Below are 55,730 nucleotides of genomic sequence, written 5' to 3' on the forward strand. Positions count from 1 at the left end.
AGGCGAAGTACAGCCACTGGATCGCCTCACGGCCGGTGGTGGCCGGGCCGGAGACGTCGTACCCGTACGAGGCGGCCATGGCCTTCAGCTCGCCGAGGGCGCGCATCTGCTCGGACAGCTCCTCGCGGAGCCGGATGGTCTCCTCCAGGGAGCGGCCGCCGGCCGGGAGGGCGTCGAGCCCGGCCTTCTCCTCCTTCTTGACCGCGATGAGGCGGTCGACGCCGTAGAGGGCGACGCGGCGGTAGTCGCCGATGATGCGGCCGCGGCCGTAGGCGTCGGGGAGGCCGGTGACGATGCCGGCCTTGCGGGCGGCGCGGATCTCCGGGGTGTAGGCGTCGAAGACGCCGGCGTTGTGGGTCTTGCGGTACTCGGTGAAGACCTTCTCCAGCTCCTCGGAGACGGGGTAGCCGTACGTCTCCAGGGCGCCGGCGACCATGCGCCAGCCGCCGTAGGGCATGATCGCCCGCTTCAGCGGGGCGTCGGTCTGGAGGCCGACGATCAGGTCCTTGTCGCGGTCGATCCAGCCGGGGGCGTGGGCGGTGATGGTGGAGGGGACGTCGTACGCGACGTCGTGGACGCCCTTGGCGCGCTCCTCGGGGAACTTGTCCGTGATCGCCTTCCACACGGCGGTGGTCCGCTCGGTGGGGCCGGCGAGGAAGGAGTCGTCGCCCTCGTACGGGGTGTAGTTCTGCTGGATGAAGTCGCGGACGTCGATGGCGTCGCGCCAGAGCCCGCCCTTGAAGCCCTTCCAGGCCCGCTCGGTCACCGTGGTCTCCGCAGGGGTCGCAGTCACGTCCCGCACCGCCTTCTTCGAATCATTCGATCGCGTCGTTGCCTGCTTTCATTTCACTCCTTCTGATCGATCATTTCGGTCGGCATTGGTCACCGGTCGGGGGCCCTAGGTCCTCTTCCCGGGCATGCGGAAAGGCCCCGCCGCGGCGGGACCTTTCTCGACGGGACGCGGGGGGCTCAGCTGGGGGCCTCCGCGCCCTTGCGGGCGTAGAACCACCAGGTCACGACCATGCAGCTGACGTAGAAGGCGACGAAGCCCCACATCGCGCTGGTGACGGCGACCGAGCCGAAGAGCGCCGGGATGAAGAAGAAGCCGTAGGCGGCGATCGCGGAGGTGAAGCCGGTGACCGCGCCCGATTCCATCTCGGCCTGCTTGAGGGCCCTGGCGTGTTCGGGGGTGCCTTCGGTGAGGCCCTTGAGGTGGGTGCCGCGGAAGATGACCGGGATCTGGCGGAAGGTCGAGCCGTTGCCGATGCCGGAGAAGAAGAACGCGGCGAGGAAGCAGAAGAAGAAGCCGTAGAAGCTGCCGCCGTCACCGCCCGAGGGCAGGAAGTTGATCACTCCGATGATCGAGACCGCCATGCCCACGAAGGACAGGATGGTGACCCGGGCGCCGCCCCACTTGTCGGCGATCCAGCCGCCGGCCCAGCGGGCGAGCGCACCCACGGCGGGGCCCATCCAGGCGTAGGTGGCGACCGAGTAGTCCGGGAAGGTGGTCTTGATCAGCATCGGCAGGGCCGCGGCGAAGCCGATGAAGGAGCCGAAGGTGCCGACGTACAGCCAGGTCATCAGCCAGTTGTGCTTGCGCTTGAAGATGACCTTCTGCTGCTTGAACGGGGTGGAGGCGACCTTCAGGTCGTTCTGGCCGAACCAGGCGACGGCGGCCAGGACGAGGACGACGGGGACCCACACGAAGGCGGCGTTCTGGAGGTAAACGGGGGTGCCGTCGGCCTTGTGCTGGGCGGAGCCGATCGCGATCGTCGACCAGGTGATGACGATCGGGGTCAGCAGCTGCACGACGGAGACGCCGAGGTTGCCGAGGCCGCCGTTGATGCCGGTCGCGCTGCCCTTCTTCGCCTTGGGGAAGAAGAAGCCGATGTTGGCGAGGGAGGAGGCGAAGTTCGCGCCGCCGATGCCGCAGAGGGCGGCGATGACGACCATCACGGTGTACGGGGTGGTCGGGTCCTGGATGGCGACGCCCAGCCAGATCAGCGGGACCACGAGGACGACCGTCGACAGGGCGGTGAACCGCCGCTGGCCGATCATCGGGCCGAGGAAGGTGTAGAGGATCCGGGCCGTGCCGCCGGTCAGACCGGGGACGGCCGTCAGCCAGAAGAGCTGGGAGGTCGAGAAGCCGAAGCCGACGTCCTTCAGGTTGGTCGCCGTGACCGACCAGACCTGCCAGACGACGAAGGCGACGAGCAGCGCGGGGACCGCGATCCACAGGTTGCGGTGGGCGACCTTCCTGCCGATCGACTTCCAGAAGAGCTCGTTCTCCGGCTCCCAGTCGGTGACGGTCCGGCCGGGGCGGTACTGCTCCGTGTCGTACGAGGCGGGTGACCCGCCCGTGGTTCTGCTGTCCTGGACTACGGAACTCATGGCACTTCCCTGACTTCCCTGACGTTTACGAGCCTTTTCGAGGCTTCTTCCTTGCCTTTCCAGGCTGCTCCTCGCCGGAGGGGGTCATCAGTGCCGATGGTCGCGAGCGGGGGCGGGCCTAGGTCGGCCTCCCGGGCGGCCCTAGGTCCCGGCGGGGACGGGTCCGAGGGGCCGCCGGGAGGGAAGGGGGTGCCCCCGGGCCGGTGGCCGACGACCCCTCGGAAGGGGTGTGGGGCCGTCGGGGGTGCGGGCCGGGGGCAGTCTTGGGGGTGGGGAGGGGGGAGGGGGAGGGGAGGGAAGGGGACCGGAGCGGTACGGGTCCGGGTACGGGCGCCGGTACGGGTACGGGTCCGGGCGCGGCCCGTCAGCCGCGGCCGGCGGACGGCACCTCCGGCACCGGCAGCAGCGGCAGCGCCACCTCCGGGTCGTCCAGGCTCGCACCGGTCCGCAGGTCGAACTCCTGCTTGTGCATCGGGGAGGCCACCACCGGCACGCCGTCGCGGCGGCCCATGATGCCGTCGGCGATGACGTCGGCGCCCGAGTACGGGTCCCGGTTGCCCACCGCGTACACGGCGCCCTCCGCGTCCTTGAACAGCGCGGCCTCCGTCCCGTCCGGCAGCACCGCCGCCCGCCCGCGCCCCGGCTCCAGGAACTCCACCCCCTCCACGTGCCGTTCGAAGCGGGCCAGCGCCGCCGGGTCCTCCAGGACCACCCGCCACTCGTCGCGGTACGCGGCCACGTGCCGCTCCATCTGCGCCTCCAGCTCCGCGCCGATGCCGAGCGAGTCCTCGACCAGCACCTCCCGCAGGTGCGCGATCCCGTCGCCGGAGCCGCCGAGCCGCTCCAGCCAGGCCGAGGTGCGCTCCAGTCGCTCGCCGGTCCGCAGGTAGTACATGAGGAAGCGGTCGGTCAGCGCGAGGAGTTCGGCCGCCGACAGGTCGGAGGCGAGCAGGTCGGCGTGGCGCGGGGTCGCGCCGCCGTTGCCGCAGACGTACAGGTTCCAGCCGCCGGCGGTGGCGATGACGCCGATGTCCTTGCCGCGGGCCTCCGCGCACTCGCGCAGGCAGCCCGACACCCCGCCCTTGATCTTGTGCGGGGCGCGCAGGCCCCGGTAGCGCAGCTCCAGGTCGATCGCGAGCCGCACCGAGTCGCCCTGCCCGAAACGGCAGAAGCGCGCGCCCACGCAGGACTTCACGGTCCGCAGGGACTTGCCGTACGCCTGCCCGGACTCGAAGCCGGCCGCGATCAGCCGGCGCCAGATGGCCGGCAGGTCCTCCTTGCGGGCGCCGAAGAGGTCGATCCGCTGACCGCCGGTGACCTTGCTGTAGAGGCCGTGGTCGCGGGCCGTCTCGCCGAGGGCGATGAGCTGCTCGGGGGTGATCTCGCCGCCGGGGACGCGCGGGACGACCGAGTACGTGCCGTCCTTCTGGAGGTTGGCGAGGAAGAGGTCGTTCGCGTCCTGGAGGGCCGCCTGCTCGCCCTCCAGGACGTGCCGCAGGCCCAGTTCGGGGGCGAGGGTACCGAGGACGTTGGCGACGACCGGCTTGCAGACGGTGCAGCCCGATGACGCGGGGCCGCCGTCCGCGCCCCCGGAGCCGTACCGCTCCATCAGCTCGGTGAAGGAGCGGATCCGCTCGGTGCGGACCCGCTCGTACAGCTCCGGCCGGGTCAGCCCGGGGAAGTGCTCGCACAGCCCGCGCCGCTTCTCCACGCCGGCCGCGTCGAGGACGGCCTGGAGGGTGCCCGCGCAGCCGCCGCAGCCGGTGCCCGCCCTGGTGCAGCGCTTGACGCCGCCGACGTCGGTGAGGCCGTGGTCGGCGATCGCCGCGCTCACCGCGCCCTTGGTCACGTTGTGGCAGGAGCAGACGACGGCGTCGTCGGGGAGGGCGGCCGCGCCGGGGAGCGGGGCGCCACCGGCCGCCGCGGGCAGGATGAACGCCTCGGGCGGGGCGGGCAGCCGCCGCCCGGCGTGCGGCTTCAGCGAGCCGTACGCCTCGGCGTCCCCGACCAGGATGCCGCCGAGCAGCCGCCCGTCCGGGCCCAGGAGCAGCTTCTTGTAGACGCCCTCGCGGCCGTCCGAGAAGACGAGCTCGGTGGCCTCCGCGCCGGCCGCGAACGGGTCGCCGAAGGAGGCCACGTCGGCCCCCAGCAGCTTCAGCTTGGTCGAGGTGTCGGCGCCGGTGAACTCCGTCGTGCCGTCGCCCGCCAGCCGGTCGGCGACGACCTCGGCCATCTGGTAGCCGGGCGCGACCAGGCCGTAGACGCGCCCGTCGGAGGTCTGGGCGCACTCGCCGATCGCGTACACGTACGGGTCGGTGGTCCGGCAGTGGGCGTCGACCGCCACGCCGCCCCGGTCGCCGACCGCGAGGCCGGCCTCACGGGCCAGCCGGTCACGGGGGCGGACGCCTGCGGAGAAGACGACGACACCGGCGGGGATCCGCCGGCCGTCGGAGAGCCTGAGGGCGCGGGCCCGGCCGTCGGCACCGGTCTCCACCTCGGTGGCGCCGACGCCGGTGTGCACGGCGACGCCCATCGACTCGATGGTGGCCCGCAGGGCGGCCGCGCCGCCGTCGTCGACCTGGAGCGGCATCAGCCGGGGCGCGAACTCCACGACGTGGGTGGCCAGTCCGAGGCCGCGCAGCGCGCCCGCCGCCTCCAGGCCGAGCAGCCCGCCGCCGATCACGACGCCGGTCCCGGCGTGCTCGGCGTACGCGGTGAGCGCCTCGACGTCGTAGAGGGTGCGGTAGGTGAAGCAGCCGGGGGCGTCGGCGCCGGGGATCGGCGGCACGAAGGGGTACGAGCCGGTGGCCAGCACCAGCGCGTCGTAGCCGACGACGGCGCCGGAGGTGGTGGTGACGGTCCGGGCGGCGGTGTCGACGTGCTCCGCCGGGTCGCCGAGCCGCAGGTCGACGCCGTGCCCGGCCAGGAACCCGGGGGCGCCGAGCGTGAGCCGGTCCGGCGCGGTGCCGGTGAACACGGAGGAGAGGTGCACCCGGTCGTACGCCGGCACGTCCTCCTCCGCCAGGACGGTGACCCGCCAGCCGGGCGCCGCCGGGTCGGCCGGGTCGGCCAGCGCGCCGCGCTCGGCCAGCGCCTCCAGGAGCCGGTGACCGACCATGCCGTGGCCGACGAGGACGAGGGACGGGCGGGAGGACATGGCGACTCCGGAAGGGGTGGGGGCCAATGCGCGGGCGAGGGGGAGGTGGTGGGGCCGGTTCGGGGGCGAGGGGGTGGGGCCGGTTCGGGGGCGAGGAGGTGGGGCCGGTGCGCGGGCGGGGGGCGGTCCGCGCACCTCCGACCGTAGGGCGGCCGGGGGTGTCCGCCGCCCCGGGAAAGGCCCGAGCAGAGGGGACTTGTGGCCCCCGTCCCGGGGCCGAACGGCGGGGACCGCCGCACGGGCGCGCGCCCTAGCGTGGGGGGACGGGTCCGGGCGGCGCACGACACCGCCGCGCGGGCCCTCCCGCCGGGCCTCCCGGGGCCGGTGCACCCCCGGGAGCCACGGCGGTACGACCACGAGCGGGAAGGCGGACGCGGGATGCGAGAGCTGGTGCTGGCCGCGCACGGGAGCGCCGTGCCCGGCGCCGGTGCCGTCACGGAGCGGCTGGCCCGCGGGGTCCGGCGGCTGACGGGCGCGCCGGTCGCCGTGGGGCACCTCGGCCACCAGGAGCCGTCGCTGGCGTCCGTGCTGGACGGCAGGCCCGGCGCGGTCGTGGTGCCGCTGCTGCTGGGGGACGGCTACCACCGGACGGTGGACGTGCCGGCCGTCGCCCGGCGCTTCGGGTGCGTCCTGACGCCGGGGCTGTGCGACGCGCGCGCCGTGGCGCCGGCGCTGCGCGACCGGCTGCGCGCCGCCGAGCGGGCGGCCGGCGGGCCGGCGGACGCGGTCGTCGTCGCGGGCGCGGGCTCGTCCCGGCCGGGCGGGAACGACGGGACCCTCGCCGCGGCGGAGCGGCTGGGGCGCCTCCTGGCGGTGCCGGTCTCCGTCGCGTACTGCTCGGCCGCGTCCCCCGCGCCCGCCGAGGCGGTGGCACGCGCGCGTGCGGAGGGTTTCCGGCGGGTCGCCGTGGCGGCGCACCTGCTGGCCCCGGGCCGCTTCAGCCGGTCCCTGGAGGCGCTGCCGGAGGCGTACGCCGTCTCCGCGCCGCTCGCCGGCCACCCGCGGCTGGCCCGGCTGGTGGCGGATCGTTACGAGGCAGCGGCAGCGGCAGCGGCCGGGGCGCCCGCCCTCCTCAGCGTGGCCTGAGAAAGACGGGCCGCGGCTCTGGTGTGCTGGGGGCATGACACAACCCTTTCTGCCCCTGACCGCGCGCTCCCGCGAGGAGTCGCACCGGACCGCCACGCCGCTGGAACTCTTCTTCGACCTGTGTTTCGTGGTGGCCGTCGCCCAGGCGGGCGCGTCGCTCGTGCACGCGGTCGCCGAGGGGCACGCGGGCGAGGGCGTCGCGAGCTACGCGATGGTCTTCTTCGCCATCTGGTGGGCGTGGATGAACTTCTCCTGGTTCGCGTCGGCCTACGACAACGACGACGTGCTGTACCGGGTCGTCACGCTGGTCCAGATCGCCGGGGTGCTGATCCTCGCCGCGGGCGTCTCGCGCGCCTTCGAGGAGCACGACTTCCTCGTCGTCTACCTCGGCTACCTGGTGATGCGGGTGGCGCTCGCCTCGCAGTGGCTGCGGGCCGCCCGGCACGCGGCGTCGGCGGAGGAGCGGACGATGTGCCGGCGGTACGCGGGCGGGGTGCTGACCGTGCAGCTCGGCTGGCTGGCGCTGCTGTTCGTGCCGGAGGGGGCGCGGCCGTGGGTGTTCCTGGTGATGGCGCTGGCCGAGCTCGCGGTGCCGGTGTACGCGGAGAAGGACGCGCCCAGCACCTGGCACCCGCACCACATCGCGGAGCGGTACGGCCTGTTCACGATCATCGTGCTCGGCGAGTCGGTGGCGGCGGCGACCGTGGCGGTGAAGTCGGGGGTGGTGGAGCACGACGCGCTGAACGAGCTGCTGCCGATCGCGGCGGGCGGGCTGCTGATCGTCTTCGCCGCCTGGTGGATCTACTTCGTGGTCCCGGCGCACGACCGGCTGACGGACAGCCGGCAGGGCTTCCTGTGGGGGTACGGCCACTACGTGATCTTCACGTCGGCGGCGGCGATCGGCGCCGGCCTGGAGATCGCGGTCGAGCAGGCCGTGGGCAAGGCCCACATCGGCACGCTCGCCGCCTCGGCGTCGGTGACGATCCCGACGGCCGTCTTCCTGCTGTCCGTGTGGCTGCTGCACGCCCGCTACTTCAAGGTCGGCCTCGCCCAGCAGGCGGTGCTGCCGGGGGCGTCGCTCGCGATCCTGCTGTGCTCGTTCGCGGGCCGCTGGGCGGTGCCCGCGGCCGGTCTGGTCGCGGCGGGAGCGGTCGCGCTCGGCGTGACGCTCACCGCACGCAACCCGGCCACCAGGACGGCCCGCCCCTCCTGAGGTAGGAAGGGGACATGACAGAAGCCCCGGTCTCCCCCGACGGTCTCACCGACGTGCCCGGCATCCGGGTGGGCCACGCTCGCGTGGCGGGGCCGCGGGCCCTGTCGGGGACGACGGTGGTCCTCGCCCCCGAGGGCGGGGCGGTGGCGGCCGTGGACGTGCGCGGCGGCGGCCCCGGCACCCGCGAGACGGACGCCCTGGACCCGAGGAACGTGGTCCAGCGGATCGACGCCCTCGTCCTGACCGGCGGCAGCGCCTACGGCCTGGAGGCCCCGGCCGGGGTGATGGCCTGGCTGGAGGAGCGGCGGCGCGGGGTGCGGGTGGGTCCCGACCCGGCGCACGTGGTGCCGGTGGTGCCCGCCGCGTGCGTCTTCGACCTGGGCCGGGGCGGCGACTTCGGGGCCCGCCCGGACGCCGCCACGGGCCGGGCGGCGGTGGTGGCCGCGGCGGCGTCCGGGGACCACGCGCGCGTGGCGACGGGCGCGGTGGGGGCCGGGACCGGGGCGGCCGTCGGCGGGCTGCGCGGCGGCGTCGGCACGGCGGCCGTCCGCCTGGGGTCCGGGATCACGGTGGGCGCCCTGGTGGTGGTGAACGCCGTCGGCTCGGCCCTCGACCCGGCGACGGGCGTCCTGTACGGCAGCCTCTTCGAGGGCGGCGGGCTGCCCGTGCCGCCGCCGGCGGCGGTGCACGAGGCGGCGGCCCGGCGGCTCGCCGAGGCCCGCGCCGCCTCCGTACGGCCCCCGCTGAACACCACCCTCGCCGTGGTCGCCACGGATGCGGTCCTGAGCCGCGCGCAGGCCCAGAAGGTGGCGGGCACGGCGCACGACGGCATCGCGCGGGCGATCCGGCCGGTGCACCTGATGAACGACGGCGACACGGTCTTCGCGCTCGCCACCGGCGCCCGCGAACTGCCCGCCGCGCCGGGGCCGCTCGCCCTGAACGAGATCCTGGCGGCCGGCGCCGACCTGGTGACCCGCGCGATCGTCCGCGCGGTCCTGGCGGCCCCCGGCGGCCTGCGCGGACCGGGCGGCGACTTCCCCTCGTACACGGAGCTGTACGGCCCGCCCGGGGACGCGCACTCCCGGTGGCGGCAGGGGAGTTGAGAAGGACGCGGGGCGGGAACTTCCGTCGCCGGCCCCTCGTTTTCCGTAACCCCGACCCCGTTGTCGGACCCAGGGACTACGTTAAGCAAGCACCAAGTGACATGCGGCGACGGCCTGGAGACCCTCTTGAACGATCCGCGGGATCACCACGATCCGTACGAGACGACCGAGACGCACGTCGAGCGGCTTCTCGGCCGGGCGCTCAACTCCTTCGACCTGCCCGACGCGATGGTGGAGCGCCTGGAGTCGGCGCTCGCCCACTCCACCACGCTGCACTCCTCGCACCACAGCTCCACCCTGAACCGCACCACCTACCACCACGCCTACCTGCTGGCCGACGGCAGCGCCCTCGTCCTCTGGGAGCTCGTGCACAACGCGGGCCGGGACGGCGCCGAGCAGCACGAGCTGTACGCGGAGGAGGCCGAGGTGCGGCTGGCCGCCTCCCGGCTGCCCGCGGGCCCGCTGCCGGAGTGGACGGTGGAGCGGTCCGACGGGCGTCCGCTCGACGAGGACGACGACCTGGCGGCGCTCGGCGCGCTGCTCGCCCACCCGATACCGGCCCAGCCCCGGATGTACGTGCCGGACAACTCGGCGGACCACGCCCGCCGCGTCCTGCGCCGCGCGGAGAACGCGGACCGGCCCGCCGAGCGGACCGCCCGCCGGCTGCGGATCGCCTTCGCCCACCACATCACCCAGGTCTTCGGCCGCAACTGCCCCGTGGAGGGCGGCCGGGACGCCGGCTTCACCCTCTACGAGCACCAGTTCCTGCTGCTCGACGGCACCGAGCTGAGCCTCTGGGAGGTCGAGCACACGGCCACCCCGGACGGCCGGCACATGTGCGAGGTGTACGAGTCGGAGGCCGCGGCCCGCGGGGCGATGGAGGCCCGCTCCCGGGTCCGCTGAGGCCCCGTCACCCCCGGCGGCCGGCTCAGACCTGGGCCGGCACGCCGAGCTCCCGTACCGCGAACTCCCGGTTGGCCAGGGTCTGCTCGCGGTACGGCTCCGGCAGGTCGGGCAGGCCGAGGAGCCGGTCGCAGGCGGCGAGGGAGGCCGCGTGGTCGCCGACCCAGTAGGCGGTGACCGAGTACTCGAAGAGCAGCCCCCAGCGGTAGACCCACGGCTGGACGAAGAGCAGGTCCTCGGCGGGCACGGGCCGGTCGAGGACGGCCGCCAGCAGCGCGTGCGCGGCGTGGTGGCGGCCGGCCACGCGCAGCCGCGAGGCCAGCTCGTACACCGCCTCCAGGCGCTCCGGGCGGGCCTCCCAGGCGCGGACCAGGGCGTCCTGCCCGGCCGGCCAGTCGCCCGCCTCGGCGGCCAGCACCCCGGCCTGGAGCAGCGCGTAGTACACCTCCTCGCCCCAGCCGCCCATGGCCGCCCGCCGCTCGTAGAGCCCGATCGCCTCCCCCGTGCGGCCCATGTCCCGCATGGTCTGGGCGAGGTAGAAGACCGTCCGCGGGTTGCCCGGGTCGCGGACCAGTTCGGCGCCGAGCAGCCGGGCGTCCCGCTCGAACTTGTCGTGCCGCGAGCCGCCGTCGGCGTGGTCCTCGATGACCAGCGCGTCCAGGTTCCGCTGCTGGTGGTCGCGGTCCGGGGTCAGGTACTCGTGGGTGACGCCCTCGTACCGCCACGGCAGGGCCGCCCGGACCAGGCGCTTGATCCGGTACTCCACCTCGCCCTCGTGGCGCAGCATGTACGCGTCGGCCGTCAGCTCCGGCAGCGGACCGTCCTGGCGCAGGACGTGGTCGGCGTCGAGGAGCAGCAGGAAGTCGGCCCCGCGGGCCCGGGCGCGGGCGAGGTTGAGGCTCCGGTTGTGCCCGAAGTCCACCCAGGGCTCCTCGACCAGCTCCCCGGGGATCCCGGCGAGGGCCTTCCTGACGAGGTCCTGGGTGCCGTCGGTGGAGCCCGTGTCGGAGACCACCCAGGTGTCCACGAGGCCCCGGACGGAGGCGAGGCACCGCTCGATGACCGAGGACTCGTTCTTGACGATCATGCACAAGCAGAGGGACGGCCGCATGGCAACACCACTTCTCGCGGTTCGGTCGGGGGGCGACGGTAGGCACGCCCCGGTACGGGCCCGGCGGCGGCGCGCCGACGGAGGGCTCCGCGTTCCCCGCCGCGTACGCATCCATTCGGCTGGCGGCGCTACGCCATGGCGCTGAGAGTGCCCCGGAGGCCGTCAAGGCGGCGCGGCGGCGGTCCGATGAACCGATGGGAAGTTCATCCCACGGTCCGGTTCCGGCAGGTCCTGCCGCACGGATCCCCCCGGCACTCGCGCCGGCGCCGCCGGGCGCCGGCGGAGGAAGGAGCACCCCCATGCGTCCTGACCCCAGGACCCGGTCCCCGTTCGGCCCGCTCCCCCGGCGGCGCGTCTGGCTCGGCGGCGGCACGCTCGCCTCGGTCGCGCTCGTCCTCACCGGCTTCGCGCCGACCGCCTCGGCGTGGGGCACCCCGCAGGCCCCGGCCGTGGACGCGGCGGCGTCCGACCCGATGACGGGCTGCAAGCACCGGGCCCTCCCGGGCTCCCCGGACACCGCCGCCCTGGAGGACTTCCTGGCGCAGGAGGACGCCGCCGGCCCGAGGTCGGCGGCGGTCCCGACGACGGGCTGCAAGGGCCCGACCGGCCCCACCGGCCCCAAGGGCCCGACCGGCCCGAAGGGGCCGAAGGGCGACAAGGGCAAGCCGGGCCCCACCGGTCCCACGGGCCCCACCGGCCCGAAGGGCCCGCAGGGACCGAAGGGCGCGACCGGGGCGACGGGTGCCACGGGCGCGACGGGCGCGACCGGAGCCACTGGCGCGACCGGGGCGACCGGAGCCACGGGCGCGACCGGCCCCACCGGCCCGTGCGTGGACATCGACACGTACAGCCCGTCCAACAGCGAGGACTTCCAGGCCGCGCTCTACGGCGGCAACGCGTTCGTCGGCAAGGCGGACGTCCCCGGCGGCGCCATCGTCTGGCAGGACCTCACCAACACCACGGCGACGATGACGGACCCGGCCAACCCGGACTACCCGGCCACCGCCTGCGGCATCGCCATCGAGGCCCAGGGCAACGACGCCTTCGTCAAGGTGATCACCACGACCGGCGCGGTCTGGCAGACCCACGGCGACATCATGGGCAACACCTTCGTCTGGGACGAGCCCTGGGTGCAGCAGGCCACCCCGACCCCCCTCGTGAGGAGCGCGACCGGGTTCAAGGGCGATCTGAGGCACGGCGGCGCGGTCAACCGCTGACGACCCCGCGGCCGTCGGCACGGACGGCCGCGCGCGAAGGGCCCCGGTCCACGGACCGGGGCCCTTCGCTCCGTGCTCAGCCGGCGAGCGCCGGCTCCTTCTCCACCGCGGCCGGCGCGGCACCGTCCGCGTCGCCCTCGCCGCCGCCCTCCAGGTGCTGCTTCGGCCTGGCCGGCAGGGCGAACATCACCAGGAAGATGCCGCCCAGGACCACCGCGGCCCAGCCGAGGGAGTTGCGGAAGGCGTCCGCGAAGGCGTCCGCCACGTCGGCCGGCGCCCGGGCCGGCCCCCGGTCGTCGATCACGCCGAAGAACACCACCGACACCAGGCCCAGGCCGATCGCGTTGCCCATCTGGCCCGTCGTGTTGATCAGACCCGACGCCGAACCCGCGTGCTCCTTCGGGACCTCCGACAGCACCGCGTCCGTCAGCGGCGCCACGATCAGGCCCATGCCGAGGCCCATCACCACCAGCGCCGGGATCATCTGCAAGGGCGAGATCCCCGCCCCGTACCGGCCCGCGGCGAAGAAGTAGAGCAGGATGCCCGCGACCATCGTCAGCGCGCCCGCCTGGAGCACCTTGCGGCCGAAGCGCGGCACCAGCAGCTGGACCGACATGCCCGCCGCCATGGAGACCGCGATCGAGAACGGCACACCGGTCAGACCCGCCTTGAGGGCGGTCCAGCCGAGACCGATCTGCATGTAGAGCGTCCACACCAGGAAGAAGATGCCGAGCACGATGCCGAAGGTCAGCTGCACCGCGATGCCGGCCGCGAAGGACTTCACGCGGAACAGCGACAGCTCGACCAGCGGCGAGCCGTCCTTCTTCGTCTTGTACCGCTCGTAGGCGACGAGGACGCCGAAGACGACCGGGGCGGCCGCCATCATCAGGTGGCCCCACAGCGGCCAGTCCAGCTCGCGGCCCCGGGTCAGCGGGTAGATCAGCAGGAGCAGCGCGGCGGTGACGAGCACGACGCCGACCAGGTCGAGCCGGAGCGCCTTCGGCGCCTTCGACTCGGTGATGTACTTCCGGCCGAGGAGCAGCGCGGCGACGCCGACCGGCAGGTTGATCAGGAAGATCGGCCGCCACTCCAGGCCCGCGATGTTCCACTCCGTGAGCAGCGCGCCGAGCAGCGGGCCCGAGACCGCGCCCAGGCCGACGATCGCGCCGAACATGCCGAAGACCTTGCCGCGCTCGTGCGCGGGGAAGGTGACGTGGACGATCGACAGCACCTGCGGCACCATCATCGCCGCCGCCGCGCCCTGGAGGAGGCGCGAGGCGACCAGCATCTCCGGGTTCGCCGCGAGGCCGCACAGCGCGGAGGCGAGCGTGAAGCCCGCCGTGCCGAGGAGGAAGAGCCGCTTGCGGCCGTAGATGTCGCCGAGTCGGCCACCGGTGATCAGACCGGCGGCGAAGGCCAGCGCGTAGCCGGCGGTGATCCACTGGATCGCGCCGAAGCCGGCGCCGAGGTCGTGCTCGATGCTGGGGATCGCGATGTTCACGATCGTGGCGTCGACCAGGTCCATGAAGGCGGCCGTCATGACGATGGCCAGGGCGATCCAGCGCTTGCTGTCCCCCGTGGTGGTGCTGTCCGCCCCCGTGGCGGCGTCGGTCTCGTGTGCGCTCATGGGAGGACCGTAGAAGGCCTCTAGGTCGGATCGCGTCCTATTTCGGCGTCATGCTGTGCTCCATGACGGACACTCCGGCACGACTCCTCACCCTGCTGTCGCTCCTCCAGACCCCGCGCGAGTGGCCCGGCAGCGAGCTCGCCGACCGGCTCTCGGTCTCGCCGCGCACGATCCGCCGCGACATCGACCGGCTCAGGGACCTCGGCTACCCCGTCGAGGCGACCAGGGGCTCGATCGGCGGCTACCGGCTGGTCGCCGGCACGGCCATGCCCCCGCTGCTCCTCGACGACGAGGAGGCGGTCGCCATCGCCGTCGGACTCCGAGCGGGCGCGGGGCACGCCATCGAAGGCGTCGACGAGGCGTCGGTACGGGCGCTGGCCAAGCTGGAGCAGGTGCTGCCGGCGCGGCTGCGGCACCGGGTCTCCACGCTCCAGAACGCGACCCTGCCGCTGACCCACGGCGACGGCGCCACCGTCGCCCCCTCCACCCTGACCGCCCTCGCGGGTGCGGTCACCGGCCGCGAACGGCTCCGCTTCAGCTACCGCGCGGGCGACGGCGCCGAGTCGAAGCGGCTGGTGGAGCCGTACCGGCTGGTGTCGACCGGGCGCCGCTGGTACCTGGTGGCGTACGACCTCGGGCGCGAGGATTGGCGGACCTTCCGCGTCGACCGCGTCACCGACCCGCTCGCGACGGGCGCGCGCTTCACGGCGCGGGAGCTGCCGGAGGGGGACGAGGCGGCGTACCTGGTCCGCTCGATGAACCGGGCGCAGCGGGAGCGGGAGACGGAGCTGGACCTGGACGTCGAGTTCTCCGCGTCCGCGGAGTCCGTGGCCGCCCGCTTCCCCGCGCACCTCGCGCCGGTCTCCACCGGGCCCGACAGCTGCCGCCTGCGCGCCCGCGTCACCGACTCCGTGGAGTGGCTCGCCATCCGCCTCGCCCTCGTGGAGGCCCCCTTCACGGTCCACGGCCCCGCCCCCCTCCGCGCCCACCTGGCGGCCCTGGCCGCCCGTCTGACGAGCGCGACGCGGTGAACGGGTACGGGAAGGGCCCCGCCCTCCGTGCGGAGGGCGGGGCCCTTCCCGTACCCGGGTCGTGGCGGAAGGGACGGCCGCCGGCCGCCCTAGGCCACCGCGTCGAAGCCCGTGTCCCGTGCCATCTTCTTCAGTTCCAGCAGCGCGTGCTTCTCGATCTGGCGGATCCGCTCGCGCGTGAGCCCGTGCTCCTTGCCGACCTCCGTCAGCGTCCGCTCGCGGCCGTCCTCGATGCCGTACCGCATCCGGATGATGGAGGCGGTGCGGTGGTCGAGCTTGTCGATGAGATCGTCGAGCTCCTCGCTGCGCAGCAGCGTGAGGACGGACTGCTCCGGCGAGATCGCCGAGGTGTCCTCCAGGAGGTCGCCGAACTGCGTCTCGCCCTCGTCGTCGACCGACATGTTGAGCGAGACCGGGTCGCGCGCCCAGTCGAGGACGTCCGTGACCCGCTCCGGCGTGGAGCCCAGCTCCTCGGCGACCTCCGCGGGCTCGGGCTCGCGGCCGTGCTCGCGGTTGAACTCGCGCTGGACCCGGCGGATCCGGCCCAGCTCCTCCACGAGGTGGACGGGGAGGCGGATCGTGCGGGACTGGTCGGCGATGGACCGGGTGATGGCCTGGCGGATCCACCACGTGGCGTACGTGGAGAACTTGAAGCCCTTCGCGTAGTCGAACTTCTCGACGGCGCGCACCAGGCCCGCGTTCCCCTCCTGGATCAGGTCGAGCAGGGGCAGGCCGCTGCGCGGGTAGCGCCGGGCCACGGCCACGACGAGCCGCAGGTTGGACTTGATGAAGAGGTCCTTGGCCCGCTCGCCCTCGGCGACCAGTGCCTCGAGCTCCTCGCGGCTCGCCCCGGCCGCCTCGGTGTCCTCCACCTCGCCGTCGAGGATCTGCTGGGCGTAGACGCCCGCCTCGATGGTCTGGGAGAGCTCGACCTCCTTGGCGGCGTCGAGCAGGGGGGTGCGCGCGATCTCGTCGAGGTACATGCCGACCAGGTCGCGGTCGGCGATCTCCCCGCCCACGGCGCGAACGCTGCTTGCCCGGCCGTCCCCGCTCTTGGCGGCGGACTGACGACGGGCGACGGCACGGGTTGCCATGCGTGCTCCCTTGCTGAGTAGGTCGCGACACCTTTCGGGTGCCCTGCATCCGACGGAAACAACGACCGGAATCGGGACAGAATTCCCAGGAGGCTCAGGATTTTCGCGATCATGCAGTATCCTGCGCGGCCTTCACTCCGCCCGTCGGCCCGTGATCCTCACGGATCCGCAGGTCAGAGCCCACGGAGCGGCCCTCCGGCCCTTTCCCGACCACACTGTCGGTGAGACAGCCGTCACACTCCCGGCTTCCCCGCGTCCCGTCCCTCACTCCTCAGGACGCCGCCCGCCGCCCCGGAGGTTGCCCCGGGAGCGTCGACCGGGCCCCGCGGCGGGGGGCCCGGGCCCCCGGGCGTAGGTCCCGGCACCATGCGGCGTAGGTCCCGGGCCCGTTACGGCCCGCCCCTCCCCCGCCCTACCGTCCCCCCATGGACACCACCGGCATCCTCGACGAGGCACTCGAACGGCTCCACGCCACCGGTCCCGAGCGGAACGGCTGGCTCACCAACCACGCGCCGATGGCCGTGGAGGCGCTGGCCCGCCACGGGCACGCCGCCGCCGTGCACCGCTGGCTGGACGCGTACGCGCCGAAGCTGGAGGAGGCGCCCGCGCCCCACGCCCCGGTCACCGCGGCGAACTGGCGGGAGGCGCTCGGCGACCCGGCCCGGATCACGGACTGGACCCGGTACTTCGCCCGGGAGCTGGCGGACCGGCCCTGGCGGGAGGTGCTGGCGGAGTGGTGGCCCCGGCTGCTGCCCGGCATCGCGGGCGGCGCCACGCATCCGGTGATCCGCACCGGGCACGCCGTACGGACCCTGCTCGCGCCCGGCGGCGAAACGGCGCCCCGGCGGGCCGAGCTGGCGCACGCGCTCGGCTACTGGGCCGCCCGCCACCGGCCGCTCCCGCCGCTCGCCCCGCTGGCCGCCGCGCCGGACGCGGCCGCCGCGCTCGGCGCCGTACCGCCGGTGCCGCGACAGGAGGGCGGGATCCGGGAGCGCCTCGCGCAGCTCACGGCGTTCCCGGTCTGGGGCTCCGCACCGGACCCCGATACGGCGAAGGGGCTGCTCACCGAGCTGGTGACGGCGGCGACGCACCGCTACGCGACGCACGGGCACGGCGAGCCGATCATGCTGGTGCACGCGGCGACGGCGCCCAACGCCGTGCTGCGGACGCTGCCCGCGCTGCCCCGCGTGCTGTGGGCGCCGAGCCTCGCGGCGGCCTGGACGGCCTCGGCGGCGGTCACGGCCGCGTACACGCCGCGGGAGGCCGCTCCGTACGCGCCGGCCGGCCTCGCCCCCGAGGAGGTCTTCGCCCGGGCGGCGGCGCACGGCGACGACCACACGATCAAGTTCACGGACACGGCGCTGGACGTCGGCGGTCCGCTCGCGCTGGCCGCCGCCGTCCGCTCGGTGGAGCTGAACCCGCCGGCCCTGTGAACCGCCCGGGGGCGGGCCGGGGGCTCAGCCGAACTGCACCGAGCGCTTCGCCAGGCCCATCCAGAAGCCGTCGATCACCGAGCGCTCGGCGTCGAGGTCGCCGGCCGCGTCCGCCGCGCCCATGGTGACGAAGAGCGGGGCGAAGTGCTCCGTACGGGGGTGGGCGAGGCGCCCGGCCGGGGACTTGCGCTCGAAGTCGAGCAGGGCGTCCACGTCGCGGGCGGCGAGGGCCTCGTGCCCCCAGGCGTCGAACTCGGCGGACCAGCCCGGCACGCCGCCGCCGGGGTGGCGGAGGGCGGCGAGGTTGTGGGTGAAGAAGCCGCTGCCGACGATCAGCACGCCCTCGTCGCGCAGCGGGGCGAGCCTGCGGCCGATGTCCATGAGGCGGCGCGGGTCGAGGGTGGGCATGGAGATCTGGAGGACGGGGATGTCGGCGCCGGGGTACATCTCGACGAGCGGCACGTACGCGCCGTGGTCGAGGCCCCGGTCGGGGATGTCCTGCACGGGGGTGCCGGGCGAGCGGAGCAGCTTGCGGACGGACTCGGCGAGCGCGGGCGCGCCGGGGGCGTCGTACCGGACCCGGTAGTAGTGCTCGGGGAAGCCCCAGAAGTCGTAGACGAGGGGGACCGTCTCGGTGGCGCCGAGGGCGAGCGGGGCCTCCTCCCAGTGGGCGGAGACCATGAGGATCGCCCTGGGGCGGGGCAGGCCGGCCGACCAGGCGGCGAGTTCGCCGGGCCAGACCGGGTCGTCGGCGAGCGGCGGGGCGCCGTGGGACAGGTAGAGCGCGGGCATCCGTTCCTGCGTGGCGTCCATGACGACGTCTCCTCCTCCGGCAGAACCACTGGGGAAGCGAGAAGTTCTTGAAACTTCAAGCTGATGTGTGCAGCCTAAACCTACATAGTTCAACTTTCAAGAATGGGTCGTACGATGGGTGGTATGGGTGGCATGGATGAGACGGGCGCCGTGGGCGACAGGACCGGACCGGAACCGCGCTGGCTCAGCGACGGCGAACAGCGCGTCTGGCGCTCGTACCTCCACGCCACCACGCTCCTGGAGGACCACCTCGACCGCCAGTTGCAGCGCGACGCCGGCATGCCGCACGTGTACTACGGCCTGCTCGTCCAGCTCTCCCAGGCCCCGCGCCGCCGGCTCCGCATGACGGAGCTCGCGAAGAGCGCCAAGATCACCCGCTCCCGCCTCTCGCACGCCGTCGCCCGCCTGGAGAAGAATGGCTGGGTCCGGCGCGAGGAGTGCCCCTCCGACAAGCGCGGCCAGTTCGCCCGGCTCACCGACGAGGGCGTGGAGGTCCTGCGGCGCACCGCGCCCGGGCACGTGGCGGCGGTGCGCCAGGCGATGTTCGACCGGCTCAGCCCCGAGCAGGTCGAACAGCTCGGCGCGATCATGCGGGTGATGGCCGAGGGCCTGGAGCCCGCGGGCCCGGACGCGGACCTGCCCTGGCTCCGCTGAGCGGGGCCAGGGCAGGGGATCACGTCCGGGGGGTCCCGGGGGTCAGTGCGCGATGACCGGCACCTTCACCTCGTCGTCGGCCCCCGCGCCGGAGCCTGCGACCGCGCCGGTGTCCGGCTTCCCGGTGGTGATCAGCACGGCCGCGATCGTCGCGGCGACGGCCAGGATGCCGACGGCCCACCAGATCGCGGCGGTGTAGCCCTCGACCATGCCCTGGAGCTGGAGCAGCTTCTGGGCGGCCGGGGTGGTCGCGCCGGCGGCGTGGTCGGTGAGGTACGCGGTCGTCGCCGAGGCGGCGATCGTGTTCAGCAGGGCCGTACCGATGGCGCCGCCGACCTGCTGCGAGGTGTTGACCATCGCGGAGGCCACGCCGGCGTCCTTCGGGTCCACGCCGTGCGTGGCGAGCGACATGGCCGGCATGAAGGCGGTGCCCATGCCGAGGCCGAGCAGCAGCTGCGCGGGCAGGATCAGCCCGGCGTAGGAGGTGCCGACCTCCAGCTGCGTCAGGAGCAGCATGCCGACCGCGGCGGTGAGGAAGCCGGGGGCCATGAGCAGCCGCGGCGGGACCCGGGTCATCAGCCGGGTGCCGATCTGGGTCGAGCCGATGATCATGCCCGCGATCATGGGCAGGAACGCGAAGCCGGTCATGACCGGCGAGTAGCCCTTCACGACCTGGAGGTAGTAGGTCAGGAAGAGGAAGAGGCCGAACATCGCGATGACGGCGAGGCCGAGCGAGAGGTAGACGCCGCCGCGGTTGCGGTCGGTGAGGACGCGCAGCGGCAGCAGCGGGTTCCTCACCTTGGCCTCGACGAGCACGAAGGCGCCGAGCAGCACCACGGAGCCCACGAACATGCCGATCGTGCCGGCGTCGCTCCAGCCCTCGGACTCGGCGCGGGTGAAGCCGTAGACGAGCGCGACCAGGCCCAGGGTGGAGAGGATCACGCCGGGGACGTCGAGCGCGGAGCGGTTGCGGCCGCCGGCCGGCTCGCGGATCACCAGGTACGCGCCGACGGCGGCGACGACCGCGAACGGGATGTTGACGAAGAAGGTCCAGCGCCAGTTCAGGTACTCGGTGAGGAAGCCGCCGAGGATCAGGCCCACGGCGCCGCCGCCACCGGCGATCGCGCCGTAGATGCCGAAGGCCTTGGCGCGCTCCTTGGCGTCGGTGAAGGTCACGGCGAGCAGCGACAGCGCGGCGGGCGCGAGGAGCGCGCCGAAGGCGCCCTGGAGGGCGCGGGCCCCGAGCATCATGGCCTCGCCGGTGGCCGCGCCGCCGAGGGCGGAGGCGGCGGCGAAGCCGATCAGGCCGACGACGAAGGTGCGCTTGCGGCCCCACAGGTCGGCGATGCGCCCGCCGAAGAGCAGCAGACCGCCGAAGGCGAGGGCGTAGGCCGTGATGACCCACTGCCGGTTGCCGTCCGAGATGCCGAGGTCCTGCTGGGCGGAGGGGAGGGCGATGTTCACGATGGTCGCGTCGAGCACGACCATCAGCTGGGCGAGGGCGATGAAGACGAGGGCCTTCCAGCGACCGGGGTCGGGCTGGAGGCCGGCCGTCGACCGGGAGGTCCCGGCGGTTTCGGACATGGGGGTAGCCACCTCTTGGTGCGTAAATGAAGAAAAAGGACTTTTCGGAAGTCTGGGGGGGTGGGCCCTGGGCCCCGGGGGGCCGTGGGCCGGGGGGCCGTGGACCCGGGGAGGGAGGGCCCCGAGGGGGAAGACCCGGGGACCGGAGGGCCGGGGACCTAGGGGACCCGGGGGCCGGAGGCCGTCGTCACGCGTCGCGTCTCAGGTCCTCCAGGGTCACGGCCGAGCCCGGCAGCACCGAGCGGGCGGGCGCCTCCAGGCCGTCGAGGAAGAGCTGGAGATGACGGTGGACGAAGGGGGCGAAGGCGGCGCAGCCGGTGCCGGGCAGCGGCCGGGTGAGCTGCGAGACGCCGACCAGCAGGTCGCCGGCGCCGACGTCCGGGCGGAGCCGGCCCGCCGCGTGCGCCAGGCCGAGCAGCTCCTCGACGGACTCCTCCAGCCGGCCGCGCTCGGCGACGAGATCGGGGTGGTCGTGGTCGAAGCCCGCGTCGAGCATCGGGCAGAGCGCGCCCACCCGCTCGTCGGCGGCGCCGTGGACGAAGTCCCGCACCGCCTCGAAGGCGTCCGCCTCACCGGCGCGGACCGACTCGGCACCCCGCTCGGCGAGCCCGGCGACCCGGGCGGTCAGGGAGAGGACGACCTCGTGGACGAGGTCGGCGCGCTCGGGGAAGTTCCGGTAGAGCGTGGCGTTGCCGACGCCGGCCCGGCGCGCGATCTCGTCGTAGGGGACGAGGGGGCCGAACTCCACGAACATCTCGCGGGCCGCCGTCACCAGCCGCTCACGGTTGCGCAGGGCGTCGGCGCGCGGCCGGGGCACGCGGCGCGCGGGCACCCCGCCGACCACATCGCCCCCCGCGGGGGCTTCTTCGCCGGCGCGGAGAGCGCGCCCCCCGGAGGCTTCCCCATCGGCGCGAATGTCGCCCCCCACAGGAGCTTCTTCGCCCGTGCGGACAGCGCGCCCCTCGGGGGCTTCCCCGTCGGCGCGGACGCCGTCCCCCGCAGGGGCCTCTCCGTCGGTGCGGATCACGCCACGACCTCCTCGGCCGTCCGGGCCCCCGGCCTCTCAGCCGTTCGGAGCCATCCGGGGAAACAGTCCCCACTTCGTCGAACTCTCTCCTAAACGGGGAAGGAATCCCCGCTTATTTCGCCCGCCAATGTGACCTGCATCACTCCGCACGCTCCGTCGCCGGATACCCACGATCGGTCCACCCGGCGCGCGCCCCCGCGCCGCTCCGCACAGGCTGAGCCCACGGCACACCACGCCGCTGACCTGGCCCCGACCGGAGAGGCGACCGCATGCAGCACACCCGCCGGCGGATACGCAGACCGGTCGCCCTCGCGGCGACCTCGGCCCTCCTGCTCACCGTGCTCGTCTCCGCGAGCACCACGCTCCCCGGGCCCGCCCCGGCCTCGGCCGGCCCGGTGGCCGCCGCGCCGGACACCACCCGGCTCGGACCGTGCCGCATCGCCACCACCCTGGGTGTGCAGATGTCGGAAGGGCTGCCGACCGCCCCCGGGTACGCCCGCTCCACCGGTCGCGTCCGCGCCCTCACGCTCATGGTCGACTTCCCCGACGCCCGCGGCGAGGGCACGGCCATGTCCCGCTTCCGGGAGTTCTTCCCGCAGACCTCCGACTGGTTCCGCGTCAGCTCCTACGGCCGGCTCCAGTACCACTCCGAGGCCCCGATACCCGACTGGCTGCGGATGCCGAAGCCGTTCTCCTCGTACGGGATCGAGCGCGGAGCCCCGTACGAACCGGGCTACCGCTCCTTCGTCGAGGACATCGTGAAGGCGGCCGACCCGAAGGTCGACTTCAGCGCCTACGACCTGGTCAACGTCCTGGTCACGCCGAACGCCGGCCCCTCCGCCCTCGACACCGTCCTGTCCGTGACCTTCTCCGGCAACGACGACGCGCCCTACGCCGACGGCGTCCCGCTCGCCAACACGTCCTTCGTCTACAGCCGCCAGGACGACGGCTCCGGCAGCTACGCCCAGACCGGCTACCGCGTCCTCCCCCACGAGAACGGCCACGTCTTCGGCCTGCCCGACCTCTACACCGCCGACGGCGGCGGCACGGTCGGCCACTGGGACATCATGTCCGAGGACTGGGGGGCCAACAACGACCTGCTCGGCTGGCACAAGTGGAAGCTCGGCTGGCTCGACAACGACCAGATCCGCTGCGCCTCCGCCGCCGGCACCAGCGAGCACCTGCTCACCCCGCTGGCCGTCGCCGGCGGCCCCAAGATGGTCTTCGTCCCGCTCTCCGACACCACCGGGTACGCCGTCGAGGTCCGCACCCGCGAGGGCAACGACGAGGCCGTCTGCGAGCCGGGCGTCCTCGTCTACCGCGTCGAGTCCGACGTGGACACCGGCCACGGCCCGGTGACCGTCGCCGACAGCGACCGCACCAGCGGCGGCTGCACCCGCCGCCCCAACGTCCACGCGGAACTCTCCGACGCCCCCTTCCGCCCCGGCGAGGCCTTCACCGACCGCACCAACGGCATCCGGATAGGCGTCGTCGACGAGGACCCGACCGGCAGCTTCCGCGTCCGCGTCACCCGGGAATGACCCCCGCCACACCGCACCGGCCCGGCCCCCGGCTCCTCGGCCGGCGCCCCTCACCCTCCCCCCGACCGGGGCCCCTCGACCGAGGCCCCTCGGCCGGGGCCCCTCAACCGGCGCCCCTCAGCCGAGGCCACTCGACCGGGTCCCCTCAGCCGGGGCCGAGGGGCGCGAACAGCTCCCGCAGCTCGCCCTTGAGGACCTTCCCGCCGCCGTTCCGGGGCAGCGGCTCGTCCCGTACGAGGACGTGCGCGGGCACCTTGAAGGCGGCGAGGCGCGCGGCGACGTGCGCCCGCAGCCCCTCCGCGCCGGCCGGGGAGCCCGCCCGGAGCCGCACGACCGCCCCGACCTCCTCCCCGAGCAGGGGGTGCGGCACCCCGACGACGGCCGCGTCGAGCACGTCCGGGTGCGCCTGGAGCACCTGCTCCACCTCCACGCAGTACACGTTCTCGCCGCCCCGGATCACCAGGTCGGTGAGCCGGTCGACGATCGAGACCCGCCCCTCGGCGTCCACCCGGGCGAGGTCGCCGGTGCGGAACCACCCGCCGGGCGCGAAGGCCGCCCGGGTCGCCTCCGGGTTCCCCCAGTACCCCCGGAAGAGCGACTGCCCCCGCAGCCACAGCTCGCCGACCCCGTCGTCCCCCGGAGCCTCGATCCGCACCTCGGTGGCCGGCGAGGGCCGCCCCACGCTCCCGGGGTGCTCGCGGTACTCGGCCCCGACGTTGGCGAGCACCCCGCCGCAGGTCTCGGTGAGCCCGTACCCGTTCCGGGGCGCGATCCGCTCCCCGTACCCCTCCGCCAGCTCCCCGGTGACCGCGGGCGGCGCGGCGGCCCCGCCCGTGCTCAGCAGCACCAGGCTCTCCAGCCCGTCCCCCGTCTCCCGGGCGCGCGCGAGCAGCTGCAGCGCGGTGGTCGGCACCCCCGCGTAATGGGTCACCTTGTGCTCGCGGATCAGCTCCAGCGCCCGCGCCGCGTCCCACTTCCGCATCATCACCAGCGTGCCGCCCGCCGCCATCACCGCGTACAGGGAGGTGAAGGCGGCGACGTGGAAGAACGGGAAGGTCGTCAGGGACACCACCGGCGCCCCGCCCCCCGGCCGCTCCCCCCGCGCGACGGCGGCCGCGGCGGCGAAGTACCGCGGATGGACCGCGGCCCCGGCCTGCGCGAGGTGCGTGGCGACGGCCCCCTTGGGCCGCCCCGTGGTCCCGGACGTGTAGAAGATCGTGGCGTCGTCCTCGGGCGCCACCTCGACGTCGGGCGGCCCGAGCAGCGGATCGTCGTCCACCTCGTACGCCGCGAACCCGGGCTCGGCCTCCCCCCGGAACACGATCCCCGGCACCCCGGCGGCCCACGCCCACCCCCGCACCCGCCCGACCCGCTCGCCGTCGACCAGCAGCACCCCCGGTCCGCAGTCGTCCAGCGCGTGGGCGAACTCCTCCTCGCCCCACCACGCGTTCAACGGCACCACGACGAGCCCCGCCAGCTGGGCCCCCCAGAACGCCACCTGCCACTCCGGCAGGTTCCGCATCGCGACCACGGCCCGGTCCCCCGGCCGAAGCCCGTACTCCCCCGCCAGCCGCCGCCCCAGCCCACAGGCCGCGTCGAAGAACTCCCGATAGGTGACGGACTCCCCCTCACCCACCAGAAAAACCCGGTCCCCGAACCCCCACACCACTTCGACGAACTCCCGCAGCGTCCGGGGCCCCCGCACGTACACCCCGTCCGCCACCTCGAACGGCGCCCCCTCACCCGTCAGCACGCCCCACCCCTCTCACCCGTCCCACCGAAGCTAGCCACCCCCAACCCCCACCCACAACCCCACCCCCCAACCCCCCATCCGCTACGCTGTCCAAGCCCCGCCTCCGTAGCTCAGGGGATAGAGCACCGCTCTCCTAAAGCGGGTGTCGCAGGTTCGAATCCTGCCGGGGGCACAAACCGAAGGGCCAGCTCACGGGGACTTTTCCCCGGAGCTGGCCCTTTCGCATGATCGCGTCCGTGCCACCTACGTGCCAGAAGGAGGCGAATCACCCTCTCCTCGGGCCCGGCGGATCATCTCCCCGAGCTTCCCCGCGATGTGCTGATCACGGTCGCTCGTCATGTGCTGATAGATCAGCGCGGCCCGGGTCGTACTGTGTCCCATCCTCGTCATCAGCTCACGCGTGCTCGCCCCGGCACTGGAGGCCAGCGTGTTCCCGGTGTGGCGGAGGTCGTGGAAGTGCACGTCTCCGGAGACGCCGGCCTCAGCGCGTGCGCTCGTCCAGTCGTCGCGGAAGTTGCTCCGCCGAAGCAGGCCGCCGCGGGGCCCTTGGAAGAGGTGTCCGTCCTGCCCGGCCGCGGCGAAGTGCTCCAGGTGGTGAGTCAGCTCGGGGACGAGTTCGGCGGGGAAGGCGACCGGCCGGACGCCGGCGGCGGACTTCGGCGCCTTGTCGGCGAGCTTGCCGTTCTGAAGCTCGGACTGGGCACGGCGGACCATGACCACGCAACGGTTCAGGTCGATGTCCCGGCGGCGGAGCGAGGCCAGCTCACCGAAGCGGAGGGTCGTGAATGCCGCCAGGAGGACGAGCACCCGGTAGCGGGCCTGGATGGCGTCGGCCACGGCGTACACCTCGGCGACGGTGAGGACGGGACGCTCCGGGACGTCGTAATGGTCGGCGCCCTTGATGCGGCACGGGTTGCGACGGATCAGCTCGTCGTCCACCGCCGTGTTCAGGATCGCCCGCAGGAGCTGGTACGCCTTGACCACGGTGGGCTCGCCCACGCCGGATTCCAGCAGGGCGGTACGCCAGGCGCGGACGCGAGGCGTGGTGATCGCGGCCAGGGTCCCGGCGCCGAACGTCGGCTTGATGTGCAGCCGGAGCACGCCCTCGTTCCGCTCCCGGGAACGGTCCTCCAACTTGCGGTGCTTCAACCAGTCATCGGCGTACGGACCGAACTCGACCTTGCCCGCGTCCGGCGCCTGGTAGGTGCCCCGGATGATCTCCGCCTCGATGGTGGTCAGCCATACGTCGGCGTCGGTCTTGGTGACGAAAGTCTGCGGCGCGGACTTCGTCTCGCCTGACAGCGGATCGCGATAGCGGGCCTGCCAGCGACCCGAAGCGAGCTGCCGCACGGTCCCGAACCGACGACGCCGGCCAGTGCGGTTCGCCATCACGCCACCTTCCCGAAGCGCCGCACGACGGGCTCCACGGTGTGGGTCGCGATGTACGCCTCGACGGCAGGCTCCGGGATGCGGACATGCCGACCGACCTTGACGAAGGTGATCCGCCGTTCTTCGATCAGGCGCCGAGGGAACCGGACGGAGGTGCCGAGGAGTTCGGCGACCTGGGCGACGGTGAGCAGACGTGCGGACATGGTCACCACTCCTGTTCGGTGGACGCTTCGAGCTGGGCGCGGAGTTCGCGGGCGTGTTCGCGGTTGTGCTGGATGTCGCGACGGATGTTGGCGGCGAGCCAGGACTCGCCGGGGGTGGCGCCGTGGCCGGCGTAGGCCCAGTGAGCGACGACGAGGAGGGTGGACTCCGGGTGTTCGTCGGGGTCGGGCAGGCCCAGGGCGGCGCGTTGTTGGGCGGCGCGGTAGTCGGCGCGGACCTGGCGTAAGGCGCCGAGGGTGGTGGAGTAGGCGCGGGATTTGGTGGAGAAGTGGCCGCGGAAGCCGAGCATGTGGGCCCAGGCGCGCAGGCGGCGGTCCGGGTATGCGGCGTCGAGGTCCATGCAGGCTTCCATCAGCCGCCGGGGGTGGCCGGGGACGCCGAGGAGGACGAGGGCTTCCTTGTTGCCGACTCGGTGGTCGACGGTGCCGGTGGTCTCGGCGGCTTTGGTGGCGTACTTCGCGACGTAGGCGGCGACGGCCTGTTCGGTAAGTTCTTCGCCCTGGCCGAAGGCGCCGATGGGCTGGACGTCGAGCTGGGTGCCCCAGGTGAGGACGAGGTCCTGGGCGATGCCGTGGGCGGGGGCGGCGTCGACGGTGACGCGGACGCGGGCGGCGGCCGCGTGGATGGCGTCGGTGAGGAGGTCGAGGGTGGCCCAGTGCGGGGGCGGGGTGTGCGGTCCGTCGGGGCCGTCGAAGCGGATGACGGCGTGGAAGTGGACGGCGCCGCGCTTCTGGTACTCGGCGACCTTGCCGAAGGAGACGCGGGACTGTTCGCGGGCGGCTTTCTGGGTGAGGCCGGCGCGGGCGGCGATCTCGCGGCGGAGGTAGATGGTGAAGTACCGCCACAGCTCGGAGGCGTGGTTGTTCCACAGCACCGCGCCCGCGTAGTCGTAGGTAGCCGGGTCGAGCGGGGTCCCGAGTTCGGGTGCGTCCTCGGGGTGCTGGGTGCCGCAGCGGCAGGGGCGGGTGCCGGGGCGGTTGTGGACGGGGCCGAAGGACGGGGCGGTGAGGGTGGCGAAGACCCGGGGGTGTTCGCGGATCGTCTCGGGGGTGCCTTTGTCGGGGTCGCCGGTGAGGCCGGCGCGGATGAGGTGGTAGGTGTCGCCGGCGTAGGTCCAGGCGCAGGCCGGGCAGCGGGAGGCGCGTCGGTTGCCGCACGCCACGCGCAGGACGCCGCCGGGTTCGGCGTCGGTGGTGTACGCGTGGATCACGGTCTTGGTGGCGGGGTCGAGGAGCTTGGTGCCGCCGGTGAGACGGATGGGGGCGGTGCAGCCGCCGGTGCGGCGGAGTTGTTCGGTGAGGCGGTCGAAGCCGGGGGACCCGGCGACCCGGAGCAGGTCGCTCAGGGTGGCCGGGTCCAGGCCCGCCGCAGTGGCGGAGTCGATCACGTGCTCACTCCTTGTGGGCGGGACCGTGGTGGGCGTTCCATCCGGCGACCAAGGCACCGACCTGGGCGTCGCCCGTGGCGGTGGCGGTGGCGCCGCAGTGGCAGACGGCGGACGCGGTGGCGGGCTCGGATGGCGACAGCTTGCTGACGTGCAAGCCGGGCCGGTCCGGCGAGGGCGTGAGCTTGGCCATCGCGGTCACTTCCCGGCGCGGGCGAGGGCGGCGGGGGTGGTGCGGGTGCCGGTGCCCTTGCAGGCGGGGCAGGTGGCGGCGAGGGTGCGGCGCTGTCCGTCCGGGGTGGTGCCGGTGGTGATGTGGACGACGGGGAAGCCGTCGCAGTGGGAGCAGACGCGGGCGGCCGAGGTCTGGGGCATCATGAGGTTTCCCTTTCGGGTCCGGTGGATCTGGAACGGGGTTGATGGCGCCCGGGGCGGCGGAAGTTTGGCGACCGAGGCCGCCCCGGGGGCCGCTAGCGGGTGTTGCGCCTGCCGTGGCCCTTGACCGCGTACATCGACGCGTCGGCGGCCGAGAGGGCATCGGTGAGGACCGGGACCGGCAGCTGGTCGCGGTGGCAGTGGCCGACCGAGGCGGAGACCGGCAGGACGTGCCCGCGGTGGGTGACCGGCGCGTCCAGCGCGGCCCGGAGTTTGGCGAGGCCGGGGGTGCGGGCGGGGTCGGTGACGATGGCGGCGAACTCGTCTCCGCCGAGGCGGGCGGCGATGCCGTGCCGGCCGCACCAGGCGGTGAGCCTGGCGGCGGTGGCGGTCAGGACCGTGTCTCCGGCGGCGTGGCCGTGGGTGTCGTTGATGGTCTTGAAGTCGTCCATGTCGACCAGGACCACGAGCGTGTTCGGGTGCTTGGCCATGAGGTGTTCCGCCCGGGTGGTCCATCCGGCGCGGGTGTGCAGGCCGGTCAGGGGGTCTCGGCGGGCGGTGGCCAGGCGGCGCCAGAGCAGCCCACCGTGCAGGGCCCATCCCAGGGCCGGTAAGCCCGCCGCCGCGATCGTCTGCGTGTCCACGAGCGCTACCGGCCCTTCTGCATGTCGCGGACCAGAAGCCGCAGGACGACCGCGACGACGGCGATGGACGCGGCGCTGATGGCGACGGCGAGGAGCATGGAGACCAGGACGGCGCCGACGACCAGGACGACGGCACCGCCGCCAGCGGCGAGGGCGACCGCACTGCCCGGGGTGAGCTGAACCGAGGCACGGGACGGAACCGGGGCCGGGGCCGGGGTCGGGACGACAACGGAGGCCGGGGCGGGCTCGATGTCGTCGGGGGTGGGCTTGAGGATGGGGATGGGGTGGCCGGTCGGGAGCGGGTTGACCGGGATGCGGGGCTGGAGCATGGCGGGTCTCCCTACTTGGCGATGGGGTCGATGAGCGGAGCGAGGAGGCTGTCGGCGAGGAGGTAGCCGCCGAGCAGGAGGACGGCGACGAACCACCAGGGCGGGCGGATGAGCTTGATTCCGAGGCCGCCGACGACGATCAGGGCGAGCCAGAGCGGAACGTCCATGACACGAACTCCTCAGTTGCTAGCGGGGGTTGCAGCGATGGGTGTGAGCGGCCAGCTCGGCCGCCGCGCGGGTGTCGTAGTCGGCGGAGAAGTCGCAGCGGGGCGCCGTGCACACGGCGGTGTGCTTGGTCCGGCCGCGGCCGTCGCGGTGGGTACCGACCTGCACCGGGCCGATACGGGCGACGTTGTGGAAGCGGTTGGGTCGCACGGGTCTTGCTCCTTCCTGGGTCAGGCGAGCTGGAGGGCGATGGAGTCGGCGAGGGCCGGGGGCATGCCGTGGCGGGTGCGGAGGGTTTCCGCGTCGATCGGCTGGCCGGTCTGGGCCCGGTGCGCGTCGGCGATCTTCTGGGCGTGAGCCATCAGCGCGGGCGGCACCGCCACAGCAGGCACCACGGGAGCAGGCTCGGGTTCGGGCTGTTCTTCCTGCGGTGCGGGTTCCGGCTGGATCTCGACCGGGGTGGGTTCGGCCGGCGGCAGTTCGGGGGCCTGTTCCGGGGCCCGTTCGACGGTCACCTCGGCAGTGGCTTCCGGCGCCGGTACGGCCTCAGGGGTATGGGTGGGTTCGGGGGCGGGGTGGGCGTGGGCGAGGAGGGTGCCGCCGAGGAAGGCGATGGCGGGCCATCCGGCGACGAGGATCCGCAGCCAGGGCGGGACGTGGTTGAGGTCGAGGAGTCCGGCGGTGGCGACGTTGGCGCCGAGCGATGCGATGAGGGCGATGGCGAACCAGAGCCAGGCGTCGCGGTTTCCGGCGTCGGTTCGCATCCGGCGCCAGGCGGCGACGAGGAGCAGGTCGACGGAGACCGGGTAGGCCCACGCCTTCCATCCGTCCTGTCCGGCCGCTTCGGCCAGGTCGTGCAGGTGGGCGAAGGACAGGGCCCCGGCGATGACGGCCTGGACCAGGACGGCGTCGAGGCGGAGGGTTCGGAGCACGGGTCACCTCCTTTCGGGCATGGGTCGGGTAGGGACCTGGCGTGAGACGGTCACGCCGCCGAGGCGGTGCAGGGGTGTTACGCGGTGGCCGGGTCCGGCTTCACCAGCGGGACCGGCTCCGGGTCAGCGCCGATGCCGTCCGGTAGGACCGGGCGATAGGCGGCGAGGGAGGGCAGATCCGGGGTGAGGTGGGCGTGCGCGAGGCAGATCTCGGCCGCTTCAGCCGCGGAGAGCTGCGGAGTACGGATGCGGGACCAGCCCCCGGAGGTGTCCCCGGCGACCGCGATGCCGGGCCGGTCCGGCGGGATCGTCAGAACCGTGACGACCGCGTCCGGGGCGATGTCCCCGACGCCCATCTCGGCAGTCTGCTTGTCGTTGACCCGGTGCACGGTCCGGCCGGTGAGCTGAGCGCGCAGGGCGGTGGCGCCCTTGCCGAGGTCGGAGCCGAAGCGCTGCCCGCAGACTTCGAGAAAGATGCCGGCGGCGCGGGCGAGCTGGCCGAGGCGGATCAACTGGGTGACCATCCGGTCCCGGCGTTCCTCGTCCTTCTTCGTCGCGGTCAGGAAGAGCTCCGCGACCTCGTCCACCAGGACCACCACCGGCGCCGGACGGACGTCCTCGTGCAGGGCCCAGATGTCGGCGACCCCGTAGTCACTGAGGAGGTCGAACCGGTCCTCCATCTCCCCGACCAGGGCGTCCAGCAGGCCGTCCGCTTCCTCCGGGGTGGTGGCCAGGGCGGACAGGCGGGGAGCGTAGCCGCGGTGCTCGACTCCGCGCTTGCAGTCGATGCCGACCAGGGCCACCGGCAGCCGGGCGAGCCCGGCTACCAGGTTTCGCTGGTACATGGACTTGCCGGTCTGGTTCGCGCCGAGGGTCAGCGCGTGCGGGACCTTGAGGTAGTCCCGGACGAACGCCGTCCCGTCTTCCCGCAGCGCGACCGGAACCGTCATCGGCCCCGCGGGGCGCCGACGCGAGCGCGGCATCCGGACCCGGTTCAGGACGTCGTAGCCGGTCATCCGCAGTTCCACGAACCCCGGCTTGGTGACGGTGACGTTGACCGAGTGGACGCCCCAGGCGTGCCGCAGCCGCTCAGAGGCCGCCATCACGTCCGCGGGCTCCAGACCGGCCGGAAGCCGGAGGGTGACCCGCAGGCCGGTCGAGGTGCCCCGGATCCGGCGGACCTTGGGCGGTACGGGCTGGACGTCGGGGCGGCGGGCGATGTTGCGGACCATGAACGCCCGCAGGCGGGACGGCTGGACCGTCAGCCCGCACACGTCCATCGTCGCGTGATACGTCACCGCGAACCGCACCCGCGTGACCGGCAGACCCACCAGCGACCAGAACACCTGGGGCGCACGGACCTTGGCGTATCCGAGGCCGCCAGCGGCTCCGGCGAGCGGGAGACCGACCTCCCATAAAGTCGCAACGTCGGTCATGATCAGCCGCCCATCGGGGTGACCGCGACAGCGCGGAACGAGATGCCGTGACGGGTCTGGCCGTTGAACGTGTTCTCCCAGTCCCGGGCCTTGAGCCCGATGACCGTCACCGGCATGCCCGGCGTCAGCCCGTCAGGGAGACCGGTCTCCGGGACCGTCACCTGGTAGAGGTTGCCCTCCCCCTCGTCCGAGATCAGCAGGCCCACCGTGGAAAGCCCGGCACCGGTCTCCCGGTCCACCGCCCTCTCGCCGGTCTGCTTGCTCACGAGCTTCGGCGTGGGAGCGGTCGCGACGAAGACCACGGCGGTCGACGTGTCCACCTTGAACGACGGCATGAGTTTCTCCTTCGAGAGGGCAGGAAGGGACTAGGTGACCAACTTGGCTAACCCGGTTGGTCACATCTCGAAGTTAGAAGACATGGCTAGCCATGTCAACAACATGACTGGCATGACTGTCCTGCCTAGAGGAACTCGCCTACCATCGACTTCATGACCTTTGTCCCCGAGCCCCTCGACCCCGACGACGACCGAGCCCCGTACGAGCAGGTCGCGAGCAGCCTGAGCGCAGCGATTCGTACGCGGAGGCTCGGACCGGGCGAGAAGCTGCCGTCGCACAAGGAGCTGACGGAGCTCTACGGCTTCGCGCGGGCGACGATCCAACGCGCGCTACGGGACCTTGAGGACGAAGGACTCGTGGTCTCGCGCAAGGGCAGTGGTGTCTACGTCCGCAACCGCACGGAACGGCCGGCGGGGCTTCGGCCTTACGTGGAGCAGGCATTCGCGAAGGATCACGTCACCATCGACTTCGCGGGGTTCTCAAGCGAGACACTGCACGGTGCCCTTCAAGAGCCGCTCGACAAGATCCGTGTCGGCAGGCTCACCCCGTCGAGCATCACCATGCGGATACTCGTCCCCGACATGGCGGTCCCTCAGGCGGCACCGGTCCGGATGTCCGACGGCGCGGACGACAAGAGGCTCCGCGACCGCATGCACGACATCATGGTCGGCTACACCCGCAGCATCCGGGACGCGATCACCGAGCTGGAGCACCTGGGCCTGGTCGCCGAGACGCGCATCAACGTCCGCGTCCACAGCGGCACCCAGTTCTTCAAGCTGTACGTCATCAACAACGAGGACGCGTTCTTCGGTTACTACCCGATCCGCCCGAACAAGGTCGTCGCCCAGGGCGAGGCGATCGAAATCTATGACCTCGTCGGCAAGGACACGACCCTGTTCCACCACTCGGTCAACGACGGCGAGTCGTCCGGCGGAGCGCAGCAGGTCCAGCAAGCCCGGATGTGGTTCGACAGCGTCTGGGAGACCATCGGAAGGGACTTCGATCTTGACGCACGATGACCGACTCTCCGAGGTCCTGGGCAACGCCCGGGTGGTCTTCTTCGACTTCGACGGGCCCGTGTGCGATGTGTTCGCCGGGCTTCCTGCCTCCCAAGTCGCAGAACAGCTCACGGCGATCCTCGCGGCGAAGGACGTATCCGCGGGTGCGAAGGCGGCCGAGACCGATGACCCCATCGAGGTTCTGCGCATCGCGCACGCGGCGGACGCCGAGCTGGGTGGGGAGATCGAGCAGCGACTAACGGAGGCGGAGATCGAAGCCGTAGCACTGGCGGGCCCCCCGACGCCGGGAGCGGTGGAAGCCCTCCAGGCCGTGAAAGCCTCAGGGAGGGCGGTCGCGGTGGTGAGCAACAACTCGGCCGAGTGCGTCGAGAGCTTCCTTAAGGCGCACGGGCTGGAGGGATACGTCGCGAAGGTGGTCGGCCGGCCTACGGGACAGCCCCACCTGATGAAGCCGAACCCGTTCCCGCTCATCACGGCGGCCGAGCGGATGCACATCGACGTCACGAACTGCACCCTGATCGGTGACTCGCTCACAGACATCCAGGCTGCCCACACAGCCGGGGCCACGGTGATCGCCTACGCCAACAAGCCCCACAAGGCCGATCTCTTCGCCGAGGCCCAGGCCGACACCATCACCGACGACATGCACGCCATCGCCGACGCACTCACCACGGCATAGCCGAGGAGCAGCGGAAGACCTGTTACAGGTTTCTCTACCTCATCAAGGCACCCGCCGCGCACAGCGCGGCGCGCGCGGCCCGTCGCCCGGGCCTGCGCTCCTGTCTCCGCCCCGCTCCAGCCCGACCGCCGGCCGCACGCCTGACAGCTCGGGTTGATGGGTGACGAACCCGCGATGCGGCCGAGGCGCTACACGGGTGCGGCTCAGGACGATGCCTCCGGCGGGGGCGCTCAGGCTCCGGGATGGGAGGGGCCCGCGGGCGGGTGCCGGCCGGTGGGGCGTGGAGGTGGAGGGCTCCCATCCCGCCTGCCGTCGACCCAGGCAGAGCCGAGCAGTCGCGGCCCAGGGCGTCAAGGTCGTTCGTACAGTGGCGCGCTCCACCTTGACGCCCTGAACCACGCCCGCTCCACGGTGTGTGGGTCGACGGCAGACGGGATGGGAGCTGGGGTGAGTGGTGGGCTGAGGGGCCGGCGCAGGCCCGCATTAGCGTGACCGCAGCATGTAGGCGGCAGACACGCCGGATGCGGCAAGAGGGCAGAACCGGCCGGATTCGAACCGGCGTCCTCGCGATTTTGGAGACCGCGCGCGACAACCTCTGCGCTACAGCTCCGCCCCGCCCGCCATCCTAAGGAATCCTGCTGCTGCCGAGGTGGCGTCTGCGCCCTTGGCGTGCCCGTTTGGCCGGAAGCTGGCGGGGAGCCACGGTGGTTGACGGGCAACGCACGCGAGGACGGCCCCCGACCGATCTGCCTGGTCAGGGGCCGTTCACCTGCGGTGGGTGTGGGCTTTGAACCCACGGAGACATCGCTGCCTCGACGGTTTTCAAGATCGTCGAACGGGACCTGGCTAATCTCGGCTTGGCCGCTTCGTCGTCACCAAGATGATCGGGAGCATCAGGGCCATGGCGGCGAGGCGCGCGACAGCCAGAAGGATGGGTTCGCCCACGAAGAGCATGAAGAGCCCCAGAAGGACGCTTCCGTCGACCTCGACGCCGATGAGAGGCATCGTGCCGCCAACGAACCCGATCACCACACACCACAGACCCCAGACGCCCGCAGCAGCAGCGAGCAGGACCGTCAGCGCCGCCACCCAGGCGGGTGGTTCTCTGTCTTCCATGATCCCCCCAAGGATCCCCAGTCAGGTGACTTGAGTCACAGACGTGGGGGGAGGATAGCGGCTGGGCAACCCGGTGCAGGTGGGATCGTGCAGTTAAGCGCTCGACACTGCCGCAGCTGCGCGCGGCCGGCGCTGGCAGGGCACTCTTGGCCATCGGCGGAGCCTGGCCGTCGGTTGGGTCCCGGGCTTGCACCGGGCCGCCCCCGGACAGAACCAGGGATGCAGCCGCACTACAGAGCTGGACACCTCGGAAGCCGACCGCGCGCAGCTGGACGCTATCCCGAGGCACTGACAGACGCCGGCGAAGGTCGTGCCACATCCGTGCCAGATCGTGCGGGGAACCACGGGGAACGAGGGGCGTGTTCGGGCTCTGGGGTGTCGATCAGCTCTTGCAGCATCTTGGCAGGTCAGGCGGAGGTTCGCCCTCCCGCTCTCCTAAAGCGGGTGTCGCAGGTTCGAATCCTGCCGGGGGCACCAGTGCGAAGACCCCCTACCGATCTTGGTAGGGGGTCTTCGACATCTACGGCTGACATCAACGGCGGCGGTCGGCCGAGGACCTCCGCGAGCGCACGGAACGAAATACAGGTGCCGGCTCCCGGGGCTGGCGGGCAGGATCGCGCCATGTCGACGGATGTCAGCGGGATGATCGAGTGCCGTCCAGGGGCCCGTCTGTGGGGCCCGGACGATGAGGACACGGTCTGGGAAGCGGGCATCGACCTCTTCCTGCTGAACAGGGGCAACGCCTACGACGGCCTCGCGTGCCTCTTCGGAATCCGCAACTCCTTCGGCTTCCGTCCGCTTGCCGGGGACCGAGGCTTCCCGGACGACGCGTCGGAAGGGCTGCGCCGCGATTTCGCCGGCCCCGACTTCGCGTACGGGACGACATGGGTGACCTGGGCCGAGCTGGCCGCCGCAGACTGGCAGGAGACGGACGCCTCCGGCACACGAAGCCGTGCGTCGGCCGCGGGGAACGACACCGACTGGGGCCGCGTCTGGAGCGTCATGCGCATCCTCAGCGAAGTCCACGGCCCGGAGAACGTCCGTCTCGTCGTCTGGTTCTACTGACCCACCCCCGCGCTGAACACGGGGTCGGCCCGGACAGGCCTCCAGCACACGCGGCCACAGCGGGGTGGCCGCGGGCCCGCTTCGGCTTGAGGAGCTGCTCGGCGGACACCGTCGTGCCCGCCACCCTCTGCGAGATCGTCTACGAGATCCCCATCAGCCGAGGAAGGTGAGAGGGGGGTGGGGTCCGAGCCAAGGGTCCCGAAGCGTGAAAGCTCAGGGGACCCCTCCCTTGCCACCCCCCTTGGCCGCCGTGTTCCGCAGAGGAACAGCGAACCGGCCCAACCTTGTCCACGACGCTACAACCGACCACTGACAACGCCCGAGAGCAGGTTCCGGGCCTATGGCCGAGTGGCCTCTCCCCTGTCCCGACTGCGGCCGGCCCATGGAGTGGAAAGGGTTCGTTCTCAGCGAGCGCGAGGAGGACGCCCAGCGGGTCTGCCGCTCCCTGTGGCGCTGCCAGGGGCGGACCCTTTGGTGGCACTGGGCCGATCGTCAGGACGAACCACTGGAACTCTGCCCCTTCCCTGACTTGGTCCGCTAGCCTCCGCGGTCGCGAGTACCGTCCAGATCGGTCGATCAACCAGTAGGGAGGGGTATGCACAACGAAGGGACCATCCCCCGGTCGGGGATGCTTCGGATTACCGGCGGCCGTTCGCGGATCGACGACAGCCGACATCCACGGCTGGCATCAACGACGGTGGACGGCGGCGGTCGTATCCGGCCGGCCGCAGCAGCCGCCGGCAGTGCCCCTCCCCGCCCGGGGCCGCCCGACCGAGGCCCTGAAGCGGGTGTCGCAGGTTCGGATCCTGCCGGGGCACAGGGGGAAGGGCGCACGGTGAGGTCACCGGGCGCCCTTTTGCGTGCGGGTGGGGGGCTTCGGGGTCAGGTGAGGACGATGTTGTGGGCCGGGGTGATGGTGGGGTGGATGTGGGACTGGCCCAGGTCGGCCAGGACGGGGCCGAAGGTCCTGGCGTGGGTTTCGAGGGCTTCGCGGCTCTCCCAGATCTCGGTGACGCGGAAGCCGTCGGCCGTCGGGCCCGCCGCGTGGGAGAGGAGGCCGGGGTTCGGGAGGTCCGCGAAGCGGGTGAAGCCCCGGCCTTCGGTGACGCGGTCGATGACCGTGTCGTAGAGCTCCTGCCCGGCGCCGGGGAAGTCGAAGGTCACGATGATGGCCATGGGGGTGTCTCTCTCGTGGTGCGCGGTCACTTCTGGGAGTCGAAGGCGTCCGGGATGGGGAGGGTCGACCAGTGGGGGACGGGCCAGGCCACGACGACCGCCCGGCCGACGACGTCGGTGAGGGGGAGCATGCCGCCCCGGCCGTCGTCCTGGTGGTAGCGGGAGTCCTGGGAGGCCTGGCGGTGGTCGCCCATGACCCAGAGGTGGCCGGCGGGGACGGTGACCTTGAACCGGCCGCCCTCGTCGTCGCTGCAGGGGGTGTTGCCCTCGTAGACGTACGGCTCGGTCAGGGGGGTGCCGTTCAGTTTCAGGGGGCCCGTGCCCTGGCACTCGATCGTGTCGCCCGCCACGCCGATCACCCGCTTGATCAGGTGCTGCTCGCCGGCCGCGGGCATCAGGCCGACGAAGCCGAGGGCCTTCTGGACGGTGGTGGGGGGCTTCGTCTCATGGCCGGCGAGCCAGTCGGCGGGGTCGCGGAAGACGACCACTTCGCCGCGGCCGGGCTCCGAGCCGAACCAGGGGGTGAGCTTGTCGACCAGGACGCGGTCGTCCTCCTGGAGGGTGTTCTGCATGGACCCCGAGGGGATCAGGAACGCCTGCAGCAGGAAGGTCTTGATCAGGAAGGCGAGGCCCAGGGCGACGACCGCCAGCAGGGGGTACTCCACCCAGGGGGAGAGCCGGCGGCGACGGCGCGCGGGGGGCGGGGGCGAAGTCTCCCCCGCCTCCGGGCCGGGCCTCGTCTCCGTCGCCACGTCTCCCGTGTCCGCCACGTCCGCACGCCCCGATTCAGTTGGTTCCTGCCGCATGGGACGACCCTAGGGCCCGCGCCCGGGGGTGAGCAGCCCCCTGCCGCGTTCACCCTCCTTATGGGTGACCGCGATGGGTGACCGTGATGGGCGACCGCGGGGCGGGAGGGGTCAGCGCAGTTCCTCCGGGCAGGCCGTGCCGCGCGGGAAGAGCTTGTAGGGGGCGGCCAGGCGGTACGTACCGGCCTTGGGGGCGACCAGTTCCGTCCACTCGTCGCCCTCCTCGTCCGGTTTCGCCTTCACCAGGCAGCCGTTCTCGTTGGCGAAGACCTTCGGGATCTCGGTCTCGGACTCCTCCCGGGCGAGCTTGGACTCCTCCGTCTCCTGCGGGGGCTCCAGCTTGCCGCCGTTCTCGTCCATCAGGGCGAGCCAGGGCGAGTACGGGACGCGGATCTTGATCCGGGCCGGGCGGTCGAGGCGGAGGACGACCTCGTTCTCGGCGGCGCGCTCGACCTGGGCGGGAGGGTCGGCGAGGGGGGTGGCGCCGGCGACCTCGTACAGCCGCCAGTTCGCGTCGGACCACACCTGGTTCAGGTACGGCAGGCCCTCGTCGACCAGCTCCGCCTCGCGCTCCGCGCCCGAGTCGGGGGCGCCGGTCGGCAGGACGACGTACCGGACGGCCCAGCGGTGGAGCCACTCGCGGTAGTTCACGGCGTTGAGGGTGTCGTCGTAGAAGAGCGGGTTGCGCTCCATGTCGGCCTGGCGGTTCCAGCCGCGCGCCAGGTTGATGTAGGGGCTGAGCGCCGAGGACTCCCGGTGGCTGGAGGCCGGGACGACCTCCACGCGGGCCTTCCGGGCTTCCCGCACCTGGAGCTGGTTGATCAGCGGCGCCACCTCGAAGGCCCAGGAGGCGTCCGGGCGGGTGCGGATCACGTCGTCGACGCCCTTGAAGCCGATCCAGAAGTTCAGGCCGAGGAAGGCGACGGCCAGCGCGTACCAGCGGCGCGAGCGCGGGCGCGTGTACGGCAGCGCCGCCAGCAGGGCCACGCCCGCGAAGAGCATCGGCAGCCGCGAGATGTTCGACCCGATCTGGGAGTCGATCAGCCAGGTCAGGAAGGTGCCGACGGTGTAGCAGGCGGCGGCCGTGCGGACCGTCCGCCAGTCCCTCGGGACGAGGACGAGGACGAGGATCCCGAAGAGCAGCGGCAGCGACGTCGACGCGAAGGACATCGGCTGCGTGCCGGAGAAGGGGAAGAGCCAGGAGGAGAGCGCGACGACCGCGACCGGGGCGAGGCCGATGGCGTACGCGCCCGGCCTCCGCTTGTTGAGGAAGAGCGCCGCCGCGACCACGCCGAGGAACAGGCCCGCGACCGGGCTGCACGCCGTCGCGAGCCCGGCGAGCGGCGCCGCCACGGCGGCCTTCGCCCAGCGCCTGCGGCGCCAGCGGTGCGGCCAGCAGAAGACGGCGGCGACCGCGCCGAGCGCGAACATCATGCCGAGCCCGAAGGTCACCCGGCCCGACAGCGCGTTGCAGAGGAAGGCGAAGACGCCCGCGAGGGAGCACGCCATGGGGTTCCGGACCGCCGGGACCCGCACGAGGATCAGCGCCGTCAGGGCGGCGGAGAGCGTGCCCGCGATCATCATCGTCGAGCGGACGCCGAGCACCGACATCACGTACGGCGAGACCACGCTGTACGAGACCGGGTGCATGCCGCCGTACCAGGCCAGGTTGTACGCGGAGTCGGGGTGCCGTCCGACGAACTCGGCCCAGGCGTCCTGCGCCGCGAGGTCGCCGCCGCTGTTCGCGAAGTAGAAGAACCACAGGACGTGCAGGAGCGCGGCGACGCCCGTCGCCACCATCACGGGGTAGCGGCGCTTGCGGCGCCGCGGCGGAGGCGGTGACGGGGACGGGAGCGGCGCGGGGGTCCGCCCGGGGGCGGAGCGCTGGTTCGGGAGCACTATTCGCGAAGGGGAACCGGGGGTGGGGGGCGTGGGAGCGGGGACGGCCGGGGTGGTGAGGGTGGCGGGAGTGGCGGGGTCGGTGGAGACGGCGGAGGCCGGTGCGGCCTCCTGGGTGCCATCCTGCGCGACGTCCGGCCCGGCGTCCTGCGGGGAGCGCGTCACAGTGGACCGCTCGGTGTCCGTGCCCTGGTGGGCGGGCTGTTCGGTGCCTCGGTCCGTGGTCCGGTCCCGGCCGGTGTCCGTGCCCTGGCGGGCGGCCCGGCCGGTGGTCGTGCCCTGGTCGGTGGTCCGGCCGGTGGTCGTGCCCTGATCGGCGGCCCGGTCAGTGGTCGGGGTCCGGTCCGTGGTCCGGGGCCGGTCCGTGGCCGGGCCCTGGTGGGTGGGGCGGTCCCGGTCGGGGGTCCGGTCGGGGTGCTGCTCGGGGAGGGAGGCGGCGGCCGTGCTGCGGCCCGCGCGTGTCGGCTCGGCGGTGGTCACTGCGGCCCTTTCCCGTGCTGCTTCCGTGCTGCTTCCGTGCTGCTTCCGTGCTGCTTCCGTGCTGCTTCCGTCCGCTTTCCCGCGCGGCTTCCGTGCGGTTCCTGTCCGGTGTCCGGGCGGGTTCGCGTGGCGCGTCCGGACCCGAAGACGCTAACAGCAGGGCGCCCCGGTCGTCCGGGGCGCCCTGCTGTTCGTACAGCCGCCGGTCAGCTCACCCGGGTCAGCTTCTTGTCGAAGCCGGGCTCCACCAGGTCGGCCTGGAGCGCCACCGGGGCGCCGACCTTCCCCGCGCCCTCGCCGATCGAGACCGTGCCGACGACGTCACCGGCCTTGCCGGTGTGGGGGACGGCCTTGCCGCCGTCGGTCAGCTCCAGCTTGACCTTCAGGCCCGGCCAGCCGACCGCCTTGAGCTCCTTCGTCGCCACGACCGGCGTCTGCCCGCCGAGGCCGTCGTCGACGTAGCCGACGACCTGGCCCTTCTTCACGACGACCGTGGACGTGACGTCGTCCTGCGCCTTCTTGATCAGCTCGTAGCTGTAGTCCAGCGACAGCTCCAGCTTCTTGTTGAGGGTCTCGGCGTCCTGCGCGCCCATCACGATGCCCAGGATGCGGCGGATCTTGCCGTCGACGACGGTGTTCGCCGACCAGAGCAGGTTGCCGCCCGCCGGGGTGGAGGAGCCGGTCTTGATGCCGCTCACGCCCTCCTTGAGCAGGAGCCGGCTGTTGTTGTTCTCGATGTAGCCGACGCCCTCGATGGTCGCGTTCGGCATGTCCACGATCTCGCGGAACACGTCGTACTGCATGACCGCCTTCGCCAGCTTCAGCTGGTCCCGCGGGGTGGAGACGGTCGAGTCGAGCAGACCGGACGGGTCGGTGTACCGGGACTGGGTCATGCCCAGGTCCTTGGCGGCCGCGTTCATCTTGTCGACGAACGCCTGCTCCGAACCGGCGTCCCAGCGCGCGAGCAGCCGGGCCACGTTGTTCGCCGACGGGATCATCAGGAGCTGGAGGAGCTCCTTCTCCGTGTAGGTCTGCCCCTCCTTCACGGGCGCCGTCGACTCGTGCACCGCCTTCGCCTGGTCGGCCGCCTTCTTGTCGACGGTGATCTCGGGGCCCTTCTGCTTCCCCTTGATCGGGTGGTCCCGGAGGATCACGTACGCGGTCATCGTCTTCGTCACGGACGCGATCGGGGCCGGCTTCTGCGCCCCGTACGTGCCCATGGAACCGACGCCCTCGACCTCCACCGCGCCCTGGCCCTCGCCCGGCCACGGCATCTGGAGCGGGCCGCCCCCGAAGGTGAACGTGGGCGACGCGGAGAGCGTGAGGACGGGCGCCGGCAGCGGCCGGACCATCTGCGCGATCGCAAAGACGATCAGGAGGAGCAGGACCAGCGGGGTCCAGATGCGGACCCGGCGCACGGTCGTGCGCCAGGCGTTCGGCGGCGGGGGCGGGGTGTTCGTCAGCTCGGCGAGCAGGTCGAGCGGGGGGAGCGGCGGCAGCGGCTGCTGCCGCGTCCGCTCGGGCTCCCCGAGCGCGGGCGCGACCGCGGGCGCGGGGACCGCGGCCTTCGCCGGGGCCGGCGGCTTCGGGGCCTGAGGGGCCTGCGGGGTCTGAGGGGTCTGCGGGACGACGGGGGCGGCCGGAGCGGTCCGGGCGGCCGGCTTGTCGGCGGCCTTCGCCGCCTTCTGGTCGGCCGGGATGTCCGGGCGCAGCGGTACGAAGGTGCTCGTCCGCTCGCTGTCGGAGTCGGCTCCCGTGACCTCGCGGGGGAGCTTGAGCGCGGTCGTCGGCTGGTCCACGGCGGGCGCGGCCGGCGGACGTACCGCCCGGAACATGGTGGTGGGCTGGTCGACCGGGCTCTCGGCCCGGGACGCGGCGGTGCCGGTGTCGGTGTCGGAACCGGTGTCGGCGTCCGCGTCCGTACCCGTGTCCGTGTCCGTGTCCGTACCCGCGTCATCGGTCGTGCCGGTCGTGGCCGCGGGCTTCGGGGCCGGCTTCGCGTCGGCCTCCGGCGTCCCGGCCTTCTTCGCGGCGAACCACGACGGCTCCGGCGCCTTGGGCGCCTCGACGGCCGCCCCGGGGGCCTGCGCGGCCTTCACGGGCTCCTCGGCGGCCGCGGGGGCCTTTCCGGGCGCGGAGGCCTTCTCGGACGCGTCGGCGGCCTCCGGCTCCGGCTCGGACTCCTCATCGCGGCTCTCGGCCGCGGGCCCGTCAGCGTCCGCGGGCTCGCCCTCGCCCCCGTCCGCATCCGCATCCGCATCCGCCGGCTTCGCCGCCGTCGCGACCCACGCCGCCACGGCCTGCTTCAGACGGTCGCCCCCGGGCTCGGCCGCCTTCGAAGCGTCCGAGGCATCCGAAGCGTCCGAGTCGTCCGGGGCATCCGCGGCGGCCGGGTCGTGCGAGGCGTCCGCGTCCTCCGAGGCATCCGGAATCGATTCCTCAGCCGTCGGGGTCGCATCGGCCGGAGCCTTCTCCGCGTCGTCCTCCGGAGCGCGCGGCGCCAGGGTCTTGAAGACCGCCGTCGGCTGGTCCACCTGAGCCGGCGCAACCGTCGACGGCGAACCCGTCGTCCTGCCCTCCGACGACCCCTGCTGCTCCGCCCTGTCGGGGGACTCGCCCGCCACCGTGCCTCCTCCATGCGTCATGCGTACGTCCGAACCGTCTACCAGTGTCCTGTGTGAACCCCTTGGCTCCCGTGCTAGACGAGAACGACATACCTACTGGTTCCCGGACGAACCACCCAGGCACTCTCGACAGATGAATGTGAGAGGGGTCACCCTGTCATTCATCCACGCGGGGAGGCATGGATGGGCAGGAGCCGCAGAACACTTCCGGAGGAGCTTCTGCTGCTCGCTCTGGACCCGACCACGGGTACCACAGCGCAGCCGCAGTCGCTCGATCTGGGCCTGGCCGGAGCACAGCTAGTAGAGCTGGCCCTGGCAGGACGGATAGCCCCTGACGGGGATCGTATCGCCGTGGTGATGCCACGGCCGACCGGAGATCCGACTCTGGACTCCGCACTGGAACTGCTGCGCAGGCGCGGCAGTCCGGTCCGGGCCGTCCACTGGATCGGCGGACCCCGACTGGGGCTCCGCCAGACGTATCTCTCGCATCTGGAGCGATGCGGCATGGTGCATGCCGTGGAGGGCCAGATGTGCGGGGTGCTGCCGACGACTCGCTACCAGGCGACGGACACGGCGATCAGCCGGGAGATCAGAACCCGGCTGGACAGTGCGATCCGCACCGGCGTACCGCCGGACCCGCGGACCGCGGCGCTCGCCGCGCTGGCCCACGCGGTCGGTCTCGGCAAGCACCTGTACCCCGGCAACGAAGGACGGTCGTCGCGGTCCCGGCTGCGCGACCTGATCCGGCACGACCCCATGGGCGGTCTCGTGGCGCACGCCGTGATGGACGTCCAGAACGGCGCGGCCGCACAGCCGCGCCGGGGCGGCCCGGGCGTACCCGCCCAGCCGCGCGGCAGCATGGCCCGCGCCGCCGCCCACTGAGGCGGTCGCACGGCCGCGCGCACCGCACGCCGCGTACGACCGCACCACGCACCGCCGTACGCACGCACCGCCGCACGTACGCACGCACCGACGCACCACGCACCACGTACCGAACGCGGCCGCACCGCCGCGTCACGCACGACCGCACCGCCGTACCACGCACCGCATACCCCTTCCGGGAGCCGCACCAGGTGTGCGGGGCGCCTCCGGGCGTCCCGCACATCCGCGTCCCCCGCACCGCGTTGTCGGGTTTTCCCAGCGCACGCGGCACCTTTGGTGGCAGTCTGCCAAGCAGTAGATACTCACAGCTACGCATCGCAGACAGCAGCCGGAGGTGCAGTTTCCGTGGCGTCCAGTGTCAACCCCACCGTCAGGCGACGCCGATTGGGCCAGGAGCTGCGCAAGCTCCGCGAGGGCAAGGGCATGACGGCCGAACAGGTCGCCGAGCGCCTCCTCGTCTCCCAGTCCAAGATCAGCCGTCTCGAGAACGGCCGCCGCTCCATCAGCCAGCGCGACGTGCGCGACCTGTGCGGGGTGTACGAGGTCGAGGACGAGGCCATGGTCAACTCCCTCATGCAGATGGCCAAGGACTCGCGGCAGCAGGGCTGGTGGCACGCCTTCGGCGACATCCCGTACAGCGTCTACATCGGCCTGGAGACGGACGCCCAGAGCCTGCGCGTCTACGAGCCGCAGATCATCCCCGGCCTGCTCCAGACCCGCGCGTACGCCCACGCCGTCATCTCCGGCGCGCTGCCCGAGTCGACGCCGGCCGACGTCGAGAAGCGGACCAACGTCCGCACCCGCCGCCAGGACCGGATCCGCGACGAGGAGAACCCGCTGCGCCTGTGGGCGGTCATCGACGAGGCGGCGCTGCGCCGGATCGTGGGCAACCCGCAGGTGATGGTCGAACAGCTGGAGCACCTCGTCGAGCAGTCGCACCTGCCGCACGTGACCGTGCAGGTGCTGCCCTTCGACACGGGCGCGCACCCGGGCATCAGCGGCCAGTACTCGATCCTGGAGTTCCCGGACGCCTCCGACTCCAGCGTCGTCTACATCGAGGGCGTGACGAGCGACCTGTACCTGGAGAAGGGGCCGGACGTCTCGAAGTACAGCTACATGTACGAGCACCTGCGGGCGCAGGCGCTGGGCGTGGAGCAGACGCGGGACTTCGTGGCCGGCATCGCGAAGAAATACGCACAGGGCTGACAGTCCCGGCACTCGGGACGGTTCCGGCAGGTCAGGCGCGCGGAGCGGGGCCCGACAGGTCTGAACCACAGGGGGGAGGCACCGTACACCCCCGACTCCGCCCGACGGAAGCCCCGTTGGAATATGCCACCCGGTCGTGTGAACGCCGGTCCCGCCGCTCGGGACCGGCGAGTAGCGTCGATCAGGCCGGTGGAGACCACCCCGGCGACGATCCCGACGCCTTCGGGCAGAACCGGAGTTGAGCACATCATGGCCATCATCCAGGGTGCCACCGACAACTGGACCAAGTCCTCCTACTCCGGCGGCAACGGCGCCTGCGTCGAGGTGAAGTCCCCGGTCGTCGCCGCCATCGCCGTCCGCGACTCCAAGGCTCCCGAGGGTCCGTCCCTCTCTTTCGGACCGGGCTCGTGGAACGCCTTCGTCGGCCAGGTGAGCAACGGGGCCCTCTGAGGTCCGCGGAACCGGAACCGCCCGCGGCGGGACACGCACCGCCCGCGCCCTCCGCACCCCGTGCAGCACCGCCCTCTCGACCGGTCCGCCGTCCTGGCCGAGAGGGCTCGCCCGTGTCCGGGGCCGCCTTCCCCTAGCGCAGCCGGTCCACGTACGTGTCCGTGCCCGGGACGGTCGGGACGAAGGGCGCCACCAGCTCCACCCGGCCCGCCCCGTCCGCGAGGCCGTCCAGGTCCGCGAAGTGGCCGGCCCAGCAGTCGCGCGGATCCCGCTCCAGGAACCAGAGCAGGGTGAGCCGGGTGTCGACGCCCTCCACCTGCTTCACGTACGTCATGCGGTCGCCGGGCAGCGGCGTCGGGCGGAAGACGGTGACCATCGCCGCCGGGGAGCCCGCCAGCCGGCGCGGGAGTTCGCGGGCGGCGAGCCGTTCGAGGAGGGCCGCCCGCTCCCCGGGCCCGGCGCAGTCCACGACCTGGAGGATCAGCCCCGCGTAGGGGTGGTCGAGGGCGTGGAAGTCGCGCGGACCGGCCGCCCCGTCCCGGTACACCGTCGTCTCGTGGTCCTGGAAGGACGTGAAGACGTGGGTGCGGTCGTGGTAGACGCGGGCGTCGCGGTTGAGCCGCTTGTTGATGGCGACGGTCCACTTCATGTGCGCGTCGTAGCGGCCCTCGGTGATCCAGTACGTGGAGAGGTAGCAGCCGGCGGTGACCGGCTGCGCGACGGCGGACTTCTCCGGGGTCCGCAGCTCCTGGAGGTCGCGGGTGGCGACCCAGCGGCGGCCCGCGAACATCCAGGGCATCGCCATCGCGCCGGCGTAGTAGTGGTCGTCCTCGTACCAGCGGTTGTACGCGTACTCGTGGCCCGGGTGCGGCTCCACCATGGTGATCAGGGCATGGCCCGGGCGGACCCCGTACGGCCCCGTGGCGGCCAGCTCCCCGTACCTCTCGGCCCCTTCGGCGTCGCTCATCGCCGTCGTCTCCCTTCCCTGTGCGGCTCGAGCCACCTACTCTGACGGACCGTCAGATCAGTGGCCAGAGGCGGGAGGCACCCGGATGCTGCTCCAGGGGAAGACGGTCGTCGTGTCGGGCGTCGGGGCCGGGCTCGGCCACCGGGTCGCGGAGGCGGTGGTGCGCGACGGCGGCAACGCGGTGCTCGGCGCCCGGACCGAGGCCAACCTCGCCAGGACCGCCGCCGCGATCGACCCGGCGGGCGGGCACACCGCCCACCTCGCCACCGACGTCACCGACGAGGCGCGGTGCGCGGCGCTCGCCGCGCTCGCCGTCGAACGCTTCGGCGGGATCGACGCGGTCGTGCACGTCGCCGCCTGGGACTCGTACTTCGGCGGGCTCGCCGACGCGGACTTCGCGACCTGGCAGGGCGTGCTCGACGTCAACCTCCTCGGCACCCTGCGGATGACCCGGGCCTGCCTGCCGGCGCTGCGGGCGGCGGGCGGCGGGTCGGTCGTCTTCATCGGCACGCAGTCGGCGGTCGCCGCGCCGACGCAGGTGCAGCAGGCCGCGTACGCCGCCTCCAAGGGGGCGCTGACCTCGGCGATGTACTCGCTGGCGCGGGAGCTGGGGCCGGACCGGATCCGGGTCAACACGGTGCTGCCCGGGTGGATGTGGGGACCGCCGGTGGAGGCCTTCGTCCGCTTCACGGCGCGGGCGGAGGGGGTGGACGAGGCGGAGGTCCTCGGGCGGCTCACCTCGCGGATGGCCCTGCCGGAGCTGGCGGGCGACACGGACGTCGCCGACGCCGTCGCCTTCCTCGCCTCCCCGCGGGCCCGCGCGATCACGGGGCAGTCGCTGCTGGTCAACGCGGGCGAGCTGATGCGGTGATCCCGGGGGCCGCGCCGGGAAGGCCGTGCCGGGAGCGTCGCGGCGGGCGCCTCAGAGGACCGGGTAGCGGGTGTGCCAGGTGGGGGTGTGGAGGGTGGTGGACTGGGTGAGTTCCATGGCGAAGTCGTCGGAGAGCTCCAGGAGGGTCGCGCGGCCCTCCAGCGCGGCCAGCCAGGCCGGCGGGAGGGCCGTCTCGCCGTGCTGGGCGCCGAGCAGCGCGCCGGTGACCGCGGCCGTGACGGCCGAGGGGCCGTCGTGGTTGACGGCCAGCCGGAGGCCGTGGCGGACGTCCTCGCCGACGAGGGCGCAGTAGACGGCGGCCGCCAGCTGGCCCTCCGCGCGGTCCTCGCCCGCGCCGAGGGCCGTGACGCGCTCCGCGTCGGGGACGCCCTCCCGCACCGCCGCGAGCGCGCGCGCCAGCGCCCCGGTCACCGGCTCGTGGCCGGGCCGGTCGGCCAGCAGGCCCAGGGCCGTACCGGCGGCGGCCTCGACGGAGGCGCCGCGGGCCACGCCGTGGACGGTGACGGCGAGCGCGCCGGCCGCGAGCGTCGCGGCGGGCGCGCCGTGCGTCTGGGCGGCGCACTCGACGGCGAGCTGGCAGACCAGCTGCGGCTCCCAGCCGACGAGCAGGCCGAACGGCGCGGAGCGGGCGAGCGCGCCGGAGTCGTCGGCGTCGGGGTTCTTGGGCCGGTCCGGGGTGCCGAGGCGCTCGTCGCCGAGTCCGGTGAGGCAGGCCCGGGCGGGCCGGCGGCGGGCGTAGAGCCACTCCTGGCGGCCGAGCCAGCCGTTGTCGCCGCGCCGTTCGTCGGGGCCCCAGTCGCGCTGGGTGGCGGCCCAGCGCAGCTGGGCGCGGTGGACGTCGCTGGGCGGGTGCCAGACGCCCGTGTCGCGGCGGACGTGGGCGCGGATGAGGCCGTCCAGGGTGAAGAGGCTCATCTGGGTGGCGGCGGTGACCGGCAGGACGCCGTCGGGGGGCTCCGTGAGGCCCGCCTCGCCGTGCGCCGTACGGATCTCCCGGAGCGTGCGGTCGTGCACGCCCGCGCCGACCGCGTCGCCGACGGCCGCGCCGAGCAGGCAGCCGCGGACGCGCGAACGGAAGTCCTGCTGTTCGGTGCGGCCCCACACGGCCGCGGCAGTGGTGGTCACGACGTGCCCTCCCCCGTCCGAGGTCCCGTTCTCTCACCGGTCTCCGCAGCACTCTAATCGACCGACCGTGCCCGTTCGGGGGCTGGAACCTTATGTGATCGGACGCCCTTCGGGCCGCTTTTGACCACAGTTCACCCGAGGTTTTCCGTTGGCCTGAACGATCCGCCGCATGACCCCCGTGACACGAGTCAAGTCCTCCTCCGCGGCACTGGCCGCCGCCCTCCTCCTCGGCCTCGCCGCACCCGCCGCCTCCGCGCACGCCCCCGCCCGCGACGCGCACCGCGTCCCCTTCACCGCCGCGACCGTCACCGACAACGCCGACGGCACCTCCACCGTCGCCTGGACCGCCCCGGGCGTCCGCACGGTCGTCATCCGCTCCGAGGGCCGCACCGTCGCACGCGGCGGCGCGACCGGCTCGGTCACCGTCCGGGTCCGCCCCGGCGCCGACCGCAACTGGTTCGACCTCGTGCCCGACCACGGCACCCCGCTTCACCTCGCCGACCGGCTGATACGGCTCCAGGGCACGGCCAACTTCCGCGACGCGGGCGGCTACCGCACCCGCGACGGCCGGTGGGTGCGGATGGGCGAGGTCTACCGCTCCGACGCGCTCGACCGGCTCACCGACGCCGACCTCGCCAAGCTGACCCGCCTCGGCCTGCGCTCCGTCGTCGACCTGCGCATGGAGTCCGAGCGGGCCTCCGCCCCGGACCGCGTCCCGGCGGGCGCGACGCACCTCGTCGCCGATGTCCTGGCCGGCACCGGCACCTTCACCTCGATGCCGAAGACCCCGGCCGAGGCCGAGGCGATGATGGTCGAGGGCAACCGCTTCATGGTGAGCGGGGAGACGGCGAAGGCCGCGTACACCGGCCTCCTCGACGAGATCCGCGAGAACGACGGCGTCCTCTTCCACTGCACCGCCGGCAAGGACCGCACCGGGTGGGCCGAGGCCGCGCTGCTCACCGCCCTCGGCGTCCCCGAGGAGACGGTCATGGCCGACTACCTCGCCAGCAACACGTACCGCGCCGCCGCCAACGAGGCCGTCCTCTCCCACCTGCCGCCCGTCCAGGCGGCCGTCTACAAGCCGCTCCTCGACGTGCGGCCCGCCTACCTCAACGCCTCCTTCGACGAGGTCGAGGAGGAGTACGGCTCCTTCCGCGCCTACCTGCGCAAGGGCGTCGGCCTCGACGCCCGGGAGCTGAAGGCCCTCGAGCGCGACCTGCTGGTCGGCTGACCGCCCTCAGCCCTCGACCACCGGCAGCAGTTCCGGCAGGTGGCCGTCCGAGGCGCGGGCGGCCGCCTGGCGGTCCTGCGGGACCTCGCCGTAGAGGGTGGTGCGGGGGCGGGAGGGGCGGCCGGCCGCCGCCGCGATCGCCTCCAGGTCGCGGAGGGAGCGGTACGAGCCGTAACTCGACCCGGCCATCCGGGAGATGGTCTCCTCCATCAGCGTCCCGCCGAGGTCGTTCGCACCGGAGCGCAGCATCTCCGCCGCGCCCTCCGCGCCCAGCTTCACCCAGCTGGTCTGGATGTTCGGGATGTGCGGGTGGAGCAGGAGGCGGGCCATCGCCGTCACCGCGCGGTTGTCGCGGACCGTCGGGCCCGGGCGGGCGATGCCCGCGAGGTAGACGGGCGCGTTGGTGTGGATGAAGGGGAGGGTCACGAACTCCGTGAAGCCGCCGGTCCGTTGCTGGATCGAGGCGAGGGTGCGGAGGTGACCGAGCCAGTGGCGGGGCTGGTCGACGTGCCCGTACATCATCGTCGAGGACGAGCGCAGGCCCAGCTCGTGGGCGGTGGTGATCACCTCGATCCAGGTGGCGGTGGGCAGCTTGCCCTTGGTCAGCACCCAGCGGACCTCGTCGTCGAGGATCTCGGCGGCCGTGCCGGGGATCGAGTCGAGCCCCGCCTCCTTCGCCGCCGTCAGCCACTCGCGGATCGACAGGCCGGTGCGGGTCGCGCCGTTGACGACCTCCATCGGCGAGAAGGCGTGCACGTGCATGCCGGGGACGCGTTCCTTGACGGCCCGGGCGATGTCGAAGTACGCGGTGCCGGGCAGGTCCGGGTGGATGCCGCCCTGCATGCAGACCTCGACCGCGCCGACGTCCCACGCCTGCTGCGCCCGGTCGGCGACCTGGCCGAGGGAGAGGGTGTAGGCGTCGGCGTCGGTCCGCCGCTGGGCGAAGGCGCAGAAGCGGCAGCCGGTGTAGCAGACGTTGGTGAAGTTGATGTTCCGGGTGACGATGTACGTCACCTCGTCCCCGACCGCCGACCTGCGCACGTCGTCCGCGACCGCGCACAGCGCGTCGAGGGCGGGCCCGTCCGCGTGGAAGAGGGCGAGGGCCTGCGGGTCGGTGAGCTTCGTCGGGTCGTCGGCGGCGACGGCCAGCGCCTCGCGCAGCTCGGCGTCGATCCGCTCCGGGACCGCGTCGGGCACCAGGCCGGGCGCGGCGGCCTCCCGCAGCGCCTCCCAGTCCCCGTACACCTCGTCGAAGTCCTCGCGCCGGTCGCCGGTGCGGCCCTCGGTGTCGATGGTCGCGTGCAGGTCGGTGCGGCCGGTGCCGGTCCCGGCGGCGGCGAAGGTCTCGTCCGGCTCCTGCCACGGCAGGCCGCGGACCACGGCGTCCGGGTTCGCGAGGCCGGTCTCCGGGTCGGCGAGGGCGCGGACGTGCGGCACGATCCGCGGGTCCAGCCAGGGCTCGCCGCGCTTCACGAACTCGGGGTAGACGCAGAGCCGTTCGCGCAGTTCGAAGCCGGCGGCGGCGGAGCGTCCGGCCAGCTCCTCGATCCGCGGCCAGGGGCGCTCCGGGTTGACGTGGTCGATGGTGAGCGGGGAGACGCCGCCCCAGTCGTCGATGCCGGCGGCGATCAGCCGCTCGTACTCGGCGTCCACCAGGTTCGGCGGCGCCTGGAGGCAGGCGGAGGGGCCCATGATGAGCCGGGCGACGGCCACGGCCGCGACGAGGTCGTCGAGTTCGGCGTCGGGCATCGCGCGCATGGCCGTGTCCGGCTTGGCCCGGAAGTTCTGGATGATCAGCTCCTGGACGCCGTGGTAGGCACGGGCGACGCGGCGGAGCGCGAAGAGGGACTCGGCCCGCTCCTCGTACGTCTCCCCGATGCCGAGCAGCAGCCCCGAGGTGAAGGGGACGGACGAACGGCCCGCGTCCTCCAGGACCCGCAGCCGCACGGCCGGCTCCTTGTCCGGCGAGCCGAAGTGCGGGCCGCCGGGCTCGGACCAGAGGCGGGTGGACGTGGTCTCCAGCATCATCCCCATCGACGGGGCGACGGGCTTGAGCCGCTGGAAGTCCGTCCACGACAGGACGCCCGGGTTGAGGTGCGGCAGGAGCCCGGTCTCCTCCAGGATCCGCACCGACATCGCCCGCACGTACGCGAGGGTGTCGTCGTAGCCGTGCGCGTCGAGCCACTCGCGCGCCTCCGGCCAGCGGTCCTCCGGCTTGTCGCCGAGCGTGATCAGCGCTTCCTTGCAGCCGAGCGCGGCACCGCGCCGGGCGATGTCCAGGACCTCGTCCGGGGAGAGGAACATGCCGTGGCCCGCGCGCCGCAGCTTCCCCGGCACGGTGACGAAGGTGCAGTAGTGGCACTTGTCGCGGCAGAGCCGGGTGAGGGGTATGAACACGCTCTTCGAGTACGTGATCACCCCCGGCCGCCCGGCGGCTTCGAGCCCGGCGTCCCGGACCCGCCCCGCGACCGCCGCCAGCTCCGCCAGGTCCTCGCCGCGCGCCCGGAGCAGCACCGCCGCCTCGCCGACGTCGAGCGCGACGCCGTCCCGCGCGCGCCGCAGCGCCCGGCGCATCGCGTTCCTGGTCGGGGGCGGGGCCTGCCGCCCGCTGTGCTGGTCGGCCTGGCGGTCGGTCTGCTGGTCGGCCTGGTGGTCCGTCATGTACCGAGCATACGAGCGGCCCCGGAGCGGGGAAGAGGCGTCCCCGGGGCTCGTCACACGGCCGTCACGGCAGGAACTCCGCGTACGCGTCCAGCACCCGCAGCACCTCGTCCTCGCCGGCCGGCGGCAGCTGGAGGACGGTCTCCTCGCAGCCGAGCTCCGCGTAGTGGGCGAGCTTGCCGGGGCTCGGGAGGACGGCGTACGGCACGACCCGGAGGTCCTTCGGATCGCGTCCCGCCCGCTCCCACGCGGCCCGCAGCACCGGCAGGGACTCCGACAGGCCGCGCCCGCCGATCGGCATCCAGCCGTCCGCCTGCCCGGCGACGGCCGCGAACAGCTTCGGCCCGGCGGCCCCGCCGAGGAGCACCCGCGGCGCTCCGCCGGCCGGCTTCGGCCACGCCTCGGAGGCGCGCACGGAGAAGCCGTGCTCCCCCTCGTACGCCGTCGGCTCCGGCGCCCACAGGGCCCGCATCAGTGCCAGCCGGTCCGCCACCAGCTCCCGCCGCGTGCCCCAGGCGACGCCGTGGTCGGCGGCCTCCTCCTTGTTCCAGCCGTACCCGAGGCCGAGGGTGAACCGGCCGCCGGAGAGGTGGTCGAGGGTCGCGATCTGCTTGGCGAGGACGATCGGATCGTGCTGCGCGAGCAGGGTGATCCCGGTCCCGAGCCCGAGCCGCCCGGTCACGGCGGCGGCCTGCGCGAGCGCGACGAAGGGGTCCAGGGTCCGCGCGTACTCGCGCGGGAGGCCGCCGCCCGCCGGGTAGGGCGTGGTCCGCTCGACGGGGATGTGGGTGTGCTCGGGGAGGTAGAGCCCGGCGAAGCCGCGCTCCTCCAGCTCACGGGCGAGCCGCACGGGCGAGATGGTCTCGTCGGTCAGGAAGATCGTGGTCGAGATCCGCATGGGGGCACGCTAGGGGCTCCGGCGCGGGATTCCGAGACCTCCGGCGCCGCCCGCCGCGCGAAATCCGCGTGCCGGCCGCCCCCGCCGCCCCTACCGTGGCGCGCGTGCTGCATCGAATCGAGGCGTACTACGACGCCGTGCCCCGCTCCTCCGCCCGCGCGGAGGACTTCGGACCCCTGACCTTCTTCGTGCGGGAGGGCGCCGACGGCTGGCCGTTCTACGCCCGCCCGACGCTCGGCCACACCGGTGGCGTGTCCGTGGCGGACGTGGAGGGGGTGCGGGCCCGGCAGCGGGAGCTGGGGCTGCCGGAGGCGTTCGAGTGGGTGGCCGAGACGACCCCCGGGCTGCGCGCGGCCGTGGCGGCGAGCGGGCTGGTCGTGCACGCGCACCCGCTGATGGTGCTGGACGGCGACCCGCTCCCCGTACCGGCGCCCGTCGACGCCGTCGTACGGACCGTCGGCGCCGCCGACCCCCGGCTCGCGGACGCCGTCGCCGCCCCGTACGCGGCCTTCGGGGCCGTCCCGGGACCGGGCGACGCCCGGCGGGTCGGCGAGCGGATCGAGGCGGGGCTGACCGTCCTCGCGGCCGCCTTCGACGCGGCGGGCGGGGAGGCGGCGGGCGGGGAGGCGCTGGCGGGCGGCCAGGTCCAGCCCGTCGGGGACGTGGCGGAGGTCGTGGGAGTCGGCACCCGTCCGGGCGCCCGCCGCCGCGGCCTGGGCCTCGCGGTGACCGCCGCGCTGGTCGCGGAGGCCCGGGCGCGCGGGGTCGGCCTCGTGTTCCTGACGGCCTCGGACGCGTCCGTGGAGCGCCTCTACGCCCGCCTCGGCTTCCGCACCGTCGCCACGGCCCTCATCGCGGAGGCACCGGAGGCGCCGGAGACGCCGGAGACGCAGCGGCCGGCGGAGGCGCCGGGAGGGGGCTCGGCGCCCTGACCATGAACACGTCCACCGCGTCCTCCGCCTCCCGCACGAACCCCTCCCGTTCGTAGAGGCGGCGGGCCGGGCTGCCCCGCAGGACCTCCAGGCGGACCGGGGCGGAGCGGGCGTCGGCCCCGGCCAGGAGGTGGCGCAGGACGGCGGTGCCCAGGCCGCGGCCCTGGAGGGCGGGCGACAGGAGGAAGTGCTCCAGGCGGAGGCCGTCGCCGTCGGGGCGGAGGGTGACGCACCCGGCGAGGGGGTGCCCCGGGGTCTCGATCACCGAGGTGTGCGCGGGGGAGAAACCGTCCCGCAGCCGCTGCCGCACCCGGTGCCCGTCGTAGCGGCCGAGCCGCTCCAGATCGGCGCGCATGACGACCGCCCGCAGGTCGGCGATGGCCTCGACGTCCCCGGGCCGGCCCGGCCGCAGCCGCCAGCCCCCGCTCCCGTACCCCTCGTCCACGGCGTGATCGTAGGGGCCCGCCAGTAACCGCCCGCGCCCGCCTCCCGTTGGGCGGGGCATGAAGAAGCTCCTCACCGCAGCCGCCCTGACCGCCTTCGCCGCCACCGCCGGCCTCGCCTCCGCCGCCACCGCGTCGGCCGACACCGGCGGCATGAACCTGCCGTCGGTGGTCCCCCTCAGCGGCGTCCTGAACCCGAAGCCGAAGCCCCCGGCCGCCGCCGACCTGCCCGCCGCCAACAAGGCCGTGGAGAACCTGCTGCCCGGCGGGCACTGACCCCGTCCGGCGACGCACGAAAGCGGCGGTACCCCCCACGGGACCGCCGCTTTCGCGTTCTGGATGACTCAGGAGCGGATGCGGTCCCGGGTCAGTCGGCCACCACCAGGGACGGCGTCTCCTTCGTCAGGACCTCGCCGCGGAAGAAGGCGGGGCTGCGGCGCTGCATGACGAGCATGATGGCCGCGCCGAGGACGAGGAGGCCGACGGCGATGACGAAGACGGAGCCGACGCCGAAGACGGCGGAGCCGGAGCCGTAGGCCGGGTCCCACATGTCGTAGAGGGTCTTGCCGAAGACCGCCGTGAGCATGACGCCGCCGAGGGCCGGCAGGAGGCCCTTGAAGACGAGGTCGCGGGCGGAGCGGAAGAGGTCGGCGCGGAAGTACCAGACGCAGGCGAAGGCGGTGATGCCGTAGTAGAAGCAGATCATCAGGCCGAGGGCGTAGATGGTGTCGACCAGGACGTGCTCGCTGACCAGGGTCATCACGGTGTAGAAGGCGCCGGTGGCGACGCCCGCGACGACGGTGGCCCTGCCGGGGGTCTTGAAGACCGGGTGGACCTCGGTGAAGGACTTCGGCAGCGCCTCGTAGGTGGACATGGCGAGGACCGTGCGGGCGACCGGGATGAAGGTCGTCTGGAGGCTCGCGGCGGCGGAGGCCAGGACGGCGACGAAGAGCAGGATGCCGAGGGCCGGGCCCATGACGGGGCCGGCGAGGGCGGCGAAGACGTTGTCGGAGGTCTCCGGGTTGGCGAGGCCGAGGCCCTCCTCGCCGGAGCCGACGGCCATCTGCGCGGCGATGCCGGTGGCGAGGTAGGAGCCGACCAGGACGACCATCGCGATGAGCGCGGCGCGGCCGGGGGTCTTGTCGCTGCCGACGGTCTCCTCGTTGGAGGCCATGCAGGTGTCCCAGCCCCAGTACATGAAGATCGAGAGGGAGAGGCCGGCGGTGAAG

At 73.3% G+C, this 55,730-nt stretch carries 52 protein-coding genes and 2 tRNA genes (2 of these 54 only partly in view); 20 read left to right on the top strand and 34 right to left on the bottom strand.

Annotation, left to right across the window (positions count from 1 at the left end; genetic code table 11):
- The 3 genes from pflB to nirB form a co-directional block, all read right to left on the bottom strand.
- Positions 1-793 carry the beginning of a formate C-acetyltransferase gene (gene pflB, locus ACFW6A_RS07410; protein WP_386481682.1) on the bottom strand. 1,478 nt of this gene lie to the left of the window's left edge, so 793 of the gene's 2,271 nt are visible here — the first part of the coding sequence; its start codon is at positions 791-793; its stop codon lies off the left edge, out of view.
- Positions 794-969: 176 nt separating this feature from the next.
- On the bottom strand, positions 970-2,391 hold the full coding sequence (locus ACFW6A_RS07415) for a NarK family nitrate/nitrite MFS transporter (RefSeq protein ID WP_351841510.1): 1,422 nt from the start codon (positions 2,389-2,391) through the stop codon (positions 970-972).
- 364 nt (positions 2,392-2,755) lie between these two features.
- On the bottom strand, positions 2,756-5,548 hold the full coding sequence (gene nirB / locus ACFW6A_RS07420) for a nitrite reductase large subunit NirB (RefSeq protein WP_386639250.1): 2,793 nt from the start codon (positions 5,546-5,548) through the stop codon (positions 2,756-2,758).
- Between the two features lie 378 nt (positions 5,549-5,926).
- On the opposite strand from nirB, the gene ACFW6A_RS07425 reads away from it, so the two are divergent.
- The 4 genes from ACFW6A_RS07425 (at position 5,927) to ACFW6A_RS07440 (ending at position 9,853) form a co-directional block, all read left to right on the top strand.
- Positions 5,927-6,634, top strand: a complete 708-nt coding sequence (locus ACFW6A_RS07425; RefSeq protein WP_386639253.1) for a sirohydrochlorin chelatase — start codon at positions 5,927-5,929, stop codon at positions 6,632-6,634.
- Between the two features lie 34 nt (positions 6,635-6,668).
- Entirely contained in the window at positions 6,669-7,847 is a 1,179-nt protein-coding gene (locus ACFW6A_RS07430) for a low temperature requirement protein A (RefSeq protein WP_351841516.1), read from the top strand.
- 14 nt (positions 7,848-7,861) lie between these two features.
- Complete coding sequence (locus ACFW6A_RS07435; protein WP_386639256.1) at positions 7,862-8,950, top strand: P1 family peptidase; 1,089 nt, start codon at positions 7,862-7,864, stop codon at positions 8,948-8,950.
- A gap of 126 nt (positions 8,951-9,076) precedes the next feature.
- Positions 9,077-9,853: a DUF6227 family protein gene (locus ACFW6A_RS07440; protein ID WP_351841520.1), complete on the top strand. Its 777-nt coding sequence runs from the start codon at positions 9,077-9,079 to the stop codon at positions 9,851-9,853.
- A gap of 25 nt (positions 9,854-9,878) precedes the next feature.
- On the opposite strand, the gene ACFW6A_RS07445 is transcribed toward ACFW6A_RS07440, so the two are convergent.
- Complete coding sequence (locus tag ACFW6A_RS07445) at positions 9,879-10,940, bottom strand: glycosyltransferase (RefSeq protein WP_386482593.1); 1,062 nt, start codon at positions 10,938-10,940, stop codon at positions 9,879-9,881.
- A 323-nt stretch (positions 10,941-11,263) separates the two neighbouring features.
- On the opposite strand from ACFW6A_RS07445, the gene ACFW6A_RS07450 reads away from it, so the two are divergent.
- Positions 11,264-12,181 (top strand): hypothetical protein, encoded by a 918-nt coding sequence (locus tag ACFW6A_RS07450; protein ID WP_386482590.1) that lies wholly within the window; start codon positions 11,264-11,266, stop codon positions 12,179-12,181.
- A 76-nt stretch (positions 12,182-12,257) separates the two neighbouring features.
- Here the strand turns inward: ACFW6A_RS07450 and ACFW6A_RS07455 are convergent, their stop codons facing one another.
- Positions 12,258-13,808, bottom strand: coding sequence for an MFS transporter (locus ACFW6A_RS07455; RefSeq protein ID WP_386639259.1), 1,551 nt, complete (start codon positions 13,806-13,808; stop codon positions 12,258-12,260).
- Positions 13,809-13,870: 62 nt separating this feature from the next.
- Here ACFW6A_RS07455 and ACFW6A_RS07460 point away from each other — a divergent pair, with 62 nt between their 5' ends.
- Positions 13,871-14,839 carry a transcriptional regulator gene (locus ACFW6A_RS07460; protein WP_351841528.1) on the top strand — a complete coding sequence of 323 codons (969 nt, stop codon included), beginning with the start codon at positions 13,871-13,873 and terminating at the stop codon, positions 14,837-14,839.
- Positions 14,840-14,928: 89 nt separating this feature from the next.
- On the opposite strand, the gene ACFW6A_RS07465 is transcribed toward ACFW6A_RS07460, so the two are convergent.
- Positions 14,929-15,933, bottom strand: coding sequence for a sigma-70 family RNA polymerase sigma factor (locus ACFW6A_RS07465; RefSeq protein ID WP_351841530.1), 1,005 nt, complete (start codon positions 15,931-15,933; stop codon positions 14,929-14,931).
- Positions 15,934-16,358: 425 nt separating this feature from the next.
- Between ACFW6A_RS07465 and ACFW6A_RS07470 the strand changes: the two genes are divergently transcribed.
- A complete protein-coding gene (locus ACFW6A_RS07470; RefSeq protein WP_351841532.1) occupies positions 16,359-17,366 on the top strand; it encodes a questin oxidase family protein in 1,008 nt (335 codons plus the stop codon).
- A 24-nt stretch (positions 17,367-17,390) separates the two neighbouring features.
- Here ACFW6A_RS07470 and ACFW6A_RS07475 read toward each other — a convergent pair whose 3' ends face one another.
- Positions 17,391-18,179, bottom strand: coding sequence for a dioxygenase (locus ACFW6A_RS07475; protein WP_386639263.1), 789 nt, complete (start codon positions 18,177-18,179; stop codon positions 17,391-17,393).
- Between the two features lie 132 nt (positions 18,180-18,311).
- On the opposite strand from ACFW6A_RS07475, the gene ACFW6A_RS07480 reads away from it, so the two are divergent.
- The gene (locus tag ACFW6A_RS07480; RefSeq protein WP_351841782.1) at positions 18,312-18,833 is read left to right on the top strand and encodes a MarR family transcriptional regulator; all 522 of its coding nucleotides are present in this window, start codon (positions 18,312-18,314) and stop codon (positions 18,831-18,833) included.
- A 42-nt stretch (positions 18,834-18,875) separates the two neighbouring features.
- On the opposite strand, the gene ACFW6A_RS07485 is transcribed toward ACFW6A_RS07480, so the two are convergent.
- Positions 18,876-20,417 (bottom strand): MFS transporter, encoded by a 1,542-nt coding sequence (locus ACFW6A_RS07485; RefSeq protein ID WP_386482577.1) that lies wholly within the window; start codon positions 20,415-20,417, stop codon positions 18,876-18,878.
- Positions 20,418-20,604: 187 nt separating this feature from the next.
- The gene (locus ACFW6A_RS07490) at positions 20,605-21,249 is read right to left on the bottom strand and encodes a TetR/AcrR family transcriptional regulator (RefSeq protein WP_386639266.1); all 645 of its coding nucleotides are present in this window, start codon (positions 21,247-21,249) and stop codon (positions 20,605-20,607) included.
- 464 nt (positions 21,250-21,713) lie between these two features.
- On the opposite strand from ACFW6A_RS07490, the gene ACFW6A_RS07495 reads away from it, so the two are divergent.
- Complete coding sequence (locus ACFW6A_RS07495; RefSeq protein ID WP_351841540.1) at positions 21,714-22,985, top strand: M6 family metalloprotease domain-containing protein; 1,272 nt, start codon at positions 21,714-21,716, stop codon at positions 22,983-22,985.
- Between the two features lie 145 nt (positions 22,986-23,130).
- Here ACFW6A_RS07495 and ACFW6A_RS07500 read toward each other — a convergent pair whose 3' ends face one another.
- Entirely contained in the window at positions 23,131-24,738 is a 1,608-nt protein-coding gene (locus tag ACFW6A_RS07500; protein ID WP_386639269.1) for a class I adenylate-forming enzyme family protein, read from the bottom strand.
- Positions 24,739-24,837: 99 nt separating this feature from the next.
- On the opposite strand from ACFW6A_RS07500, the gene ACFW6A_RS07505 reads away from it, so the two are divergent.
- Positions 24,838-24,910 (top strand) — tRNA-Arg (locus tag ACFW6A_RS07505).
- A gap of 71 nt (positions 24,911-24,981) precedes the next feature.
- Here ACFW6A_RS07505 and ACFW6A_RS07510 read toward each other — a convergent pair.
- The 12 genes from ACFW6A_RS07510 to ACFW6A_RS07565 all read right to left on the bottom strand — a co-directional run bounded on the left by ACFW6A_RS07510 (position 24,982) and on the right by ACFW6A_RS07565 (position 31,949).
- Complete coding sequence (locus ACFW6A_RS07510) at positions 24,982-26,127, bottom strand: tyrosine-type recombinase/integrase (RefSeq protein ID WP_386639272.1); 1,146 nt, start codon at positions 26,125-26,127, stop codon at positions 24,982-24,984.
- Positions 26,127-26,330, bottom strand: a complete 204-nt coding sequence (locus ACFW6A_RS07515; protein ID WP_386639275.1) for a helix-turn-helix domain-containing protein — start codon at positions 26,328-26,330, stop codon at positions 26,127-26,129. The genes ACFW6A_RS07510 and ACFW6A_RS07515 overlap by 1 nt, the downstream gene beginning before the upstream one ends.
- Before the next feature lie 2 nt (positions 26,331-26,332).
- Complete coding sequence (gene repSA, locus ACFW6A_RS07520) at positions 26,333-27,736, bottom strand: replication initiator protein RepSA (protein WP_386639278.1); 1,404 nt, start codon at positions 27,734-27,736, stop codon at positions 26,333-26,335.
- Between the two features lie 4 nt (positions 27,737-27,740).
- A complete protein-coding gene (locus ACFW6A_RS07525; protein WP_386639281.1) occupies positions 27,741-27,926 on the bottom strand; it encodes a hypothetical protein in 186 nt (61 codons plus the stop codon).
- Positions 27,927-27,931: 5 nt separating this feature from the next.
- On the bottom strand, positions 27,932-28,111 hold the full coding sequence (locus ACFW6A_RS07530) for a hypothetical protein (protein WP_386639284.1): 180 nt from the start codon (positions 28,109-28,111) through the stop codon (positions 27,932-27,934).
- Between the two features lie 92 nt (positions 28,112-28,203).
- Positions 28,204-28,752 (bottom strand): GGDEF domain-containing protein, encoded by a 549-nt coding sequence (locus ACFW6A_RS07535; RefSeq protein WP_386639287.1) that lies wholly within the window; start codon positions 28,750-28,752, stop codon positions 28,204-28,206.
- 5 nt (positions 28,753-28,757) lie between these two features.
- Entirely contained in the window at positions 28,758-29,081 is a 324-nt protein-coding gene (locus ACFW6A_RS07540; protein WP_386639289.1) for a SpdD-like protein, read from the bottom strand.
- 11 nt (positions 29,082-29,092) lie between these two features.
- On the bottom strand, positions 29,093-29,248 hold the full coding sequence (locus ACFW6A_RS07545; protein WP_381140135.1) for a hypothetical protein: 156 nt from the start codon (positions 29,246-29,248) through the stop codon (positions 29,093-29,095).
- Positions 29,249-29,267: 19 nt separating this feature from the next.
- A complete protein-coding gene (locus tag ACFW6A_RS07550) occupies positions 29,268-29,456 on the bottom strand; it encodes a mobile element transfer protein (protein ID WP_350977120.1) in 189 nt (62 codons plus the stop codon).
- 20 nt (positions 29,457-29,476) lie between these two features.
- Positions 29,477-30,178, bottom strand: coding sequence for a DUF2637 domain-containing protein (locus ACFW6A_RS07555; RefSeq protein ID WP_386639293.1), 702 nt, complete (start codon positions 30,176-30,178; stop codon positions 29,477-29,479).
- A gap of 77 nt (positions 30,179-30,255) precedes the next feature.
- Positions 30,256-31,614 carry an FtsK/SpoIIIE domain-containing protein gene (locus ACFW6A_RS07560; protein ID WP_386639296.1) on the bottom strand — a complete coding sequence of 453 codons (1,359 nt, stop codon included), beginning with the start codon at positions 31,612-31,614 and terminating at the stop codon, positions 30,256-30,258.
- Positions 31,615-31,616: 2 nt separating this feature from the next.
- Positions 31,617-31,949 carry a hypothetical protein gene (locus tag ACFW6A_RS07565; protein ID WP_386639299.1) on the bottom strand — a complete coding sequence of 111 codons (333 nt, stop codon included), beginning with the start codon at positions 31,947-31,949 and terminating at the stop codon, positions 31,617-31,619.
- A gap of 153 nt (positions 31,950-32,102) precedes the next feature.
- Here ACFW6A_RS07565 and ACFW6A_RS07570 point away from each other — a divergent pair, with 153 nt between their 5' ends.
- Together ACFW6A_RS07570 and ACFW6A_RS07575 are read left to right on the top strand one after the other, a co-directional pair.
- Positions 32,103-32,969 (top strand): GntR family transcriptional regulator, encoded by an 867-nt coding sequence (locus ACFW6A_RS07570; RefSeq protein ID WP_030495245.1) that lies wholly within the window; start codon positions 32,103-32,105, stop codon positions 32,967-32,969.
- Positions 32,956-33,648, top strand: a complete 693-nt coding sequence (locus tag ACFW6A_RS07575; protein WP_386639304.1) for an HAD family hydrolase — start codon at positions 32,956-32,958, stop codon at positions 33,646-33,648. The genes ACFW6A_RS07570 and ACFW6A_RS07575 overlap by 14 nt, the downstream gene beginning before the upstream one ends.
- Before the next feature lie 535 nt (positions 33,649-34,183).
- Here ACFW6A_RS07575 and ACFW6A_RS07580 read toward each other — a convergent pair.
- Positions 34,184-34,258: transfer RNA gene (locus tag ACFW6A_RS07580), tRNA-Trp, on the bottom strand.
- A gap of 236 nt (positions 34,259-34,494) precedes the next feature.
- Entirely contained in the window at positions 34,495-34,764 is a 270-nt protein-coding gene (locus ACFW6A_RS07585) for a hypothetical protein (RefSeq protein WP_386639307.1), read from the bottom strand.
- A 621-nt stretch (positions 34,765-35,385) separates the two neighbouring features.
- On the opposite strand from ACFW6A_RS07585, the gene ACFW6A_RS07590 reads away from it, so the two are divergent.
- Complete coding sequence (locus ACFW6A_RS07590) at positions 35,386-35,829, top strand: hypothetical protein (protein ID WP_386639310.1); 444 nt, start codon at positions 35,386-35,388, stop codon at positions 35,827-35,829.
- An 882-nt stretch (positions 35,830-36,711) separates the two neighbouring features.
- Here the strand turns inward: ACFW6A_RS07590 and ACFW6A_RS07595 are convergent.
- From ACFW6A_RS07595 to ACFW6A_RS07610, 4 genes are all read right to left on the bottom strand, one after another.
- The gene (locus ACFW6A_RS07595) at positions 36,712-37,005 is read right to left on the bottom strand and encodes a hypothetical protein (protein WP_351841550.1); all 294 of its coding nucleotides are present in this window, start codon (positions 37,003-37,005) and stop codon (positions 36,712-36,714) included.
- Between the two features lie 26 nt (positions 37,006-37,031).
- Positions 37,032-37,811 carry a signal peptidase I gene (gene lepB, locus ACFW6A_RS07600; protein WP_386486237.1) on the bottom strand — a complete coding sequence of 260 codons (780 nt, stop codon included), beginning with the start codon at positions 37,809-37,811 and terminating at the stop codon, positions 37,032-37,034.
- 111 nt (positions 37,812-37,922) lie between these two features.
- Complete coding sequence (locus ACFW6A_RS07605; RefSeq protein WP_386639433.1) at positions 37,923-39,875, bottom strand: MFS transporter; 1,953 nt, start codon at positions 39,873-39,875, stop codon at positions 37,923-37,925.
- Between the two features lie 521 nt (positions 39,876-40,396).
- Entirely contained in the window at positions 40,397-42,724 is a 2,328-nt protein-coding gene (locus ACFW6A_RS07610) for a serine hydrolase (protein WP_386639313.1), read from the bottom strand.
- A 273-nt stretch (positions 42,725-42,997) separates the two neighbouring features.
- Here ACFW6A_RS07610 and ACFW6A_RS07615 point away from each other — a divergent pair, with 273 nt between their 5' ends.
- From ACFW6A_RS07615 to ACFW6A_RS07625, 3 genes are all read left to right on the top strand, one after another.
- Complete coding sequence (locus ACFW6A_RS07615) at positions 42,998-43,696, top strand: GPP34 family phosphoprotein (protein ID WP_043228708.1); 699 nt, start codon at positions 42,998-43,000, stop codon at positions 43,694-43,696.
- A gap of 345 nt (positions 43,697-44,041) precedes the next feature.
- On the top strand, positions 44,042-44,902 hold the full coding sequence (locus ACFW6A_RS07620) for a helix-turn-helix transcriptional regulator (protein WP_351841556.1): 861 nt from the start codon (positions 44,042-44,044) through the stop codon (positions 44,900-44,902).
- A 249-nt stretch (positions 44,903-45,151) separates the two neighbouring features.
- Entirely contained in the window at positions 45,152-45,352 is a 201-nt protein-coding gene (locus tag ACFW6A_RS07625; RefSeq protein WP_319008591.1) for a DUF397 domain-containing protein, read from the top strand.
- A 133-nt stretch (positions 45,353-45,485) separates the two neighbouring features.
- On the opposite strand, the gene ACFW6A_RS07630 is transcribed toward ACFW6A_RS07625, so the two are convergent.
- Positions 45,486-46,319, bottom strand: a complete 834-nt coding sequence (locus tag ACFW6A_RS07630; protein ID WP_351841559.1) for a hypothetical protein — start codon at positions 46,317-46,319, stop codon at positions 45,486-45,488.
- A gap of 85 nt (positions 46,320-46,404) precedes the next feature.
- Here ACFW6A_RS07630 and ACFW6A_RS07635 point away from each other — a divergent pair, with 85 nt between their 5' ends.
- Positions 46,405-47,190 (top strand): SDR family oxidoreductase, encoded by a 786-nt coding sequence (locus tag ACFW6A_RS07635; protein WP_351841561.1) that lies wholly within the window; start codon positions 46,405-46,407, stop codon positions 47,188-47,190.
- A gap of 51 nt (positions 47,191-47,241) precedes the next feature.
- Here ACFW6A_RS07635 and ACFW6A_RS07640 read toward each other — a convergent pair whose 3' ends face one another.
- Entirely contained in the window at positions 47,242-48,336 is a 1,095-nt protein-coding gene (locus tag ACFW6A_RS07640; protein ID WP_351841563.1) for an ADP-ribosylglycohydrolase family protein, read from the bottom strand.
- Between the two features lie 169 nt (positions 48,337-48,505).
- Between ACFW6A_RS07640 and ACFW6A_RS07645 the strand changes: the two genes are divergently transcribed.
- Complete coding sequence (locus ACFW6A_RS07645; protein ID WP_351841565.1) at positions 48,506-49,567, top strand: tyrosine-protein phosphatase; 1,062 nt, start codon at positions 48,506-48,508, stop codon at positions 49,565-49,567.
- Between the two features lie 6 nt (positions 49,568-49,573).
- On the opposite strand, the gene ACFW6A_RS07650 is transcribed toward ACFW6A_RS07645, so the two are convergent.
- Together ACFW6A_RS07650 and ACFW6A_RS07655 are read right to left on the bottom strand one after the other, a co-directional pair.
- On the bottom strand, positions 49,574-52,228 hold the full coding sequence (locus ACFW6A_RS07650; RefSeq protein ID WP_351841567.1) for a bifunctional FO biosynthesis protein CofGH: 2,655 nt from the start codon (positions 52,226-52,228) through the stop codon (positions 49,574-49,576).
- A gap of 64 nt (positions 52,229-52,292) precedes the next feature.
- Positions 52,293-53,126, bottom strand: a complete 834-nt coding sequence (locus ACFW6A_RS07655; RefSeq protein WP_351841569.1) for an LLM class F420-dependent oxidoreductase — start codon at positions 53,124-53,126, stop codon at positions 52,293-52,295.
- Positions 53,127-53,230: 104 nt separating this feature from the next.
- Here ACFW6A_RS07655 and ACFW6A_RS07660 point away from each other — a divergent pair, with 104 nt between their 5' ends.
- Positions 53,231-54,058 carry a GNAT family N-acetyltransferase gene (locus tag ACFW6A_RS07660; RefSeq protein ID WP_386639320.1) on the top strand — a complete coding sequence of 276 codons (828 nt, stop codon included), beginning with the start codon at positions 53,231-53,233 and terminating at the stop codon, positions 54,056-54,058.
- On the opposite strand, the gene ACFW6A_RS07665 is transcribed toward ACFW6A_RS07660, so the two are convergent.
- Entirely contained in the window at positions 53,976-54,503 is a 528-nt protein-coding gene (locus ACFW6A_RS07665) for a GNAT family N-acetyltransferase (protein ID WP_386639323.1), read from the bottom strand. The two genes, ACFW6A_RS07660 and ACFW6A_RS07665, sit on opposite strands and share 83 nt — an antisense overlap.
- Before the next feature lie 58 nt (positions 54,504-54,561).
- Here ACFW6A_RS07665 and ACFW6A_RS07670 point away from each other — a divergent pair, with 58 nt between their 5' ends.
- On the top strand, positions 54,562-54,777 hold the full coding sequence (locus tag ACFW6A_RS07670; RefSeq protein ID WP_351841573.1) for a hypothetical protein: 216 nt from the start codon (positions 54,562-54,564) through the stop codon (positions 54,775-54,777).
- 91 nt (positions 54,778-54,868) lie between these two features.
- On the opposite strand, the gene ACFW6A_RS07675 is transcribed toward ACFW6A_RS07670, so the two are convergent.
- Positions 54,869-55,730, bottom strand: partial view of an APC family permease gene (locus ACFW6A_RS07675; protein WP_386481114.1) — the 3' portion only. 704 nt of this gene lie beyond the right edge of the window; only the last 862 of its 1,566 coding nucleotides appear in the window; its start codon lies beyond the right edge, outside the window; it ends in the stop codon at positions 54,869-54,871.

Origin of the sequence: Streptomyces sp. NPDC058758, assembly GCF_042746075.1 — a bacterium.
Taxonomy (GTDB): domain Bacteria; phylum Actinomycetota; class Actinomycetes; order Streptomycetales; family Streptomycetaceae; genus Streptomyces.

Bases quoted from the DNA above. Each gene is read 5' to 3' on its own strand.
- ACFW6A_RS07415 (WP_351841510.1), bottom strand. From the start codon at position 2,391: ATGAGTTCCGTAGTCCAGGACAGCAGAACCACGGGCGGGTCACCCGCC.
- nirB (WP_386639250.1), bottom strand. From the start codon at position 5,548: ATGTCCTCCCGCCCGTCCCTCGTCCTCGTCGGCCACGGCATGGTCGGT.
- ACFW6A_RS07425 (WP_386639253.1), top strand. From the start codon at position 5,927: ATGCGAGAGCTGGTGCTGGCCGCGCACGGGAGCGCCGTGCCCGGCGCC.
- ACFW6A_RS07430 (WP_351841516.1), top strand. From the start codon at position 6,669: ATGACACAACCCTTTCTGCCCCTGACCGCGCGCTCCCGCGAGGAGTCG.
- ACFW6A_RS07435 (WP_386639256.1), top strand. From the start codon at position 7,862: ATGACAGAAGCCCCGGTCTCCCCCGACGGTCTCACCGACGTGCCCGGC.
- ACFW6A_RS07445 (WP_386482593.1), bottom strand. From the start codon at position 10,940: ATGATCGTCAAGAACGAGTCCTCGGTCATCGAGCGGTGCCTCGCCTCC.
- ACFW6A_RS07450 (WP_386482590.1), top strand. From the start codon at position 11,264: ATGCGTCCTGACCCCAGGACCCGGTCCCCGTTCGGCCCGCTCCCCCGG.
- ACFW6A_RS07455 (WP_386639259.1), bottom strand. From the start codon at position 13,808: ATGAGCGCACACGAGACCGACGCCGCCACGGGGGCGGACAGCACCACC.
- ACFW6A_RS07460 (WP_351841528.1), top strand. From the start codon at position 13,871: ATGACGGACACTCCGGCACGACTCCTCACCCTGCTGTCGCTCCTCCAG.
- ACFW6A_RS07465 (WP_351841530.1), bottom strand. From the start codon at position 15,933: ATGGCAACCCGTGCCGTCGCCCGTCGTCAGTCCGCCGCCAAGAGCGGG.
- ACFW6A_RS07470 (WP_351841532.1), top strand. From the start codon at position 16,359: ATGGACACCACCGGCATCCTCGACGAGGCACTCGAACGGCTCCACGCC.
- ACFW6A_RS07475 (WP_386639263.1), bottom strand. From the start codon at position 18,179: ATGGACGCCACGCAGGAACGGATGCCCGCGCTCTACCTGTCCCACGGC.
- ACFW6A_RS07480 (WP_351841782.1), top strand. From the start codon at position 18,312: ATGGATGAGACGGGCGCCGTGGGCGACAGGACCGGACCGGAACCGCGC.
- ACFW6A_RS07485 (WP_386482577.1), bottom strand. From the start codon at position 20,417: ATGTCCGAAACCGCCGGGACCTCCCGGTCGACGGCCGGCCTCCAGCCC.
- ACFW6A_RS07495 (WP_351841540.1), top strand. From the start codon at position 21,714: ATGCAGCACACCCGCCGGCGGATACGCAGACCGGTCGCCCTCGCGGCG.
- ACFW6A_RS07510 (WP_386639272.1), bottom strand. From the start codon at position 26,127: ATGGCGAACCGCACTGGCCGGCGTCGTCGGTTCGGGACCGTGCGGCAG.
- ACFW6A_RS07515 (WP_386639275.1), bottom strand. From the start codon at position 26,330: ATGTCCGCACGTCTGCTCACCGTCGCCCAGGTCGCCGAACTCCTCGGC.
- ACFW6A_RS07525 (WP_386639281.1), bottom strand. From the start codon at position 27,926: ATGGCCAAGCTCACGCCCTCGCCGGACCGGCCCGGCTTGCACGTCAGC.
- ACFW6A_RS07530 (WP_386639284.1), bottom strand. From the start codon at position 28,111: ATGATGCCCCAGACCTCGGCCGCCCGCGTCTGCTCCCACTGCGACGGC.
- ACFW6A_RS07540 (WP_386639289.1), bottom strand. From the start codon at position 29,081: ATGCTCCAGCCCCGCATCCCGGTCAACCCGCTCCCGACCGGCCACCCC.
- ACFW6A_RS07545 (WP_381140135.1), bottom strand. From the start codon at position 29,248: ATGGACGTTCCGCTCTGGCTCGCCCTGATCGTCGTCGGCGGCCTCGGA.
- ACFW6A_RS07560 (WP_386639296.1), bottom strand. From the start codon at position 31,614: ATGACCGACGTTGCGACTTTATGGGAGGTCGGTCTCCCGCTCGCCGGA.
- ACFW6A_RS07565 (WP_386639299.1), bottom strand. From the start codon at position 31,949: ATGCCGTCGTTCAAGGTGGACACGTCGACCGCCGTGGTCTTCGTCGCG.
- ACFW6A_RS07570 (WP_030495245.1), top strand. From the start codon at position 32,103: ATGACCTTTGTCCCCGAGCCCCTCGACCCCGACGACGACCGAGCCCCG.
- ACFW6A_RS07585 (WP_386639307.1), bottom strand. From the start codon at position 34,764: ATGGAAGACAGAGAACCACCCGCCTGGGTGGCGGCGCTGACGGTCCTG.
- ACFW6A_RS07590 (WP_386639310.1), top strand. From the start codon at position 35,386: ATGTCGACGGATGTCAGCGGGATGATCGAGTGCCGTCCAGGGGCCCGT.
- ACFW6A_RS07595 (WP_351841550.1), bottom strand. From the start codon at position 37,005: ATGGCCATCATCGTGACCTTCGACTTCCCCGGCGCCGGGCAGGAGCTC.
- lepB (WP_386486237.1), bottom strand. From the start codon at position 37,811: ATGCGGCAGGAACCAACTGAATCGGGGCGTGCGGACGTGGCGGACACG.
- ACFW6A_RS07615 (WP_043228708.1), top strand. From the start codon at position 42,998: ATGGGCAGGAGCCGCAGAACACTTCCGGAGGAGCTTCTGCTGCTCGCT.
- ACFW6A_RS07625 (WP_319008591.1), top strand. From the start codon at position 45,152: ATGGCCATCATCCAGGGTGCCACCGACAACTGGACCAAGTCCTCCTAC.
- ACFW6A_RS07630 (WP_351841559.1), bottom strand. From the start codon at position 46,319: ATGAGCGACGCCGAAGGGGCCGAGAGGTACGGGGAGCTGGCCGCCACG.
- ACFW6A_RS07635 (WP_351841561.1), top strand. From the start codon at position 46,405: ATGCTGCTCCAGGGGAAGACGGTCGTCGTGTCGGGCGTCGGGGCCGGG.
- ACFW6A_RS07645 (WP_351841565.1), top strand. From the start codon at position 48,506: ATGACCCCCGTGACACGAGTCAAGTCCTCCTCCGCGGCACTGGCCGCC.
- ACFW6A_RS07650 (WP_351841567.1), bottom strand. From the start codon at position 52,228: ATGACGGACCACCAGGCCGACCAGCAGACCGACCGCCAGGCCGACCAG.
- ACFW6A_RS07655 (WP_351841569.1), bottom strand. From the start codon at position 53,126: ATGCGGATCTCGACCACGATCTTCCTGACCGACGAGACCATCTCGCCC.
- ACFW6A_RS07670 (WP_351841573.1), top strand. From the start codon at position 54,562: ATGAAGAAGCTCCTCACCGCAGCCGCCCTGACCGCCTTCGCCGCCACC.